The organism is Parahaliea aestuarii, from assembly GCF_008064635.1.
Classification (GTDB): domain Bacteria; phylum Pseudomonadota; class Gammaproteobacteria; order Pseudomonadales; family Halieaceae; genus Parahaliea; species Parahaliea aestuarii.
Map to the genome: position 1 here is coordinate 288,358 of NZ_VRYZ01000001.1, position 55,591 is coordinate 343,948.

Annotated in this window: 61 protein-coding genes and 1 riboswitch (2 of these 62 running past the window's edge); of the genes, 51 read left to right on the forward strand and 10 right to left on the reverse strand. The window is 61.9% G+C overall.

Going from position 1 to position 55,591, the window contains the following annotated elements; translation table 11 throughout:
- Positions 1-3,030 carry the 3' portion of a DNA-directed RNA polymerase subunit beta' gene (gene rpoC / locus FVW59_RS01265; RefSeq protein WP_148062428.1) on the forward strand. It extends 1,188 nt beyond the left edge of the window, so the window shows 3,030 of its 4,218 coding nt (coding positions 1,189-4,218); its start codon lies off the left edge, out of view; it ends in the stop codon at positions 3,028-3,030.
- A 149-nt stretch (positions 3,031-3,179) separates the two neighbouring features.
- Here the strand turns inward: rpoC and FVW59_RS01270 are convergent, their stop codons facing one another.
- The gene (locus FVW59_RS01270) at positions 3,180-5,063 is read right to left on the reverse strand and encodes a gamma-glutamyltransferase family protein (RefSeq protein ID WP_148062429.1); all 1,884 of its coding nucleotides are present in this window, start codon (positions 5,061-5,063) and stop codon (positions 3,180-3,182) included.
- A 154-nt stretch (positions 5,064-5,217) separates the two neighbouring features.
- Between FVW59_RS01270 and nrdR the strand changes: the two genes are divergently transcribed.
- From nrdR to FVW59_RS01315, 9 genes are all read left to right on the forward strand, one after another.
- Entirely contained in the window at positions 5,218-5,685 is a 468-nt protein-coding gene (nrdR, locus tag FVW59_RS01275; RefSeq protein WP_148062430.1) for a transcriptional regulator NrdR, read from the forward strand.
- Between the two features lie 2 nt (positions 5,686-5,687).
- Complete coding sequence (ribD, locus tag FVW59_RS01280) at positions 5,688-6,791, forward strand: bifunctional diaminohydroxyphosphoribosylaminopyrimidine deaminase/5-amino-6-(5-phosphoribosylamino)uracil reductase RibD (RefSeq protein ID WP_148062431.1); 1,104 nt, start codon at positions 5,688-5,690, stop codon at positions 6,789-6,791.
- Positions 6,792-6,819: 28 nt separating this feature from the next.
- Positions 6,820-7,485 carry a riboflavin synthase gene (locus FVW59_RS01285; protein WP_148062432.1) on the forward strand — a complete coding sequence of 222 codons (666 nt, stop codon included), beginning with the start codon at positions 6,820-6,822 and terminating at the stop codon, positions 7,483-7,485.
- Between the two features lie 16 nt (positions 7,486-7,501).
- Positions 7,502-8,605, forward strand: a complete 1,104-nt coding sequence (gene ribB / locus FVW59_RS01290) for a 3,4-dihydroxy-2-butanone-4-phosphate synthase (protein ID WP_148062433.1) — start codon at positions 7,502-7,504, stop codon at positions 8,603-8,605.
- A 37-nt stretch (positions 8,606-8,642) separates the two neighbouring features.
- On the forward strand, positions 8,643-9,116 hold the full coding sequence (gene ribH, locus FVW59_RS01295) for a 6,7-dimethyl-8-ribityllumazine synthase (protein WP_148062434.1): 474 nt from the start codon (positions 8,643-8,645) through the stop codon (positions 9,114-9,116).
- A gap of 7 nt (positions 9,117-9,123) precedes the next feature.
- Positions 9,124-9,588 (forward strand): transcription antitermination factor NusB, encoded by a 465-nt coding sequence (nusB, locus tag FVW59_RS01300; RefSeq protein WP_281290164.1) that lies wholly within the window; start codon positions 9,124-9,126, stop codon positions 9,586-9,588.
- A 35-nt stretch (positions 9,589-9,623) separates the two neighbouring features.
- On the forward strand, positions 9,624-10,544 hold the full coding sequence (gene thiL, locus FVW59_RS01305) for a thiamine-phosphate kinase (RefSeq protein WP_148062436.1): 921 nt from the start codon (positions 9,624-9,626) through the stop codon (positions 10,542-10,544).
- A complete protein-coding gene (locus FVW59_RS01310) occupies positions 10,541-11,008 on the forward strand; it encodes a phosphatidylglycerophosphatase A family protein (RefSeq protein ID WP_246139593.1) in 468 nt (155 codons plus the stop codon). Before thiL ends, FVW59_RS01310 begins: the two co-directional genes overlap by 4 nt.
- Before the next feature lie 98 nt (positions 11,009-11,106).
- Positions 11,107-11,742 (forward strand): retropepsin-like aspartic protease family protein, encoded by a 636-nt coding sequence (locus FVW59_RS01315; RefSeq protein ID WP_187275702.1) that lies wholly within the window; start codon positions 11,107-11,109, stop codon positions 11,740-11,742.
- Position 11,743: 1 nt separating this feature from the next.
- Here the strand turns inward: FVW59_RS01315 and FVW59_RS01320 are convergent, their stop codons facing one another.
- A complete protein-coding gene (locus tag FVW59_RS01320; RefSeq protein ID WP_187275703.1) occupies positions 11,744-13,096 on the reverse strand; it encodes an alginate export family protein in 1,353 nt (450 codons plus the stop codon).
- A gap of 213 nt (positions 13,097-13,309) precedes the next feature.
- Here FVW59_RS01320 and FVW59_RS01325 point away from each other — a divergent pair, with 213 nt between their 5' ends.
- Positions 13,310-14,959 carry a methyl-accepting chemotaxis protein gene (locus FVW59_RS01325; RefSeq protein WP_148062439.1) on the forward strand — a complete coding sequence of 550 codons (1,650 nt, stop codon included), beginning with the start codon at positions 13,310-13,312 and terminating at the stop codon, positions 14,957-14,959.
- A 137-nt stretch (positions 14,960-15,096) separates the two neighbouring features.
- Here FVW59_RS01325 and fusA (FVW59_RS01330) read toward each other — a convergent pair whose 3' ends face one another.
- Together fusA (FVW59_RS01330) and FVW59_RS01335 are read right to left on the reverse strand one after the other, a co-directional pair.
- The gene (fusA, locus tag FVW59_RS01330; RefSeq protein WP_148062440.1) at positions 15,097-17,184 is read right to left on the reverse strand and encodes an elongation factor G; all 2,088 of its coding nucleotides are present in this window, start codon (positions 17,182-17,184) and stop codon (positions 15,097-15,099) included.
- 218 nt (positions 17,185-17,402) lie between these two features.
- On the reverse strand, positions 17,403-18,032 hold the full coding sequence (locus FVW59_RS01335) for a LysE family translocator (protein WP_148062441.1): 630 nt from the start codon (positions 18,030-18,032) through the stop codon (positions 17,403-17,405).
- 125 nt (positions 18,033-18,157) lie between these two features.
- Here FVW59_RS01335 and FVW59_RS01340 point away from each other — a divergent pair, with 125 nt between their 5' ends.
- From FVW59_RS01340 to cobD, 8 genes are all read left to right on the forward strand, one after another.
- On the forward strand, positions 18,158-19,519 hold the full coding sequence (locus FVW59_RS01340; RefSeq protein ID WP_222711392.1) for an aminotransferase-like domain-containing protein: 1,362 nt from the start codon (positions 18,158-18,160) through the stop codon (positions 19,517-19,519).
- 299 nt (positions 19,520-19,818) lie between these two features.
- Entirely contained in the window at positions 19,819-20,190 is a 372-nt protein-coding gene (gene rpsL / locus FVW59_RS01345) for a 30S ribosomal protein S12 (RefSeq protein WP_007230799.1), read from the forward strand.
- A gap of 146 nt (positions 20,191-20,336) precedes the next feature.
- Positions 20,337-20,807 carry a 30S ribosomal protein S7 gene (rpsG, locus tag FVW59_RS01350; RefSeq protein ID WP_116366787.1) on the forward strand — a complete coding sequence of 157 codons (471 nt, stop codon included), beginning with the start codon at positions 20,337-20,339 and terminating at the stop codon, positions 20,805-20,807.
- A 36-nt stretch (positions 20,808-20,843) separates the two neighbouring features.
- Positions 20,844-22,949, forward strand: a complete 2,106-nt coding sequence (gene fusA, locus FVW59_RS01355) for an elongation factor G (protein ID WP_148062443.1) — start codon at positions 20,844-20,846, stop codon at positions 22,947-22,949.
- Positions 22,950-22,987: 38 nt separating this feature from the next.
- Positions 22,988-24,211, forward strand: coding sequence for an elongation factor Tu (tuf, locus tag FVW59_RS01360; protein WP_148062444.1), 1,224 nt, complete (start codon positions 22,988-22,990; stop codon positions 24,209-24,211).
- 219 nt (positions 24,212-24,430) lie between these two features.
- Positions 24,431-24,619: riboswitch (cobalamin riboswitch) on the forward strand.
- Between the two features lie 237 nt (positions 24,620-24,856).
- The gene (locus FVW59_RS19540; RefSeq protein WP_187275704.1) at positions 24,857-26,737 is read left to right on the forward strand and encodes a TonB-dependent receptor domain-containing protein; all 1,881 of its coding nucleotides are present in this window, start codon (positions 24,857-24,859) and stop codon (positions 26,735-26,737) included.
- 25 nt (positions 26,738-26,762) lie between these two features.
- Positions 26,763-27,701: an adenosylcobinamide-phosphate synthase CbiB gene (cbiB, locus tag FVW59_RS01370; RefSeq protein WP_148062445.1), complete on the forward strand. Its 939-nt coding sequence runs from the start codon at positions 26,763-26,765 to the stop codon at positions 27,699-27,701.
- Positions 27,698-28,747: a threonine-phosphate decarboxylase CobD gene (gene cobD, locus FVW59_RS01375; protein WP_187275705.1), complete on the forward strand. Its 1,050-nt coding sequence runs from the start codon at positions 27,698-27,700 to the stop codon at positions 28,745-28,747. The genes cbiB and cobD overlap by 4 nt, the downstream gene beginning before the upstream one ends.
- On the opposite strand, the gene FVW59_RS01380 is transcribed toward cobD, so the two are convergent.
- Positions 28,728-29,129, reverse strand: a complete 402-nt coding sequence (locus FVW59_RS01380; protein WP_342779674.1) for a TM2 domain-containing protein — start codon at positions 29,127-29,129, stop codon at positions 28,728-28,730. The genes cobD and FVW59_RS01380 overlap by 20 nt on opposite strands.
- 335 nt (positions 29,130-29,464) lie before the next feature.
- On the opposite strand from FVW59_RS01380, the gene rpsJ reads away from it, so the two are divergent.
- The 28 genes from rpsJ (at position 29,465) to rplQ (ending at position 43,322) form a co-directional block, all read left to right on the forward strand.
- Positions 29,465-29,776 (forward strand): 30S ribosomal protein S10, encoded by a 312-nt coding sequence (rpsJ, locus tag FVW59_RS01385; RefSeq protein WP_116366776.1) that lies wholly within the window; start codon positions 29,465-29,467, stop codon positions 29,774-29,776.
- A gap of 126 nt (positions 29,777-29,902) precedes the next feature.
- Positions 29,903-30,538 (forward strand): 50S ribosomal protein L3, encoded by a 636-nt coding sequence (gene rplC / locus FVW59_RS01390; RefSeq protein WP_148062447.1) that lies wholly within the window; start codon positions 29,903-29,905, stop codon positions 30,536-30,538.
- Between the two features lie 17 nt (positions 30,539-30,555).
- Positions 30,556-31,173 carry a 50S ribosomal protein L4 gene (rplD, locus tag FVW59_RS01395; RefSeq protein WP_148062448.1) on the forward strand — a complete coding sequence of 206 codons (618 nt, stop codon included), beginning with the start codon at positions 30,556-30,558 and terminating at the stop codon, positions 31,171-31,173.
- The gene (rplW, locus tag FVW59_RS01400) at positions 31,170-31,466 is read left to right on the forward strand and encodes a 50S ribosomal protein L23 (protein WP_148062449.1); all 297 of its coding nucleotides are present in this window, start codon (positions 31,170-31,172) and stop codon (positions 31,464-31,466) included. Before rplD ends, rplW begins: the two co-directional genes overlap by 4 nt.
- Before the next feature lie 23 nt (positions 31,467-31,489).
- The gene (gene rplB / locus FVW59_RS01405; RefSeq protein WP_148062450.1) at positions 31,490-32,317 is read left to right on the forward strand and encodes a 50S ribosomal protein L2; all 828 of its coding nucleotides are present in this window, start codon (positions 31,490-31,492) and stop codon (positions 32,315-32,317) included.
- Between the two features lie 37 nt (positions 32,318-32,354).
- Entirely contained in the window at positions 32,355-32,630 is a 276-nt protein-coding gene (gene rpsS, locus FVW59_RS01410; protein ID WP_116366768.1) for a 30S ribosomal protein S19, read from the forward strand.
- A gap of 30 nt (positions 32,631-32,660) precedes the next feature.
- Positions 32,661-32,999: a 50S ribosomal protein L22 gene (rplV, locus tag FVW59_RS01415; protein ID WP_148062451.1), complete on the forward strand. Its 339-nt coding sequence runs from the start codon at positions 32,661-32,663 to the stop codon at positions 32,997-32,999.
- A 15-nt stretch (positions 33,000-33,014) separates the two neighbouring features.
- Positions 33,015-33,686, forward strand: a complete 672-nt coding sequence (rpsC, locus tag FVW59_RS01420) for a 30S ribosomal protein S3 (RefSeq protein ID WP_116366764.1) — start codon at positions 33,015-33,017, stop codon at positions 33,684-33,686.
- A gap of 11 nt (positions 33,687-33,697) precedes the next feature.
- On the forward strand, positions 33,698-34,111 hold the full coding sequence (gene rplP, locus FVW59_RS01425) for a 50S ribosomal protein L16 (RefSeq protein ID WP_148062452.1): 414 nt from the start codon (positions 33,698-33,700) through the stop codon (positions 34,109-34,111).
- Positions 34,111-34,302, forward strand: a complete 192-nt coding sequence (rpmC, locus tag FVW59_RS01430) for a 50S ribosomal protein L29 (RefSeq protein WP_148062453.1) — start codon at positions 34,111-34,113, stop codon at positions 34,300-34,302. Before rplP ends, rpmC begins: the two co-directional genes overlap by 1 nt.
- A 2-nt stretch (positions 34,303-34,304) precedes the next feature.
- A complete protein-coding gene (gene rpsQ, locus FVW59_RS01435; RefSeq protein ID WP_116366758.1) occupies positions 34,305-34,574 on the forward strand; it encodes a 30S ribosomal protein S17 in 270 nt (89 codons plus the stop codon).
- Between the two features lie 42 nt (positions 34,575-34,616).
- Positions 34,617-34,985, forward strand: a complete 369-nt coding sequence (gene rplN / locus FVW59_RS01440) for a 50S ribosomal protein L14 (protein ID WP_148062454.1) — start codon at positions 34,617-34,619, stop codon at positions 34,983-34,985.
- 23 nt (positions 34,986-35,008) lie between these two features.
- Positions 35,009-35,320: a 50S ribosomal protein L24 gene (gene rplX / locus FVW59_RS01445; protein WP_116366754.1), complete on the forward strand. Its 312-nt coding sequence runs from the start codon at positions 35,009-35,011 to the stop codon at positions 35,318-35,320.
- Positions 35,321-35,361: 41 nt separating this feature from the next.
- Entirely contained in the window at positions 35,362-35,901 is a 540-nt protein-coding gene (gene rplE / locus FVW59_RS01450) for a 50S ribosomal protein L5 (RefSeq protein ID WP_148062455.1), read from the forward strand.
- A 12-nt stretch (positions 35,902-35,913) separates the two neighbouring features.
- Positions 35,914-36,219, forward strand: coding sequence for a 30S ribosomal protein S14 (gene rpsN / locus FVW59_RS01455; protein WP_148062456.1), 306 nt, complete (start codon positions 35,914-35,916; stop codon positions 36,217-36,219).
- A gap of 15 nt (positions 36,220-36,234) precedes the next feature.
- On the forward strand, positions 36,235-36,627 hold the full coding sequence (gene rpsH / locus FVW59_RS01460; protein ID WP_148062457.1) for a 30S ribosomal protein S8: 393 nt from the start codon (positions 36,235-36,237) through the stop codon (positions 36,625-36,627).
- A gap of 27 nt (positions 36,628-36,654) precedes the next feature.
- On the forward strand, positions 36,655-37,182 hold the full coding sequence (gene rplF / locus FVW59_RS01465) for a 50S ribosomal protein L6 (RefSeq protein WP_148062458.1): 528 nt from the start codon (positions 36,655-36,657) through the stop codon (positions 37,180-37,182).
- A 14-nt stretch (positions 37,183-37,196) separates the two neighbouring features.
- Complete coding sequence (gene rplR, locus FVW59_RS01470) at positions 37,197-37,547, forward strand: 50S ribosomal protein L18 (RefSeq protein WP_148062459.1); 351 nt, start codon at positions 37,197-37,199, stop codon at positions 37,545-37,547.
- A gap of 9 nt (positions 37,548-37,556) precedes the next feature.
- The gene (gene rpsE / locus FVW59_RS01475) at positions 37,557-38,072 is read left to right on the forward strand and encodes a 30S ribosomal protein S5 (protein WP_116366742.1); all 516 of its coding nucleotides are present in this window, start codon (positions 37,557-37,559) and stop codon (positions 38,070-38,072) included.
- Positions 38,073-38,090: 18 nt separating this feature from the next.
- Positions 38,091-38,273 carry a 50S ribosomal protein L30 gene (gene rpmD, locus FVW59_RS01480; RefSeq protein WP_116366740.1) on the forward strand — a complete coding sequence of 61 codons (183 nt, stop codon included), beginning with the start codon at positions 38,091-38,093 and terminating at the stop codon, positions 38,271-38,273.
- Positions 38,274-38,288: 15 nt separating this feature from the next.
- Positions 38,289-38,723, forward strand: a complete 435-nt coding sequence (rplO, locus tag FVW59_RS01485) for a 50S ribosomal protein L15 (protein WP_148062976.1) — start codon at positions 38,289-38,291, stop codon at positions 38,721-38,723.
- Positions 38,724-40,052 (forward strand): preprotein translocase subunit SecY, encoded by a 1,329-nt coding sequence (gene secY / locus FVW59_RS01490; protein ID WP_148062460.1) that lies wholly within the window; start codon positions 38,724-38,726, stop codon positions 40,050-40,052. It begins immediately after the preceding gene.
- A gap of 30 nt (positions 40,053-40,082) precedes the next feature.
- Positions 40,083-40,199, forward strand: a complete 117-nt coding sequence (gene rpmJ / locus FVW59_RS01495) for a 50S ribosomal protein L36 (protein ID WP_116366734.1) — start codon at positions 40,083-40,085, stop codon at positions 40,197-40,199.
- 159 nt (positions 40,200-40,358) lie between these two features.
- Positions 40,359-40,715, forward strand: a complete 357-nt coding sequence (rpsM, locus tag FVW59_RS01500; protein ID WP_148062461.1) for a 30S ribosomal protein S13 — start codon at positions 40,359-40,361, stop codon at positions 40,713-40,715.
- Positions 40,716-40,790: 75 nt separating this feature from the next.
- Complete coding sequence (gene rpsK, locus FVW59_RS01505; RefSeq protein WP_148062462.1) at positions 40,791-41,183, forward strand: 30S ribosomal protein S11; 393 nt, start codon at positions 40,791-40,793, stop codon at positions 41,181-41,183.
- A 21-nt stretch (positions 41,184-41,204) separates the two neighbouring features.
- Positions 41,205-41,825, forward strand: a complete 621-nt coding sequence (gene rpsD, locus FVW59_RS01510; protein WP_148062463.1) for a 30S ribosomal protein S4 — start codon at positions 41,205-41,207, stop codon at positions 41,823-41,825.
- A gap of 40 nt (positions 41,826-41,865) precedes the next feature.
- Complete coding sequence (locus FVW59_RS01515) at positions 41,866-42,870, forward strand: DNA-directed RNA polymerase subunit alpha (RefSeq protein ID WP_148062464.1); 1,005 nt, start codon at positions 41,866-41,868, stop codon at positions 42,868-42,870.
- A 65-nt stretch (positions 42,871-42,935) separates the two neighbouring features.
- Positions 42,936-43,322, forward strand: a complete 387-nt coding sequence (gene rplQ, locus FVW59_RS01520; RefSeq protein ID WP_148062465.1) for a 50S ribosomal protein L17 — start codon at positions 42,936-42,938, stop codon at positions 43,320-43,322.
- A 450-nt stretch (positions 43,323-43,772) separates the two neighbouring features.
- Here the strand turns inward: rplQ and FVW59_RS01525 are convergent, their stop codons facing one another.
- The 4 genes from FVW59_RS01525 to uvrA all read right to left on the reverse strand — a co-directional run bounded on the left by FVW59_RS01525 (position 43,773) and on the right by uvrA (position 51,182).
- A complete protein-coding gene (locus FVW59_RS01525; protein ID WP_187275706.1) occupies positions 43,773-44,849 on the reverse strand; it encodes an energy transducer TonB in 1,077 nt (358 codons plus the stop codon).
- Between the two features lie 48 nt (positions 44,850-44,897).
- Positions 44,898-47,171 carry a serine/threonine-protein kinase gene (locus tag FVW59_RS01530; protein ID WP_148062467.1) on the reverse strand — a complete coding sequence of 758 codons (2,274 nt, stop codon included), beginning with the start codon at positions 47,169-47,171 and terminating at the stop codon, positions 44,898-44,900.
- A 237-nt stretch (positions 47,172-47,408) separates the two neighbouring features.
- The gene (locus FVW59_RS01535) at positions 47,409-48,086 is read right to left on the reverse strand and encodes an MYXO-CTERM sorting domain-containing protein (protein WP_148062468.1); all 678 of its coding nucleotides are present in this window, start codon (positions 48,084-48,086) and stop codon (positions 47,409-47,411) included.
- Between the two features lie 237 nt (positions 48,087-48,323).
- Positions 48,324-51,182, reverse strand: coding sequence for an excinuclease ABC subunit UvrA (gene uvrA, locus FVW59_RS01540; protein ID WP_148062469.1), 2,859 nt, complete (start codon positions 51,180-51,182; stop codon positions 48,324-48,326).
- A gap of 237 nt (positions 51,183-51,419) precedes the next feature.
- Between uvrA and grxD the strand changes: the two genes are divergently transcribed.
- A complete protein-coding gene (gene grxD, locus FVW59_RS01545) occupies positions 51,420-51,749 on the forward strand; it encodes a Grx4 family monothiol glutaredoxin (RefSeq protein WP_148062977.1) in 330 nt (109 codons plus the stop codon).
- Between the two features lie 103 nt (positions 51,750-51,852).
- Here grxD and FVW59_RS01550 read toward each other — a convergent pair whose 3' ends face one another.
- On the reverse strand, positions 51,853-52,059 hold the full coding sequence (locus tag FVW59_RS01550; RefSeq protein WP_148062470.1) for a bacterioferritin-associated ferredoxin: 207 nt from the start codon (positions 52,057-52,059) through the stop codon (positions 51,853-51,855).
- Between the two features lie 211 nt (positions 52,060-52,270).
- Here FVW59_RS01550 and FVW59_RS01555 point away from each other — a divergent pair, with 211 nt between their 5' ends.
- The 3 genes from FVW59_RS01555 to nadD form a co-directional block, all read left to right on the forward strand.
- Complete coding sequence (locus FVW59_RS01555; RefSeq protein WP_148062471.1) at positions 52,271-52,873, forward strand: peroxiredoxin; 603 nt, start codon at positions 52,271-52,273, stop codon at positions 52,871-52,873.
- A gap of 977 nt (positions 52,874-53,850) precedes the next feature.
- Positions 53,851-55,107 carry a glutamate-5-semialdehyde dehydrogenase gene (locus FVW59_RS01560; RefSeq protein ID WP_148062978.1) on the forward strand — a complete coding sequence of 419 codons (1,257 nt, stop codon included), beginning with the start codon at positions 53,851-53,853 and terminating at the stop codon, positions 55,105-55,107.
- Positions 55,104-55,591 carry the 5' portion of a nicotinate-nucleotide adenylyltransferase gene (gene nadD / locus FVW59_RS01565; RefSeq protein WP_148062472.1) on the forward strand. Its footprint extends 178 nt past the window's final position, so 488 of the gene's 666 nt are visible here — the first part of the coding sequence; it begins with the start codon at positions 55,104-55,106; the stop codon falls past the right edge of the window. The genes FVW59_RS01560 and nadD overlap by 4 nt, the downstream gene beginning before the upstream one ends.

The following is a 55,591-nucleotide window of genomic DNA, read 5'->3' on the forward strand; positions in this document are numbered from 1 at the left end:
GCCAAGAAAATGGTCGAGCGCGAGCCGCCGGAAGTGTGGGACATCCTCGCCGAGGTTATTCGCGAGCACCCGGTACTGCTGAACCGCGCCCCGACCCTGCACCGTCTCGGTATCCAGGCCTTTGAGCCGGTACTGATTGAAGGCAAGGCGATCCAGCTGCACCCGCTGGTGTGTGCCGCCTACAACGCGGACTTCGACGGCGACCAGATGGCGGTACACGTACCGCTGACCCTGGAAGCACAGCTGGAAGCGCGCGCCCTGATGATGTCCACCAACAACATCCTCTCGCCAGCCAACGGTGAGCCGATCATCGTGCCGTCCCAGGACGTGGTGCTGGGTCTGTACTACATGACCCGCGAGCGCATCAACGCCAAGGGCGAGGGCATGGCTTTCTACAACGTGTCTGAAGTGCACCGCGCCTACAAGGCCGGCCACGTACACCTGCAGGCGCGCGTGAAAGTGCGCATCTCCGAGGCGGTGGTCACCGAAGAAGGCGACATGCAGGAGCGCACCTTCCTCGCCGACACCACCGTGGGCCGCGCCCTGCTGTGGGAAATCGTGCCCCGCGGTATCGGTTACGACATGGTCAACCAGGACATGGCGAAGAAAGCCATCTCCCGCATCATCAACCAGTGCTACCGCGTGGTGGGCCTGAAGGCGACCGTTATCTTCGCCGACCAGCTGATGTACACCGGTTACGAGTACTCCACCCGCTCCGGTTCCTCCATCGGTGTGAACGACTTTGAAATCCCCGCGGCCAAGGCAGAGATCATCGATCACGCTGAAGCCGAAGTGAAGGAAATCGAAGACCAGTTCGCCTCCGGTCTGGTGACCCACGGCGAGAAGTACAACAAGGTGATCGATATCTGGTCCCGCGCCAACGACCTGGTGTCCAAGGCGATGATGGAAGGCCTTTCCAAAGAGACCGTGATCAACCGCGATGGCGAGGAAGAGGAGCAGGCATCCTTCAACTCGGTATACATCTACGCCGACTCGGGCGCCCGGGGTTCACCCGCGCAGATCCGCCAGCTGGCCGGTATGCGCGGCCTGATGGCCAAGCCCGATGGCTCCATCATCGAGACGCCGATTGTGGCGAACTTCCGTGAAGGTCTGAACGTACTGCAGTACTTCATCTCCACCCACGGTGCTCGTAAGGGTCTGGCGGATACCGCACTGAAAACCGCGAACTCCGGTTACCTGACCCGTCGTCTGGTCGACGTGGCCCAGGATCTGGTGGTGACTGAGGACGACTGTGGCACCGACGCCGGCCTGCTGATGGCACCGGTCATCGACGGCGGCGATATCATCGAGTCTCTCGGTGATCGCGTGCTGGGTCGTATTGTCGCCCGCGACGTGCTGAAGCCCGGTAGCAACGACGAGATCGCCATCACCGCCGGCACCATGCTGGACGAGCTGTGGGTGACCCGGCTGGAAGAGATGGGTATCGACGAGATCGAAGTGCGCTCGCCGATTACCTGTGAGACCCGCCACGGCATCTGCTCCACCTGTTACGGCCGCGACCTGGCCCGTGGCCACAAGGTCAACATGGGCGAGTCCATCGGCGTAGTGGCAGCCCAGTCCATCGGTGAACCGGGTACCCAGCTGACCATGCGGACCTTCCACATCGGTGGTGCGGCGTCCCGGGCGACTGCCCAGGACAACATCCAGGTAATGAACGACGGTACTGTGCGCCTGCACAACGTGAAGGTGGTGGACCGTACCGATGGCTCCCTGATCACCGTTTCCCGTTCCGGCGAACTGTCGGTACTGGACAAGGTGGGCCGCGAGCGCGAGCGCTACAAGCTGCCCTACGGCGCCGTGATCCGGGTTCGCGACCACGCGGAAGTCTCCGCCGGTGACATCGTCGCCAACTGGGACCCCCACACTCACCCCATCGTGACCGAGCTGGCGGGTATCGCCAAGTTCTCCGCCATGGACGAGGGTGTGACCATCCGTCGCCAGACCGACGAACTGACCGGCCTGTCCTCCATCGAAGTGATGGAAGTGGGCGAGCGTCCGGTGGCCGGCAAGGATGTGCGCCCCGCAGTGACCCTGGTGGACGAGAACGGCAAGGAAATGTGCCTGCCCAACACCAATGTGCCCGCGCACTACTTCCTGCCGGCCCACGCGCTGGTCAACCTGGAAGACGGTGCCCGCGTGGAAGTGGGTGAAGTTCTGGCCCGTATCCCGCAGGAAGGTTCCAAGACCCGTGACATCACCGGTGGTCTGCCGCGTGTTGCCGACCTGTTCGAAGCGCGTAAACCGAAAGAGCCCGCCATCCTGGCGGAAATCACCGGTACCGTGAGCTTCGGCAAGGAAACCAAGGGCAAGCGTCGACTGGTCATTACACCGAACGACGGCAAGCCGCTGGCGGACGGGTCCAGCCACTACGAGGCCCTGATTCCCAAGTGGCGCAACCTCTCGGTGTTCGAGGGTGAGCAGGTCGAGAAGGGTGAAATCGTGTCGGAAGGCCCGATGAGCCCCCACGATATCCTGCGCCTGAAAGGCATCGAGCCGCTGGCCAACTACATCGTCAACGAGATCCAGGAGGTTTACCGCCTGCAGGGTGTGAAGATCAACGACAAGCACATCGAAGTGATCGTTCGCCAGATGCTGCGCAAGGTGATCATTGCTTCCAGCGGTGACTCCAGCCTGATCAAGGGCGAGCAGGTGGAATTCACCACCTTCCTCGAGGAGAACGAGCGTCTGATGGCCGAGGGTCTGGTGCCGGCGACTGCCGAGCGCGAGTTGCTGGGTATTACCAAGGCCTCGCTGGCAACCGAGAGCTTTATCTCCGCGGCCTCCTTCCAGGAGACTACCCGCGTACTGACCGAAGCGGCGGTGACCGGCAAGCGCGACTACCTGCGTGGCCTGAAGGAGAACGTGGTTGTGGGTCGCCTTATCCCGGCCGGTACCGGCCTTGCCTATCACGAAGAGCGCAAGCGCAAGCGTGACGGCGAAGTGGAGATGAGCGTTTCCGCCCAGGAAATCGAAGCGGCACTGACCGAGGCCCTGCAGGCCGACGACTAAACCGCGTTGTGTTCTACCCGAAAGGGGCGAGGAGAAATCCTCGCCCCTTTTTTATGCCTGTATGTCGCTGGAGGGCAGGAGTCCGCCCCGCTGTACCGGGTAAGCCGGTGGTCCTGCACAGCGGAGCGACGAATGGACGAATGCCCGCGTTACCAGGCGATCCCGTAGTCCTCGCCGTAATCCGACGCGCCACCCCACATCGTGCCGTGTTCGGCATCAAACCAGATAGCGGTGATCGGGCTGTAGGTGCGCTCGACCGTCTCCACGGTATAACCCATTTTCTCCAGTGCGGCGCGCGTGTAGGGCGTTACCTGGGGGGTTACTTCCAGTCGCCCCGGCTGGCTCTGGTGGGCGCCGAAGGAACTCTGCATCTGGTAGCTGGTGATGTTGTGGGCCTCGGCGGCCTGCTGCACGTTCATGTCGAATTCGACCATGTTGAGAAAGAACTGCAGCAGGTTCTGGTCCTGGGTGTCGCCGCCCTGCACCGAGAAGGCCATCAGCGGCTTGCCGTCTTTCAATGCCAGGCTAGGGGTGAGGGTGGCCCGCGGTCGCTTGCCGGGTGCGACTACGTTGTAGGGATTGATGCGCTCGTCCAGCACGAAGCTCTGCATGCGCTGTGACAGGCCGATGCCGGTATTGCCGGCGATGAAGGCGGGCACCCAGCCCCCCGAGGGCGTTACCGAGACCACCCAGCCTTCGGCGTCCGCCGCCTGGATGGAGGTGGTGCCGGCGAGGAAGCCCTCGTCGTGCGACATCAGTCCGGCCTGCTGGAAACCCTCGGCGCCCTCGGCGTCGCTGGAGGGAGGGATGGGTGTCCACTGTTGCAGCAGGTCCTTGAACGGGTTGCTGCCGCGCTGGAAGGCATAGGGGTCGCCGGGGCGGGCGTCGGGGTTGTTGCGCGCGGGGTCGATTTCCTTGCGCCGCGCGGCGGCGTATTGCTTCGACAGCAGGCCCGCGACCGGCTCTTCCGGCGGGAAGTAGGGGTCGCCGTAGTAGAAGTCGCGGTCGGCAAAGGCCAGGTTCATGGCCTGGTAGAGGGTGTGGATGTAGCGACTGCTGTTGTAGCCCATGCTCTTGAGGTCGTAGCCTTCGAGGATGTTCAGCGCCTGCAGCATGGCCGGCCCCTGCACCCAGGTGGTGAGCTTGTAGACATCGATGCCACGGTAGTTGGTGGTGACCGGTTCCTCGATGTGCACCTGCCAATTGGCCAGGTCCTCGCGGGTGAACAGGCCGCCGTGCTCGCGGGTGGCGCGCACAATTTCCGCGGCGATGTCGCCTTTATAGAAGCGTTCGTAGGCGGCGTAAATCGCCTCTTTGCGGCTCTTGCCGGCGGCCAGCGCTGCGGCTTCGGCATCAACCAGCTTTTGCAGGGTGGCCAGCAGGTCGGGCTGTTTGAAGATTTCGCCGGGGTAGGGGGCCGCGCGCTGCTGGCTGTCGTCGTCGAGGTGGGGCAGGAACACGCGGGTGGAGTCGGGCCACTGCAGGATGACGTCCCTGCGGCGCTCCATATTGTCTGCCTGTTGTGCTTCGATGGGGTAGCCACGGGCCATTTCCATGGAGGGAGCGAGCACCTCCGCCAGGCTCAGGGTGCCGAACTCTGCCAGCATGACCATCAGGCCGCCGGGGGTGCCGGGTGTGACTGCCGCCAGCGGGCCGTACTCCGGTGGGTAGACCATGCCCTGGTCGCGGAAAAATTCCGGCGTGGCGCCGGTGGGTGCGACCCCCAGGGCGTTGATGCCTTTGACCTCTCCGGTATGGGGGTTGTAGATCAGGGCCTGGGTTTCGCCGCCCCAGCTCAGTACGTCCCACATGGTGGCGGTGGCACCGAGCATGGCGCAGGCGGCGTCCACGGCGTTGCCGCCTTTGGCGAACATCATGGCGCCGGCAGTGGCGCCCAGCGGTTTGCCGGTGATGGCCACCCAGTGCTTACCGTGGAGCACCGGCTTGGTGGTGGGTTGGGCCGCGACCAGGGGTGCGGCGATGGACAGGGCGCAGACGGCGCCGAGTAAAACGCGTCGGGTGAAGGTCGGCATGATGGCTCCTTGTGTCTTTGGACGCAGGATAACAAAGCCGCCGCCGGGAGGCGCGCCCGCGGGTGAATGGTCATATTTCACAGGGCCGCGCCGCACAGATCTGGAACTGACTAAAATGTGTTAGTCTTCAGCCACTTAACTCAGGGGAAGGGCCATGCACTGCCCATTCTGCGCCGCCGACGACACGAAGGTCATCGACTCCCGCCTGGTTGCCGAGGGCGATCAGGTGCGCCGTCGTCGCGAGTGCCTGAGCTGCAAGGAGCGTTTCACCACCTACGAGGTGGCTGAACTGGTGATGCCGCGGGTGATCAAGCAGAACGGTGACCGCGAACCCTTCGACGAGAACAAACTGCGGGCGGGCTTCCAGCGCGCCCTGGAAAAGCGCCCGGTATCACTCGAGGATATCGAGGCCGCGATCAACCAGATCAAGCACGATCTGCGCGCGACCGGCGAACGCGAAGTCGGCTCGCGGGTGCTGGGCGAACTGGTGATGGACTCCCTGAAGCAACTCGACCAGGTGGCGTATGTGCGCTTTGCCTCGGTGTATCGCAGCTTCCAGGATATCGCCGAGTTTCGCGATGCCATTGAACGGCTGGAAAGCGATAGCGCCAGCAGCGCCTGAGCATGTTTTCTCCCCTCGATACCCGGATGATGGCGCGCGCCCTGCAGCTCGCCCGCCGCGGCCGCTTTCGCGCCGCTCCCAATCCCCATGTGGGCTGCGTGCTGGTGCGCGAGGGCGCGGTGATTGGCGAGGGTACGACGCAACCGGCGGGCGGCCATCACGCCGAAGTGGAGGCGCTGGCCATGGCCGGCGACGCCCGTGGCGCCACCGCTTATGTCACGCTGGAACCCTGCTCCCACCACGGCAAGACCGGCCCCTGCGCCGAGGCCCTGATTGCCGCCGGGGTAGTGCGGGTGGTGGCGGCGATGGAAGACCCCAATCCCCGGGTCGCCGGCGGCGGCCTGAGCAAGTTACGTGAGGCCGGCATCGCGGTGGACTGCGGCCTGCTGCAGAGCGAAGCGGAGGAGGTGATACCCGGGTTTATCGCCCGTATGCGCCGCGGTCGTGGCCGGGTCAGGGCCAAGCTGGCGATGAGCCTGGACGGTCGCACCGCCATGGCCTCTGGAGAGAGCCAGTGGATTACCGGCCCCGCGGCGCGGCAGGATGTGCAGCGCCTGCGTGCGGCGAGCTGCGCCATCGTTACCGGGGTGGGTACCGTGCTGGCGGACAACTGTTCCCTCACGGTGCGCCGCGAGCAACTCGACGCATCGTCTCTCGCGCAGGAAGCGGGGCAGCGGCAGCCCTTGCGCGTGGTGCTGGACAGCGCGCTGCAAACGCCCGCCGGGGCCAATATTCTGTCCGCCGACGCGCCGACCCTGCTTTGCCATACCGCGGGCGCCGGGGTGGAGTCCCACCTGCTGCCAGTGGATAGGGCCGAGCTGCCCGTGGCGGCGACGGGAATGGATCTGTCGGCATTAATGTCCCTGCTGGCAACGCGGCAATGCAATGAAATTCTGGTAGAATCTGGCCCCCGTTTGGCCGGGGCCATGCTGCAGGCCGGCCTGCTGGACGAACTGATCGTCTATATGGCCCCGGTTCTGATGGGCAGCAGTGCCAACCCCCTGCTGCATCTGCCGCTCGACAGCATGGCGCAGAAAGTGGCGCTTAAGGTGGTGGATGTGCGGCAGGTGGGAAGCGACTGGCGTTTTACGCTGGCGCCTGAGTAACGCTGCCGGCAGACAACAGGATTCCAACATGTTCACAGGTATCATCCAGGCCGTCGGCGAGATCGCCGCGCTACAGCCCAGTGGTGGCGACCTGCGTTTGCGGGTACGCAGCGCCGGCTTGCCGCTGCACGATGTGGCACTGGGCGACAGTATCGCCACCAACGGTGTGTGCCTGACGGTGACCGAGCTGCCCGGCGATGGCTACTGGGCCGATGTCAGTCGCGAAACGCTGGATTTCACCACCCTCGGTGCGCTGCAGGTGGGTTCCAGGGTCAATCTGGAAAAGGCCCTGACCCCGGCCAGCCGGCTCGGTGGGCATATTGTGTCGGGCCATGTGGATGGCGTCGGCGAGGTGGTGAGCCGTGCTGAAGATGGCCGCTCCATCCGCTTTGTGCTGCGCGCCCCGGATGCGCTGGCCAAATACATCGCCCACAAGGGCAGTATCACGGTGGATGGCACCAGCCTCACGGTGAACGCGGTGCGCGGTGCCGAGTTCGACCTGAATATTATTCCCCAGACCATGGCCGAGACCATTTTCGGCAATTACGCTCCCGGCAGCCGGGTCAACCTGGAAGTGGACCTGATAGCCCGCTACCTGGAACGGCTGGTGCTGGGGGAGGCGGCCGCCGATCCGCAGGCCGGCGGCCTGACCATGGCAACTTTGGCCGAGAACGGCTTTCTGCGCCGCCAGTAAGCGACAAGGATTTTCTATGCACGTCAATTCCGTAGACGAACTGATCAGCGACATCCGCCAGGGGCGGATGGTGGTGTTGCTGGACGACGACGCCGAGAGCCACAATGAAGGCGTGGTGATGGTGGCGGCGGAGCACTGCGATGCCAGTCATGTGAATTTCATGGCCCGCCAGGCCCGCGGTCTGGTCTGCCTCACCCTTACTGAAGATCGCTGCCGCCAGCTCGACCTGCCGCCGATGGTGAGCGAAGCGCGTGGCGAAAAGTCCAATTTCACCCTTTCCATCGAGGCTGCGGTGGGCATCGATACCGGTATTTCCGCCGCAGACCGCGCCCGCACGGTGCAGGCGGCAGTGGCGCCTCACGCGGTGCCCGCGGATATTGTCCAGCCGGGGCATATCTTCCCCCTCACGGCGATGCCCGGCGGCGTGCTGACCCGCGCCGGCCACACCGAGGCAGCCTCGGACTACGCGCGCCTGGCGGGTTTGATGCCGGCCGCGGTCATCGCCGATATCCTGACTCCGGCCGGTGAACTGGCGGACGGGCCCGCGCTGGTGGAGTTTGCCGCCCGGCACCAGCTCAAAATCGGCACGGTGGCGGACCTGATTCATTTCCGGCTGGCCAACGAGCGCACTATCCGCCGGGTGCGCGAGGGCGCGATCCAGACCGCCCACGGCGAGTTCCGGCTGACCGCCTATCGCGACCAGACCATGGGCGAAGTCCATATTGCCCTGTCCCGCGGCGAGATCCGCGCCGACCAGCCGACGCCGGTGCGAGTGCACGTCACCAGTACCCTGCGCGACCTGGTAACCACCGAATTGCCCGGGGGCGGGTCCTGGAGTCTGGGCAAGTGCCTGGACTACGTCGCCCGCGCGGAGCGCGGTGTGATCGTGTTGCTGGCCCGGGCCGAGGGCAGCGAGCAGATGCTGGCCAGCATTGATATGGCGCTCGGCGCCGAGCCGGCACCGAGCCACAGCGGCCAGGATACCTACACTACGGTGGGGCTGGGTTCCCAGATACTGAAGGACCTCGGCGTCGGCAAGATTCATCTGCTGGGTGCTCCCATCAAGTACAATGCCATCTCCGGGTTCGACCTGGAGGTGTTGGACTTTATCGAGCCTTAGTAGAATTCACAGCTCAGACGAATACGGATTACTCGACATGCACAATATCAAAACCCTGGAAGGTGACTTCACCCACAGCAAAGGCAACTATGCCCTGGTGGTCGGCCGCTGGAACAGCTTCGTGGTGGAACACCTGCTGGAAGGCGCGGTGGACACGCTGCGCCGTCACGGCGTGAATGAAAAGCAACTCACCATCGTGCGTGCCCCGGGGGCCTTCGAGATCCCGCTGGTCTGCCAGAAAGTGGCCAAAAGCGGCAAGTATGACGCCATCATTGCCCTCGGCGCGGTGATTCGCGGCGGTACGCCCCACTTCGAATACGTGGCCGGCGAGTGCACCAAGGGCCTGGCCCAGGTCAGCATGGAGCACGGCGTACCGGTGGCTTTCGGTGTACTGACGGTGGACTCCATCGAGCAGGCGGTGGAACGCTCCGGCACCAAGGCCGGTAACAAGGGCGCTGAGGCGGCACTGTCAGCGCTGGAAATGGTCAGCCTGATGGGCCAACTGGACTGAAATGACTGTGAGCAAAACCCCGGGCAATACCCTGGCGGCGCAGCGTCGCAAGGCCCGCCACTACGGCATGCAGGCCCTGTACCAGTGGTACATGGCCGAGGCGCCGCTGAATCAGATCGAGGCGGAGTTCCGCGCCGATTACGATTTCGATCATGTCGACAGCGACTATTTCAACGCGCTGCTGCACGAGGTTCCGGCGCGCGTCGACGAACTGGAAGAGGCCTTCACACCGCTGCTTGACCGCAAACTGGAAGAGCTCGACCCTATCGAGCGCACTCTGCTGCGCATGGGGACCTGGGAACTGGCCCACCGTATCGACGTGCCCTACAAGGTGGCGATCAACGAGGCCGTCTCGCTGGCGAAAAAATTCGGTGCCACCGACAGCCACAAGTACATCAATGGGGTGCTGGACAAGCTGGCCCGTGAACTGCGGCGGGTGGAAGTGGCCGCCGATCAGTCCGCCGGCGCCTGATCGCACTGGCGCGCCGCAGTTCGCACTGAGTCATCATGGCCGCCTCGGAATTTGAACTCATCTATCGCTACTTCGCCTCCCTGGGCCGCGGTCCGGGGGTACGGCTTGGCGTAGGCGATGATTGCGCGCTGCTGCGGGTGCCCGCCGGCGAGGATCTCGCCACGTCGATGGATACTCTGGTTGCCGGGGTCCACTTCCCCGCCGATGCCTTTCCCGAGGACATCGGTTTTCGCGCCGTGGCCGTGGCGGCCTCGGACCTGGCCGCCGTTGGCGCCCAGCAGCTCGGAATGACCCTCGCCCTGACCCTGCCCGAGGCCGATGAGCTGTGGTTGAAGGCCTTCAGCGAAGGGGTGGCGGCAGCCGTATCCGCTTTTGACCTGCCGCTGGTGGGGGGCGATATGACCCGCGGGCCACTGGCGATTACCGTGCAGGTGCTGGGCTCGGTGCCCGAGGGCAGGGCCCTGCTGCGCAGCGGTGCCCAGGTGGGGGATCAGCTCTGTGTGAGCGGCACGCTCGGGGATGCCGCGGCGGCGCTGCTGGTGCTGGAAGGTCTGTGGACCGGCAGCGGCGAGTCCGCGGATTACCTGGAGCAGCGCTACTATCGCCCGTCGGCCCGTCTCGGGCTGGGGCGCCTGCTGCGGGACGGAGCCAGCGCGGCGATCGATATCTCCGATGGCCTGCTGGCGGACGCCGGCCATATTGCCGCCGCCAGCGGTGTGCGGCTGCAGATTGATCCGCAGCAGATTCCCCTGTCGTCGGCCCTGAAATCCCACCCCGATCGCGAACAGGCACTGCAGTGGGCGCTGACCGGCGGCGACGACTACGAGTTGTGCTTCACCCTGCCCGCTGCGGCGCCGGTGCCGCCCCTGTGCACCCGTATCGGCGAAGTGACCGCGGGTGAGGGAGTCGATTGCGGCCTCGATCTGGTGCAGGCGGGATACCGGCATTTCCCGTGACGCGGCCAAACCTTACATCCCCTGTTCACTTCCTCGCTTTCGGTCTCGGCTCCGGCCTGGCGCCCCGGGCGCCGGGCACCTTCGGCACCCTGGCTGCGGTGCCACTCTACCTGCTCGCCGCGCAACTGGGCCTGGTCGCCTACTCCGCTTTCCTGGTCCTCACTTTTGCACTCGGCGTCTATCTTTGTGGCCGCACCAGTCGCGAGCTGGGAGTACACGATCACCCGGGCATTGTGTGGGACGAATTTGTCGGGTACTGGATTACCATGTGCGCGGCCCCGGCCGGTTGGCTGTGGGTGGCGACGGGCTTCGTACTGTTCCGGATTTTCGACATTCTCAAGCCCTGGCCGATTGGCTGGCTGGACCGGCGGGTGCACGGCGGGCTGGGTATCATGCTGGATGACGTGGTGGCCGGATTGATCGCCTGGGCCTGCCTGCAGGGTGTGGTACAGCTGGTCGCCTGATGCCGACCCACACTTCAAGCATCAAACGTGGCCAGAAGCCAGCCAAAGTGATCGTCAGCCCCTATACTGGGGCAACATTTCCGACAACGGTTCCCGCGATGACCCGTACTCTGGCCTTTGTGTTGACCTGGTGCCTGCTGGCGGCGCCTGCCCAGGCGGTTACCCTGGTGGTTGAAGCGCTAATGCCGAACACGGCGGTCATTACCATCGACGGCACCCGCAAAACGCTGCGTGCCGGCCAGAGCCACGGCGGGGTCACGCTGATCAGTGCAGATGCCAGCGCCGCAGTGGTGGAAGTGAACGGCCAGCGGCAGACCGTGCGCATGCACCAGCACATTACCGGCAGTTACCAGGCGCCCACCTCCCGTGTGGTGAGCATCCCCCGGGATGCTCGGCTGCAGTACCGCACCACCGCCCACCTCAACGGCCGCAGCATGCAGGTGATCGTCGATACCGGTGCCAACGTGGTCGCCATGAACAGCGCCCACGCCCGCAGCCTGGGAGTGGATTTTGCCAGCGGCCAGCCGACCCGGATGGAAACCGCCAGCGGCATCACCAGGGCCTGGGCGGTCCAGCTCTACAGCGTGGATGTCGGCGGCATCCGGGTCGACAATGTGCAGGCCGTGGTGGCCGAAGGCAGCTTTCCCAGTGATATTCTGCTGGGCATGACTTACCTCCGGCACGTCACCATGAGCGAGGAGGGCGGCGTGCTCTCCCTGAGCAGGGAATGGTGATCTAGAAGCTGAGATTGGCCTGAAGGTAGAGATAGTACTTGTCGTCGATACCGCGATCCTTGAGTGCATCGCTGGCATTGAAGTAGGTCAGGCCGCTTTCCAGTTGCAGTCGACTGGGAATGACCTGCCAGCGCAATACCGTTTCCAGCTGGCTGCCCAGGTGCTTGTCGCCGCCAGGGATGGCTTCGGCCAGGCCGGTTCTGGGGCTGGGTGCGGCGGCCGTGGCCAGCCAGGCGTCGCGCAACTCCATGAACAGGCGCCAGTCCCCGGCGGGTTTCAGTTCCAGGCGCACGGCCGGGGAGCTGATGTTGTTGCGCGCCAGCAATCCGTAAATCCCGGTGGGTCCGAAATCGCTGCGCGGTATGCCGTAGAGCGAGTCCAGGCCATTGTTCTCGTTGTCGTCGGGGTCGCGGTCGCCGCTGGCGTAGTCGTAGTGTGCCTGCAGCCGCGGCTGCCAGGGGGCATCAAAGCTGTAGCCCAGTTCGGCGTGCAGGAAGCTGGCTGAGTGATCCAGTGAATCCGTGTTGGTGGCCGAGCTGCTCAGGCGCGAACGCCCCTCCTGCTGCAGTGCTTCAAACTCATAGTCCCAATGGCTGGTTTGCGGATTGCGCAGCAGGCGCACGCCAACGCTGTAAAGCTCGCGATTGCGCGTTTGCAGGTCGGCGCTGTCGCGCTCCTTGAGTGTCAGCAGGTAGATTTCGCCCTGGCTGTCAAAGGGCAGGCGGCTGGTTTCATACATCAGTCCGCCGAACTGCTGATTCTCGTGTGAGCGGTCGCTTTTCATTTTGTTGTCGCGCGGGTCGCCGTCAAAGCGGCGCTCCACGGGTAGGCTGTAAAAGGCACGCACCGTATCCTGTTCGCCGAGTTGCCAACGCGCATTAACGCCGTCGAAGGCGTTGATGGTATTGCGGTAGCGGTTGCGAGCCATGAAACGCCGGCTGCCAAGATCCTGGGTGAATCGCCCCAGCTTTACCTGCCACTGATCATCACCTACCCAGACGTAGCCCTGCAGGATGTCCAGCGGATTGACCATGGCACTGTTGACGGGGGTGTCATCTTCCACCCAGAAAATGCGGCTGTCGGCGAGCTCCAGGGTGGCGCCGCTGTGTTCGAAATTGAGGTCTGCCCGCAGCGTGGTGCGCTCCACGAGGGCATGATCTTCGCGTTGGCCGCTGTCGAAATCCTGGTTCAGGTATTCCACGCGGGTCTGCAGCGTGCCCGATAGCGACAGCCAGGAGGGCAGCTGCAGGTTGCTCTCGGAAGGGGCGGCGCTGGCGAATGACGCGGTACAGAGGAGACCGCAGAGCAGGGTGCGACGGGCGGATCGCTTCGCAGGTAATGGATGATAAAACATGAATAGCGTACTCGCTGGATGAATTGTTTCCCGATAAGGGCTGATTGGTACTGACAATATCGTCCACGGGTGGCGCGGCTTTAACGCGGAGTCGGGCTCGCGGCTAAAGATAATGCGCCTGGCACCGATATTAGCCCTGTAGCGGCAGCTTGTCTGGTGCTGCCTCATCAGAATGAAGTCGCCGGGCGTTGCCGCCGGTCAGGAGAATTGCCAGTGTCACTCAAGTTAAATCGTATCAATATCAAATATGGCGCCGCATTTGTAGCGGTTTCCCTGTCACTCATCTTTGTTGCTGTCGTGGATATGTTGCTGGTCAATTCGGTGCGCGATCGCATGGTGTCCTTCAGCGACGTATTCAATGTGGCTACCTCTGAAGTGCTCAACGCCGATCGCGACCTGTACCAGGCGCGAATGGCGGAATCTGCCTATGTCCATAGCGAAGCCGGTTCGGCGCAGCGCGAAGCGCTGCGGCTGGATTTTGAGGAGAACGCTGTCCAGGCACAGGAGCGGATCGAGAAATTCGCCGCCATTCTGGCTGATTACCCCGATGTACTGCTGGCGCTTGAGGGCTTCGAGGAGCGCTACACCGAGTGGTTGCAGCAGGCGGGGCAGTCGCTGGAGCTGGCGGATGCGGGTGAGTCGGACGCCGCCGTGGAGCATTTTGGCAGCGGCTCGCTGGCCAGTTTTGATGCGCTGCGGGAAATGTATAACCAGGCCGGCGAGGCAGTGGATCGCAAGGTGGACGAGTTGGGGCTCGCCACGCAGGCACGAGTGCGTTCGCAGCAACTGTGGGTGGGTGGATTCGCCCTGGTTGTCGGCATTGCCGCAGTGTTGGTTGCGCTGATCGGGCCGCACATGATGTCCCGGGCCATTCGTCAGGTCAGCAACCGGATTCGCGAAATCACCGAGGGAGACGGCGACCTGACCGCGCGCATCGAGAGTCGGCGCGGGGACGAGATTGGCGAACTCGCCAGTCAGTTCAACGCATTCATCAGCCGCATGGACAGCACGCTGCTGTCGGTACGCGAGAGCGCCGAGCGGGTCAGTGGCGCCTCCCTCGATATTTCCCGCGGTGCGGAGGAACTGGCCTCCCGCACCGAGGAGTCCTCGGCCAACCTGCATGAAACCTCGGCTTCGATGGAAGAGATCACCATCACTGTGCGCCACACGGCCGATGCCACCCAGCAGGCCAACGGCCTGATCAATAACGCCGTCGGCATTGCTCGTCGCGGCAGTACAGGAATGCGCGAAGTGGAGCAGACCATGGACAAGATCAATGAGTCCTCGGCAAAAATCCGCGACATCGTGACCCTGATTGACGGCGTCGCCTTCCAGACCAACATCCTGGCCCTCAATGCCTCGGTCGAGGCGGCGCGTGCCGGCGAGCACGGCCGCGGCTTTGCCGTGGTCGCCCAGGAAGTGCGCACGCTGGCGGGCCGCTGCAGCGACGCTTCCCACGAAATTCGCGATCTGGTTGAGGCCTCGGTTGGCATCACCCGCTCCGGAGCCGAACAGGTAGTGAGCGCCGGCCGGACCATGGAAGAGATCGTTCAGAGCATCGAAAAGGTAACGGCGGTCATCCAGGAGATCAGCACCGGCGCCGAAGAGCAGAGCAAGGGTATCGGCCAGGTGAACACCGCAGTGGCCGAACTGGATGTGATGACCCAGCACAACGCGAGCATGGTGGAGGGCACGGCTACTGCCGCGGAGCAGATGCGGCAGCAGGCGCACAACCTGATGGCGCTGCTGTCGAGCTTCCGTCTAGGACAGCAGGTTGTAGCAGAGCAACAGGATGCTGAAATTATGCAGCGCGATGCCGCTGCTGCGCCCCGTGCCCTGCCTTCCCTGAAAAGGGCCGCGTGACATTGTGACCGTCAGCGGGGCGGCATAGTTCGCCCCGCAGGCAGCTGCAGCGAAGCCTGTAACACAGGCACAAAAAAGCCGGCATCTAGCCGGCTTTTTTGTGGGTGGGCGGCACCGCCGCCCTTCAGGATGCGGCTTTAGCCGGCTTTTTTCTTGCGCTCAGCCACTTCGGCAATGACCTGCTCGGCCACGTTCTGCGGGCAGGGCAGATAGTGTGAGAACTCCATGGAGAACTGGCCACGGCCGGAGGTCATGGTGCGCAGGTGACCGATGTAGCCAAACATTTCGGACAGCGGAACGTCGGCCTTGATGCGAACGCCGGTCGGGCCGGGCTCCTGGTCCTTGATCATGCCGCGACGACGGTTCAGGTCGCCGATGACATCGCCCACGTGATCTTCCGGGGTGAACACGTCCACCTTCATGATCGGTTCGATCAGCTGCGGGGAAGCCTTGGGCATGGACTGGCGGAAGGCGCCCTTGGCGGCCAGTTCGAAGGCGATGGCCGAGGAGTCCACGGCGTGGAAGCCGCCGTCGTAGAGCTCGACTTCAACGTCCAGCACCGGGAAACCGGCGATCGGCCCCTGCGCCATCATGACCTTGAAGCCTTTCTCGATGGCCGGGAAGAATTCCTTCGGTACGTTACCGCCGACAACGCTGGAGGTGAACGCAAAGCCGGAACCCGGCTCGCCGGGACGGATGCGGTAGTCGATCTTGCCGAACTGGCCGGAACCGCCGGACTGCTTCTTGTGGGTGTAGCTGTCTTCGATCGCCTGGGTGATGGTCTCGCGGTAGGCAACCTGGGGCTTGCCGACATTCAGCTCCACACCGTAGGTGCGCTTGAGGATGTCGACCTTGATGTCCAGGTGCAGTTCGCCCATGCCCTTGAGGATGGTTTCGCCGGAATCTTCGTCGGTCTCGACGCGGAAGGAGGGATCCTCGGCCACCAGTTTACCGATGGCGATGCCCATCTTCTCGACGCTGCCCTTGTCTTTCGGCGCCACGGCGATGGAGATTACCGGCTCCGGGAAGACCATCGCTTCCAGGGTACAGGGGTGATCCGGGTCACACAGGGTGTGGCCGGTCTGCACGTTCTTCATACCGACGATGGCGATGATGTCGCCGGCCTGGGCAGAGCTCAGTTCGGTGCGCTCGTCAGCCTGCATCTCCACCATGCGGCCCACCCGTTCGGTCTTGCCGGTGAAGCTGTTGAGGATGGTGTCGCCCTTGTTCAGGCGGCCGGAGTAGAGACGCACAAAGGTCAGGGCGCCGAAACGGTCGTCCATGATCTTGAACGCCAGCGCGCGCAGGGGCTCGTCGGCGCTGACAGTAGCGAACTCGCCAGTCTCGTTGCCTTCTTCATCGGTCAGCGGTTGCGGGTCAACTTCGTTCGGGGCCGGCAGGTAGTCGACAACGGCATCCAGCACCAGTTGCATACCCTTGTTCTTGAACGCAGAACCACAGAAGGTGGGGAAGAACTCGAGGTCGCGGGTCCCCTTGCGGATGCAGCGCTTGATGTCGTCGATGGTGGGCTCTTCGCCATCCATGTACGCCATCAGCAGGTCGTCGTCCATTTCCAGGGCGGTTTCGATCAGGTACTCGCGGTATTCGGCTACATCGTCCACCATGTCGGCGGGCACGTCTTCGATGTTGTAGTTTTCCGGCTGGCCGGACTCGTCCCAGACGTAGGCTTTGTTTTCCAGCAGGTCGACAACGCCCTTGAACTCGTCTTCGCGGCCGATCGGCAGGGTCATCACCAGCGGTTTGGCGCCGAGCACCTTCTTCACCTGCTCAACGACCTTGAGGAAATCCGCGCCGATGCGATCCAGCTTGTTGACGAAGATGATACGGGCCACTTCGGATTCGTTGGCATAGCGCCAGTTGGTTTCGGACTGGGGCTCAACGCCGCCGGAACCACAGAATACGCCGATACCGCCGTCCAGAACTTTCAGGGAGCGGTAAACCTCAACGGTGAAGTCAACGTGCCCGGGGGTGTCGATGACGTTCAGTCGGTGGCCCTTCCAGGCACAGGTCACGGCAGCGGACTGAATGGTGATGCCGCGCTCGGCTTCCTGCTCCATGAAGTCGGTGGTGGATTCACCCTCGTGTACCTCGCCCAGCTTGTGGATTTTGCCGGTGAGCTTGAGGATACGCTCGGTGGTGGTGGTTTTACCGGCGTCTACGTGGGCGAAGATACCGATATTGCGATACAGAGACAGGTCAGACATGACACCTTCCAGTGACTAAAATTTGGTCAAAAAAAACAGGGCGCAAGGGTACAGGAAAACGCACCCGGTTGGGAGTGGGCACACTGTGTATTTCCACCGTTTTTGCGGCCTGCAGGGGTCGAGTGTGGAAAAAGGCCAAAATCCACCTCCTCAGGGGGCGGCGCGGCGGGGCGCTTGCCCCGAAGGCGGGGTGCGGCACCCCTGCCCGCGCCCGATCCTTACCAGATAAAGGCCAGGCAGGTCGCCGTGAGCACGCCCATGCAGCGGTTGAACCAGCGCCAGCTGTTGGGCGACGACAGTATTTGCCCTAGCAGTACGCCGAAGGCCGCCCAGCCAGACGTCAGGGGGAAGCCTACGAGCATGAAGATGGCCACAATCAGTCCGGCCGACCCCCAGTAGCCCTCGCCCGCGGCGGTGAAGGACCCCACCGCGGTAATGGCCATGGCCCAGGCCTTGGGATTGACGTACTGGAACAGCAGGGCCTCGTGAAAGCGCATGGGGCGAGCTGTGGTCTCGCCGGGCTGCAGCGAGCGCCGTGCCGGGGGCGGTGCCGTACCGATGCGCCAGGCCAGATAGAGCAGGTAGCCGCTGGCGAGCAGGCGCAGACCCTGTTGCAGCGCCGGGAAGGTCTCGAACAGTACACCCAGTCCGCCGGCGACCGTGCCGATCAGGCTGGCAACACCCAGCGATACGCCGAGCAGGTGGGGCAGGGTGCGGGTAAAGCCGAAATTGGCGCCGGACGCGGTCAGCATAATGTTGTTGGGGCCTGGCGTGCCGGTCATGGCGGCGGCGAATACAGCGATAGAGATCAGCAGTTGCAGGTTGGTGTCCACGGCGGGTATTTCCATATTGTATCGATACAAAAAAAGATAGTTCTTGAATTGTGTCTATCTGTTGCGGAAGAATGACGCTATCAGGGAATTTGGAGGGGCGCAAAAGCTTTATTGTCACCATGACATTTGCGGATATCAGCTTGAATAATGAAGGGGTTCCCCTCTACCGCCAACTGGCGGACATTCTGGCCCAGCGCATCGGGCGGGGTGAGTTGGCGCCGGGAGATCGCCTGCCCACTCACCGGGCCCTGGCCGATGCGGTCGGCGTGACGATTGGCACGGTCACCCGGGCTTACGCCGAGGCGGAGCGGCGCGGTCTGGTGGAGGCCCGCGTCGGGGCAGGCACCTTTGTGCGGCGCGCACAGGGGCCGGGCTGGAGCTTCGAACAGCACGACAAGCAGACACGCACTCTGGGTTACAACATTCCACCCGCCATTGACCGGGCCGGGGTGCTGCAGCGGGCCCTGCGGCAGCTCGCGGATCACGGCGCTACGCTCAACCAGTTAATGCTGTATCAGTCGCCGCAGGGGATTGCCGAGCACCGCCAGTGCCTGGCGCAGTGGCTGGGGCGTCTCGGGGTGTCACTGGACCCGGAGCGCCTGCTGTTCACCTCCGGCGCCCAGCACGGGGTGCAGCTGGCCCTGCAGACGCTGTGCCGGCCGGGGGATAATGTGCTCTGCGAGCGCCTGACCTACCCGGGTTTGCTCAGCCTGGCCCGTCAGCAACACCTGCATGTCCGCCCGGTGGAAATGGACAGCGAGGGCCTGCTGCCGGAAGCGGTCGACGCCGCCTGCCGTCAGCACCGTCCGCGACTGCTGTATGTTACGCCCACCATTCAGAACCCGACCACCGCCACACTCGGCGATGCGCGACGGGACGCGATTATTGGCGTATGTCGGGAGCACAATGTGGTCGTGCTTGAGGATGACGTACACGGTCTTCTGCCGCGGCAGCGGCCGGCTCCGCTGGTCAATCGGGACCCGGGCGCGGTGATCCACGTGGGCGGGCTCGGCAAGGCGCTTGCCCCGGGTTTGCGCCTGGGTTACCTGCAGGCGCCGGCGGAGTACCGCGACGCCTTGGTGGCCGGCATTCAGAATCACAGCTGGATGATCAGCCCGCTGCTCACCGCCCTGGCAACCCTGCTAATTGAGCAGGGAGCCGCCGACCGCCTGCTGCAGGCGGTACAGTCAGAAATGGAGGTGCGCTGGGAGTGTGCCGCGGCGTGTTTATCGGGATATCGGCTCAGGTTCCACCCCCAGGGTTTCCACGGCTGGCTGGAGTTGCCCGATGAGCTGCCGTTGAGCGAATGCCTGATGCAGGCCAGGGCCCGCGGGCTGGATGTAAAATCCGCCGAGCTGTTTGCCACGCCGGGTTGCCCGGCGCCACCGGCCATTCGCCTGGCTGCGAGCGCGCCCGCCAGCATCGACGAGCTGGCGCAGGCACTGGGCTTGCTGCGCGAGGTGCTGGCCGGGGGCGGCCCGCGAGACGCCTTTACCCTCTAACCTGCATACCCGGTGCCCGGGGTCATTCCTCCGGGCTGCGCCCGCCGTGTAGTCCGCCTCGTGGTCGGGGGTGGCGCCGTCGAAATCAGGCTTGACTGGCCCATACCCCATCTATAGAATGCCGCCTCCTCTTTGACCGGGGGTGGTTTCCTATGCCTTTTTGCCGCCAGTTTTGAGGGCGATAAGGCGGCCCCGGCCTGAGTCTGGCAGCAGGTACTGCCGGCGCTTGGGGAGGGCGGCTCCCGTACAGGTATAAAGAGCCGTGAAACTAAACGATTTATTTTTGGAGTTCTAACTGAATGGCAACGATCAACCAATTGGTTCGTAAGCCTCGGAAACGCAAAGTAGAAAAGAGCGACGTACCCGCCCTGCAGAGCTGCCCGCAGCGCCGCGGTGTTTGTACTCGCGTCTACACTACCACCCCGAAGAAGCCGAACTCTGCACTGCGTAAAGTCTGCCGTGTGCGCCTGACCAACGGTTACGAGGTTTCCTCGTACATCGGCGGTGAAGGTCACAACCTGCAGGAACACAGTGTGGTTCTGATTCGCGGTGGTCGTGTGAAGGACCTGCCCGGTGTGCGTTATCACACCGTACGCGGCAGCCTGGACACCTCCGGCGTAGCCGACCGTCGCAACGGTCGCTCCAAGTACGGTGCCAAGCGCCCCAAATAAGCTGTCTCTCTGTAAAGAGAGTTAGCTGGGCAAGTTCGTTACGCATTTCCCGCTGACGAAATTAAGTAAGGCTGAACCCCTGCCTCCCCCGCCTTTAGTGGCAGGTCGGTGTTCGGATTAACCTGAAGAGATAGAAGGGCAACAACATGCCAAGAAGACGCGTAGTCGCCAAGCGCGAAGTACTGCCGGATCCAAAATTCGGCAATGTAACGCTGGCAAAGTTCATGAACCACGTGATGATCAGTGGTAAAAAATCCGTCGCCGAAACCATCGTTTACGGCGCCCTGGATATTGTTCAGGAAAAACTGAACAAGGATCCTCTCGAAGCATTCGACGAAGCGCTGGAAAACATCGCCCCGATGGTGGAAGTAAAATCCCGCCGTGTCGGTGGTGCTACCTACCAGGTGCCGGTTGAAGTGCGTCCCTCCCGCCGTGTGGCTCTGTCCATGCGCTGGCTGGTGGAATACGCGCGCAATCGCGGTGAAAAATCCATGCGTCAGCGTCTGGCCGGCGAAATCATTGACGCGTCCCAGGGTAAGGGCAACGCGGTCAAGAAGCGCGAAGACGTGCACCGCATGGCCGAAGCCAACAAGGCGTTCTCTCACTACCGTTTCTAATCTCTGCCCTGGCAATCAGCTACTGGAGATTTATACGTGGCACGCAAGACTCCCATCAAGCGTTACCGCAATATCGGTATCTGCGCGCACGTGGACGCGGGTAAAACCACGACCACGGAGCGCGTTCTGTTCTACACCGGTCTGTCCCACAAGATCGGTGAAGTGCATGACGGCGCCGCGACCATGGACTGGATGGAGCAGGAGCAGGAGCGGGGTATCACCATTACCTCCGCTGCGACGACCTGCTTCTGGCGCGGTATGGACGCCCAGTTTGACGAGCATCGCATCAACATCATCGACACCCCCGGGCACGTAGACTTCACTATTGAGGTCGAGCGCTCCCTGCGTGTGCTGGACGGCGCTGTGGTGGTGCTGTGCGGTTCTTCCGGCGTGCAGCCCCAGACCGAGACTGTCTGGCGCCAGGCCAACAAGTACGAAGTGCCACGCATGGTATTCGTCAACAAGATGGATCGCGCTGGCGCGGATTTCCGTCGGGTGATCGCCCAGCTGAAAGAGCGCCTGGGTGCCAACCCGGTGCCGCTGCAGATGACCATCGGCGCCGAAGACGAGTTTCGCGGTGTGGTCGACCTGATCAAGAACAAAGCCATTCTGTGGAACGAAGCCGACCAGGGGATGACCTTCGAGTACGGCGAAGTGCCCGCGGATATCGTCGACGAAGTCGCCGAGATGCGCGAGTTCCTGGTCGAGACCGCCGCTGAAGCCAACGAAGAGCTGATGGACAAGTACCTTGAAGGCGTAGAACTGTCGGAGGCCGAGATCAAGCAGGGCATCCGCGCCCGCACCCTGGCCAATGAAATTGTGCCGGTGCTGGGTGGTTCCGCCTTCAAGAACAAGGGCGTGCAGGCGATGCTGGATGCGGTCATCGAGTACATGCCCTCACCCACCGAGGTGAAGGCCATCGAAGGCCACCTGCTGGACAAGGACGAGACCATCGAAACCCGCGAAGCGGACGACGATGCGCCATTCGCCGCGCTGGCTTTCAAGATCGCTACCGACCCCTTTGTCGGCACCCTGACTTTCTTCCGCGTGTACTCCGGCAAGCTGGAGTCCGGAACCGGCGTGTTCAACTCCGTGAAGGAGAAGAAAGAGCGCGTTGGCCGCATGGTGCAGATGCACTCCAATAGCCGCGAGGAAATCAAGGAAGTACTGGCGGGCGATATCGCTGCTGCGGTGGGCCTGAAGGACGTCACCACCGGTGACACCCTGTGCGATATCAACCGGCCCATCGTGCTGGAGCGCATGGATTTCCCCGAGCCGGTGATTTCGGTGGCGGTGGAGCCCCGCTCCAAGGCGGATCAGGAAAAAATGGGTGTTGCCCTTGGCAAGCTGGCCCAGGAAGATCCGTCCTTCCGCGTGAAGACCGACGAAGAAACCGGGCAGACCATCATCTCGGGTATGGGCGAACTGCACCTGGACATCATTGTCGACCGCATGCGTCGCGAGTTCAGCGTGGAGGCCAATATCGGCAAGCCCCAGGTGGCCTATCGCGAGGCGATTCGCAACAAGGCTGAAATAGAAGGCAAGTTTGTGCGCCAGTCCGGCGGTCGCGGCCAGTACGGTCACGTCTGGGTTCGCTTCGAGCCGGGCGAAGACGAAAATGCCGAGGGTCTGGAATTCGTCAATGAGATCGCTGGTGGTATCGTGCCCCGGGAGTACATTCCCGCTGTACAGAAGGGCATTGAAGAGCAGATGCAGAACGGTGTACTGGCGGGTTATCCCCTGCTGGGCCTGAAAGCGACGCTCTACGATGGCTCATTCCACGATGTGGACTCCAACGAAATGGCGTTCAAAATCGCTGCCAGCATGGCCACCAAGAAGCTGTCCACCGAGGGCGGCGCGGTGTTGCTGGAGCCGATCATGAAAGTGGAAGTGGTCACACCAGAGGAAAACATGGGCGACGTGGTTGGCGACCTCAACCGTCGTCGCGGCATGATCTCAGGTATGGACGACAGTGTGTCCGGCAAGGTGATTGACGCCGAGGTGCCGCTGGCCGAGATGTTCGGCTATGCGACCGACCTGCGCAGTGCTACCCAGGGGCGTGCGACTTACACCATGGAGTTTCTGAAGTACTCCGAGGCGCCCAACAATGTCGCTCGGGAAATTATTTCCAAGAACGCGTAATCATTCATTTTTAAGCAAACCCATAGAGGTGAATCAAAGTGGCAAAGGAAAAGTTTGAACGTAGTAAACCCCACGTCAACGTGGGCACCATTGGTCACGTAGACCATGGTAAAACTACCCTGACCGCGGCCCTGACCCGCGTGTGCTCCGAGACCTGGGGCGGCTCAGCCGTTGCCTTTGACGGTATCGACAATGCACCGGAAGAGAAAGAGCGCGGCATCACCATCGCGACCTCGCACGTGGAGTACGACTCCCCGAACCGTCACTACGCGCACGTTGACTGCCCCGGGCACGCCGACTACGTGAAGAACATGATCACCGGTGCGGCGCAGATGGACGGCGCGATCCTGGTGTGTGGCGCGACTGACGGCCCGATGCCGCAGACCCGCGAGCACATCCTGCTGTCCCGTCAGGTTGGCGTTCCCTACATCGTGGTATTCCTGAACAAGGCCGACCTGCTGGCAGAAGACTGCGGCGGTGCGGACTCCGAGGAATACGAAGAGATGAAAGAGCTGGTCGAGATGGAGCTGCGCGAGCTGCTGGACCAGTACGAATTCCCGGGCGACGACACGCCGATCATCTGTGGCTCTGCCCTGATGGCACTGAACGGTGAAGACGAGAACGGTCTGGGCACCACTGCCGTGAAGACCCTGGTTGAGACCCTGGACAGCTACATTCCGGAGCCGGAGCGTGCGATTGACCAGGCTTTCCTGATGCCGGTGGAAGACGTGTTCTCCATCTCCGGTCGCGGTACTGTGGTAACCGGTCGTGTCGAGCGCGGCATCATCAAGGTGGGCGACGAGATCGAGATCGTGGGTATCCGCGACACCACCAAGACCACCTGTACCGGTGTTGAGATGTTCCGCAAGCTGCTGGACGAAGGCCGTGCGGGCGAGAACGTGGGTATCCTGCTGCGTGGCACCAAGCGTGAAGACGTGGAGCGTGGCCAGGTGCTGGCGATTCCGGGTTCTGTGACTCCGCACACCAAGTTCGAGGCAGAGGTGTACGTGCTGTCGAAGGATGAAGGTGGCCGTCACACGCCGTTCTTCAAGGGCTACCGTCCGCAGTTTTACTTCCGCACCACTGACGTGACTGGCTCCTGTGAGCTGCCGGAAGGTGTTGAGATGGTCATGCCGGGCGACAACATCCAGATGGTTGTGACCCTGATTGCACCGATCGCCATGGAAGATGGCCTGCGCTTCGCGATTCGCGAAGGTGGCCGTACTGTTGGCGCCGGCGTCGTCGCCAAAGTCATCGAGTAAATCTCGATAAATGCGATAAAGGGGTCAGAGTCGCGACTCTGACCCCGGTCATCGTCAGGACCGCAGCGTCCTCAAAAAGCCCGGCCTTGTGCCGGGCTTTTTCGTTGCAAACCTTTGGCTAAAGGCCTTTCCCTCTAGTCTCTACATGTTTGTAGCGCCTACCTATCAGTTCCGCGGTGACGCTCTCCACAGATTTACTTCCCGCAACAGCTCCCTGTATACTCCCGCGCCTGCACAGGTGCCTGTTCGACTTTCCCCAGCCGGGAAAGTCTGGGACAGGGTAAACGGGAAGTAAGGTGCGTCGCGGCAAGTTCACTGGCCGCCGCTGACAATGCCTTCGCTGCCCCCGCAACGGTCCGGAGTGTTTCACTCCAAAGCCCGAAACCGGCCTGGTGTTACTGCAATCAGCAGCCAACACGCGCAGAGGTATGACGATGAAGCGGCGGGCTTCTCGGATCGTTGCCGGCCCGCCTTTCTGTTTCGGCTGCCTGGCTCGCCTCCGGATCCCCCTTTTTGCCGTCTGCCTGACCTGACTGTCATGCAGTGAAGAAGCGGAGGGCTTCCGATGCAGGCGCGACCTCTGTGGTCATGTCCCGTGTTTCCTCCCTCTTACGCACTGCTTTTCAAGCGTATGAGGAATTACCCATGAATATCTGTATTTATTCCAATCGGCCTGCTTTGCGTCCGTTGGCCAGGGCGTTTTCGCTCGCGTTGCTGGCGGCCGCGCCGGTGATGGCGGAGGAATCGAGTCGTGAAGAAGTGGTCGTTACGGCCACTCGCACTGCTCAGCCAGCGTCCGAGGTACTGTCATCGGTGTCGCTGGTGAGCCGCCAGGACATCGAGGCATTGCAGCCCCTGGACCTGGTCGATGTGTTCGACAAGGTGCCCGGCCTGGACATTACTCAAAGCGGTGGCCCCGGCTCCAGCGCCAGCCTCTTTATTCGTGGCAATGACTCCGGCCACACCCTGTTCCTGGTGGACGGGCAGCGCGTCGGCAGTGCCACACTGGGCAGCACCAGCTTCCAGCTCTTCAGCCCGGAGCAGATCGAGCGTATCGAGGTGGTGCGCGGCGCGCATTCCAGCCTGTACGGGTCCGACGCCATTGGCGGTGTGGTGCAGATATTCACCCGCGACGGCAGCGGCACCCGGGGCAGCTACGTTAATGCCGCAGGCGGCAGTCACAATACCTATCAGGCGGCGGCTGGCACCAGTGGCTCCTCGGGCAGCTGGCGCTATGCCGCCAATGTCTCCTACCTTGAGACTGACGGCATTGACAACCTGGTGGACGACAGCGGTTTTAACAGCGACGACGACGGTTATCGCAATCAGGCGCTGAATGCGAGTATCGGCTACCGCTTTGCCAATGATGCCGATCTCAGCCTGCGCTATCTGGGCACAGATGCCCGCAACGAATACGACATAGCCTCGGCTCCCGAGCAAAAGCCCTACAGCGAAGGCTGGATGCAGAACATCAACCTGCGCGGCAGTTTGCCGGTCACTGACTACTGGCTGTCGACGCTGTCGCTGGGGCAGTCGGTGGATGACACCGAAAACTACGACGATGTCACCGGGGCCGACCTCGGTCACTTCCGCACCACCAGGGATCAATTGTTCTGGCAGAACGACCTCTCGTTCACCGAGGATGACATCCTGACCCTGGCCTATGAGTATTACGATGACGGCGTCGATTCCAGCTCTGCCTACGAGGGCGCCGATGGTCGCGCGGTGAGCAGCCGTAGTAATGAAGCCTGGATTGGCGAACTGCAGCTCGGGATGGGTCCAACCAATGTAGTGCTGGGCGTGCGTTCCGATGACAATGAGGAATTTGGTAGCGAGACCACCGGCAGCGCCAGTATGGGTGTCAATCTTGACGGTCACCACCGACTGGTTGCGAGCTGGGCCCAGGGCTTCAAGGCGCCAACCTTCAACGATCTGTATTGGCCGGCCAGTGCCTATACGGAGGGCAACCCCGACCTGGTAGCCGAAAGCTCCGACAACCGCGAATTTTCCCTGCGCGGCGACTACGATCAGTGGGGCTGGTCCCTGACCTACTTCGAAAATACCGTCGACGACCTGATCAACTGGGCACCCGGCGCTGATTTTGTCTACCGTCCCTACAATGTGGACAGCGCCCGCATCGAGGGTGCCGAGTTGATGTCCACTGCACAACTCGGGGCGTGGCTGGTAGAGGCTTCGTATACCTATGTGGAAGCGCGTGACGAGCAGAGCGATGCGCTGCTGCCCAATCGCGCTCGCTCCAACTTCATCGTTAACGTCGATCGCCCCCTGGGTCGCTGGCAGCTCGGCCTGTCTCTGAAAGCCCAGGACAGGCGCTATACCAATGCCGCGAATACCGAGTCACTGCCGGGCTATGCCACCCTGGGTGTCAGGGCCCAATACCGCTTGCTGGACAGCCTGGTGGCAAGGTTGCGCGTGGATAACCTGCTGGACAAGGACTACCAGCTCAATGATGGCTACAACCAGGACGGGCTTAACTTCCAGCTTGGCCTGAGTTACTCACTGTAATGCGAGCCAGCTTCGCTACATTGTCATGCCGTTGATTGCCCCCACACTGATTGTCGGGCTGCTGCTGGATGCGCTGCTGGGTGAACCGCGGCGCTGGCATCCACTGGTGGGGTTTGGCGGCCTGGTGCAGGCCGTCGAGGGCAGGATGAATCGGCCGACGAGCCGGGCCTTTGTGCTGCGCTTGCGCGGTGCGCTGGCCTGGAGCCTGCTGGTGTTACCCCTGCCGCTGGCATTGTGGTGTCTGCTGGCGGCGCTGCCTGCCGCCGTGAGCCTCGCGATCAGTATTGCCATGCTCTATCTCTGCCTTGGCGGGTGCAGTCTCGCCCGCCACGCGCGGGCGGTGGCCGCTCCTCTGGATGCCGGCGATGTGCCGGGCGCCCGCCAGGCGGTAGCCAGGATAGTGAGTCGGGATACCCGGGAAATGGATGCGCCGGCAGTGACCCGGGCGGTGCTGGAGTCGGTGCTGGAAAACGGCAGCGACGCAGTGGTCGCCAGCCTGTTCTGGTTTGCACTTGCCGGCGCGCCGGGTGTCGTGCTTCACCGACTTGCCAATACGCTGGATGCCTGTTGGGGCTACCGGAGTGCCCGCTTCCGGCACTTTGGGTGTTGGGCGGCGCGGGCCGATGACGTACTCAACTATATTCCGGCGCGATGTTGTGCGCTGGCCTACGCGTTGGCAGGGTCGACGCGTCCGGCCCTGCGCTGCTGGCGTCGCCAGGCGCGTCGTCTCTCCAGCCCCAATGGTGGCCCGGTGATGGCGGCAGGGGCGGGCGCCCTGCAGGTCTGGCTCGGCGGGCCGGCCCGCTACGGCGGCGAGTGGCAGCAGCGGCCGGTATTTGGCTGCGCCCGCGAGGCGCGCCCGGCCGATATCGAGCGCGGCTTGGCGCTGTTATGGCGGGCGGTAGCAATTCTGCTTGCGTTCGCCCTGGCACTGGAACTGCTTTGCAGAGGGCCTTCGCTGTGACGTTTGAACCCCTGCTGCACGGTGGCAATCTCAATGGGGCCATTGCCCGCTATGGCGGAGCGGTGGCTGAGTGGCTGGATCTATCCACTGGCATCAGCCCCTGTTCGTGGCCGGTGCCACCTCTGCCGGAGGCCGTGTGGCAGCGCCTGCCGGAGCAGGGGGATGATCTGGTGGACGCGGCGGCGGCGTACTACGCCTGTCCGCCCGAGCGCATACTGCCGGTACCGGGCTCCCAACATGCCATCAGTCGTCTGCCGCGCCTGTGGCAGGCGGCCGAAGTAGCGCTGCCGTACTGGGGTTATCAGGAGCACCATCGCGCCTGGCGGCGGGCGGGGCACCAGTGCCTTTTGTACCGCAGCCAGCGCGAGCTATTGGCCCTGCTGGAGCGCCCGGACCTGCGCTATGTGGTGGTCATCAACCCCAATAACCCGACGACGGAAAGACGCGACCCCGACGATCTGTTGTCGCTTGCGGAGACACTGCATCGGCGTGGCGGCCGGCTGTTGGTGGACGAGGCCTTTATCGACCTGGCCCCGCATTGCAGCCTGGCTTCCCGCTCCCACCCGGCCCTGGTGGTGTTGCGTTCGCTGGGCAAATTTTTCGGTCTGGCGGGGCTGCGACTGGGCTTTGTCCTGGGGGACGAGATTGACCTGGCGGCGCTGGCGATGGCAACTGATCCCTGGGCGGTCAGTCACCCGGCGCGCTGGGTGGGGGCGTCGGCGCTGCGCGATGCCGCCTGGCAGGCCGGGCAGCGCGAGCGGCTCACATCCCTGTCACTGCGTTGGCTGCAAACGCTGCGCTCCGTTCTGCCGGGCCTGGACTGGTCCAGTGCCGGCCTGTTCCAGAGCGCCCCCCTGGGGGCCCGTTCAGCAGAAACCCTGTGGGACGCAGGCGCGCGCCGGCATCTGCTGTTGCGTGTGGTTGGCCCCCAGTCGGGTGAGGCGGTGTTGCGTGTGGGCCTGCCGCGAGAGCGGGACCTGGAGGATGCGGCCCGGCGCTTACGGCGGGCGGCGGGGGCAGCCGGTATCAGTGGCGTCGGCGATTGAGATCGTCTATCTGGCCGTTGAGGGTGAGGAAGTCATAGAGGACGCCGATCCCGAACAGGCCGAGTGTCAGCAGGTACAGCAGGCCGGTGAAAATCTTGCCCATGTAGAAGCGGTGAATGCCGAATACGCCGAGAAAGGTGAGCAGAATCCAGGCGAGGTCGTAATCGGTCTCGCCGCTGTCGTAACGATGATCGGCATCCCGGGCCATGCCGGGGATAAGCAGCAGGTCTATAATCCAGCCGACAAAGAGCAGGCCGAGGGTGAAAAACCAGATCACCCCGGTAATCTGGCGGCCGTAGTAAAATCGATGGGCGCCGATAAAACCAAAGATCCACAACAGGTAACCCATAAATACAGAGTGGCTGGGGGGCTGTTGGCGCATGCTGGAAGTCCGTTTTCTGTCAGTCCGTGGCTATAGTGGGAGTGTGGCGGGGCACAGGTCAAGGCCCGCAGCAAAGGAGCAGCCTGCAGTGACCCCCAGGGCGAGAACCGGTGCTTTTGTGGTCGTGCAAAAATTAAACAAAAATAGCTTGCATCGGCGCCCGGCGGTGCCATAATTCGCGCCGGCAGAAAGCCCATGGAAATAAGTCGGATTCCCCGAAACTATTTACCATCGCCTGGTTGACACTCCTCAGGTCGGTCTATAGTATTCGCGTTCCTTTTTCGGGGGGCTCCTTTGCGGGTTCCTGGTTTTTTTATTGATTGGAGTTTGGTCAGGTGCAGAATCAACGCATTCGTATCCGTCTTAAGGCTTTCGACCATCGACTGATCGACACGTCGACTCAGGAGATTGTTGAAACTGCGCGCCGCACCGGCGCTCAGGTTCGTGGCCCGATCCCCCTTCCCACCCGGAAGGAAAAGTACACCGTGCTGATTTCCCCGCACGTCAACAAAGATGCACGTGACCAGTACGAGATTCGTACCCACAAGCGCTTGTTGGACATCGTGGAGCCCACAGAAAAAACTGTGGACGCACTGATGAAGCTGGATCTGGCCGCAGGTGTGGAAGTACAGATCAGTCTTGGTTAACGATATCTCGTAAACAAGACCTGCCCGGCCGCCACAACGCGGCCGGGTGTGTAACGCCCAGCAGTTCAAAGCAAAAGGCGGGGCGGCCATAGAGGGTAAGCCCCGTACACTGAGAGGTTAGCAACAATGACTATTGGTTTAGTCGGCCGCAAATCCGGTATGACCCGTGTGTTTACCGAAGACGGCGCATCCATCCCAGTAACCGTAGTGGAGATCGCTCCAAACCGCGTTACTCAGATCAAAGAGCTCGAGAGCGATGGCTACCGGGCAATCCAGGTCACTGCGGGCAACCGCAAGGCCTCTAAAGTGAGTAAATCCGCAGCGGGACACTTTGCCAAGGCGGGTGTTGAAGCGGGTCGCGGTTTGTGGGAATTCCGTCTCGAGGGTTCTGAAGAGAGCTTCGAGGTTGGTTCCGAGCTGACTGTTGAGCGTTTCGAGGCCGGCCAGAAAGTTGATGTCGCCGGTCAGTCCAAAGGTAAAGGTTTTCAGGGCGCCATCAAGCGCTGGAACTTCCGTACCCAGGACGCCACCCACGGCAACTCCCTGTCGCACCGTGCGCCGGGCTCCATCGGCCAGTGCCAGACCCCGGGTCGGGTGTTCAAGGGCAAGAAGATGGCCGGTCACATGGGTGCCGAGCAGGTGACTGTGCAGGGGCTGGAAGTTGTCCGTGTAGATGCGGAGCGCGGTCTGCTGCTCATCAAGGGCGCCGTCCCCGGCGCACCGGGCGGTGACGTAGTTGTTCGTCCCGCGGTCAAGGCATAGGTTAGGGGGTTTCTAACGTGGAACTGAATGTAGTTAAGCCGGGCAATGCTGAAGCGGGGAAAGTTTCCGTTTCCGATGTTGCGTTTGCTCGCGAATACAACGAGGACCTGGTTCACCAGGTGGTGACCGCCTATCTGGCTGGCGCCCGTCAGGGTACTCGTGCCCAGAAAACCCGCTCCGATGTCCGCGGCGGTGGCAAGAAGCCCTGGCGTCAGAAAGGCACCGGTCGCGCTCGCGCCGGCACGATTCGCTCGCCCATCTGGCGCTCTGGTGGTGTGACCTTCGCGGCCCGTCCGCAGGATCACTCCCAGAAAGTGAACCGCAAGATGTACCGCGCTGCCCTGCGCTCCATCGTCTCCGAGCTGGCTCGCCAGGATCGTCTGGTTGTCGTTGAGAGCATGGAGCTGGAAGCGCCGAAAACCAAGCTGCTGGCGAAGCAGTTGGGTGATTACGGTGTCGACAACGTGCTGATCGTGACTACTGAAGTAGCCGAGAATCTGTACCTGGCGGCGCGCAACCTGCACAAGGTGGACGTGCGCGACGTCGATGGCGTCGACCCGGTCAGCCTGATCGCCTACGACAAGGTGTTGGTGACTGTGGACGCAGTGAAGAAGATTGAGGAGATGCTGGGATGAACCAGGAAAGAGTATTCCAGGTACTGGTCGGTCCGCACGTATCCGAGAAAGCTGCCGTAGTGGCAGACAGCAGCAACCAGTACGTTTTCAAGGTGGCCGTTGACGCTACCAAGCTGGAAGTGAAGAAGTCTGTAGAGCAGCTGTTCAAGGTCAAGGTGGACAGCGTTCAGACTCTGAAGGTCAAAGGCAAGGTCAAGCGCAACAAGTTTGGCTTCAGCAGCAAGCCGACCTGGAAGAAGGCATACGTTCGTCTGGAGCAGGGTCAGGAAATTGACTTTGCTTCCGTAGAGTAAGACGAATAAGGAGTAGGTTGAACATGGCAATTCTGAAGAGCAAGCCCACTTCCCCGGGTCGCCGCCACGTAGTACGTGTGGTCAACCAGGAGCTGCACAAGGGCGCGCCCTATGCGCCCCTGCTGGAAAAGCAGTCTCGCAACGGTGGTCGTAACAACAATGGTCGCATCACTACCCGCCACGTTGGCGGTGGTCACAAACAGCACTACCGTGTGATCGACTTCAAGCGCACCAAGGACGGTATTCCGGCCAAGGTTGAGCGCATCGAATATGATCCGAACCGCACCGCGCACATCGCGCTGCTGCTGTTCGCCGATGGTGAGCGTCGCTACATCATTGCGCCCAAGGGTGTGTCTGCAGGCGATACGCTGCAGTCCGGCTCTGCTGCGCCGATCAAGGTCGGCAACTGCCTGCCGCTGCGCAACATTCCCGTGGGTTCTGTGATCCACGCGGTAGAAATGAAGCCGGGCAAAGGTGCCCAGATGGCCCGCTCTGCCGGCGCATCTGTGCAGCTGGTTGCTCGTGAAGGCCGCTACGCAACACTGCGTCTGCGCTCCGGTGAGATGCGCAAAGTGCTGTCTGACTGCCGCGCGACCCTGGGCGAAGTGTCCAACTCCGAGCACAGCCTGCGCAAACTGGGTAAGGCGGGTGCTGCGCGCTGGCGCGGTGTGCGTCCGACCGTTCGCGGTGTGGCGATGAACCCGGTCGATCACCCCCATGGTGGTGGTGAAGGCCGTACCTCCGGCGGCCGTCATCCGGTCAGCCCCTGGGGTACCCCGACCAAGGGTTACAAGACCCGCAAGAACAAGCGTACCGACGGCCTTATTGTGCGTCGTCGTGGTAAGAAATAACGGTTGCCGTTAAACCAGATTTTAGAGGAAACAGATTGTGCCGCGTTCACTGAAGAAAGGTCCTTTTATCGACCTGCACTTGATGAAGAAGGTCGAGGCCGCGCTTGAAAGCAACGACCGCCGTCCGATCAAAACCTGGTCGCGCCGTTCCATGATTGCTCCGGATATGGTCGGTCTGACGATTGCCGTGCACAACGGCCGTCAGCACGTCCCGGTGCTGATCAACGAAGACATGGTTGGTCACAAGCTGGGTGAATTTGCGGTAACCCGCACATTCAAGGGCCATATCGTGGACAAGAAGGCCAAGCGCTAAGCGCTGGCCGGATAAGCGAGGTTTAGGAAGATGGAAGTTGCAGCAAGACTGAAAGGCGCGCGCATCTCGGCGCAGAAGGCCCGCCTGGTCGCAGACCAGGTGCGCGGCATGCCGGTTGAAAGAGCGCTTGCACTGCTGGAATTCAGCCCCAAGAAGGCTGCTCACATTGTCAAGAAGGTGCTCGATTCCGCCATTGCCAATGCTGAGAACAACGAAGGTGCCGATGTGGACGAGCTGAAAGTGTCCAGCATCTTTGTAGATGAAGGTATGACCATGAAGCGTCTGCGTCCGCGTGCCAAAGGCCGCGCTGATCGCATTCTCAAGCGCAGCTGTCATATCACAGTGAAAGTCGCAGACGGCGAAGGCTAAGGTTAGGAGAAGACCATGGGTCAGAAAGTAAATCCGGTCGGCATCCGGTTGGGCATCGTAAAAGATCACAACTCGATCTGGTACGCGGACAGCAAGAACTACTCCAAGAACCTGATCAGTGACCTGGAAGTTCGCGCTTTCATTGAGAAAGAACTGGAAAACGCCTCAGTCAGCCGTGTCGTTATCGAGCGCCCGGCGCAGACTGCGCGTATTACCATCCACACTGCCCGTCCGGGCATTGTGATTGGCAAGAAAGGTGAGGACGTGGACAAGCTGCGTCGCACCCTGACTGCCAAAATGGGTGTGCCGGTGCACATCAACATCGAGGAAATCCGCAAGCCGGACCTGGATGCGAAGCTGGTCGCCCAGAACGTGGCCCAGCAACTGGAGCGTCGTGTGATGTTCCGTCGCGCCATGAAGCGCGTAGTACAGAACGCCATGCGCCAGGGCGCCGAAGGCATCAAGGTGCAGGTCGGTGGTCGTCTGGGTGGTGCTGAGATTGCCCGTACCGAGTGGTACCGCGAAGGTCGTGTGCCGCTGCACACCCTGCGCGCGGATATCGACTACGCGACCTACGAGGCTTCCACCACCTACGGCATCATCGGTGTGAAGGTTTGGATTTTCAAAGGCGAAGTCATCGGCACCGAAGAAGCGGCTGACGGCGCCAAGAAGACAGCAACTAATTAAGGGTTACGCAGATGCTTCAACCTAAGCGTACAAAATTTCGCAAGACTCAGAAGGGCCGCAACCGCGGTCTGGCCCAGCGCGGCAGCAAAGTGAGCTTTGGCGAATACGGCTTGAAAGCGACAGGTCGCGGCCGCATCACCGCGCGCCAGATCGAAGCGGCCCGTCGTGCCATGACTCGCCACATCAAGCGTGGCGGTAAAATCTGGATCCGCGTCTTCCCGGACAAGCCCATTACCGGCAAACCCCTGGAAGTTCGTCAGGGTAAAGGTAAGGGTAACGTTGAGTACTGGGTAGCCCAGATCCAGCCCGGCAAGGTGCTGTACGAAGTGCAGGGTGTTTCCGAGGAACTGGCGCGCGAGGCATTTACTCTGGCCGCCGCCAAGATCCCTGTGGCTACTACATTTGTTAAACGGTCGGTGATGTGATGAAAGCAAGCGAATTGCGTGAGAAGTCCGCTGAGGACCTGAACAAGCAGCTGCTCACCCTGCGTGAAGAGCAGTTCAAGCTGCGCATGCAGAAGTCCACTGGTCAGCTCGGGCAGACTCATCTGCTCAAGCAGAACCAGCGCGACATCGCACGCGTCAAGACTGTACTGAAACTGAAGGCAGGTAACTAATCATGTCAGGTGCAGAGAAGCGTATCCGTACGGCGACCGGCAAGGTTGTCAGCAACAAGATGGACAAGACGATCACTGTGCTGATCGAGCGTCGGGTCAAGCACCCGGTGTACGGCAAGTACATCACCCGCTCGTCCAAGATCCACGCTCATGACGAAAACAATGAGTGCGGTATCGGCGACACCGTGAAAGTGGTTGAGTCCCGTCCGCTTTCCAAGTCCAAGACCTGGAAGCTGCAGGAAGTTGTTGAGAGCGCCACTCAGGTCGTTTGAGTACAGGATAGTGCGGCGTGAGCCGCAGTTTGGAGTTAGAAAATGATTCAAACACAGTCGTATTTGGAAGTGGCCGATAACAGCGGTGCCCGCCGTGTCATGTGCATCAAGGTGCTCGGCGGTTCCAAGCGTCGTTACGCTCGCGTCGGTGACCTGATCAAGGTAACCGTTAAGGAAGCAATTCCCCGCGGCAAGGTCAAGAAAGGCCAGGTAATGACTGCCGTAGTCGTGCGCACCAGAAAGGGTGTTCGCCGTGCCGACGGTTCCCTCATCAAGTTTGATGACAACGCCGCCGTACTGCTGAACAACCAGGAAGCACCCATCGGAACCCGTATCTTTGGCCCGGTGACCCGTGAACTGCGCGGCGAGAAGTTCATGAAGATTATTTCTCTGGCCCCGGAAGTTATCTGAGCTGGCCAAGGAGAGGACGAGAGATGTTGAAGATCAAGCGCGATGACGAAGTGGTTATCCTGGCCGGTAAGGACAAGGGTAAGCGCGGCAAAGTTCGCAAGGTGCTCGCTGACAATAAAGTCATTGTTGCCGGCATCAATATGGTGAAGAAGCACACCCGCCCCAACCCGCAAATGGGTGTGGCTGGCGGCATTGTTGAAAAGGAAGCCCCGATTCAGGTTTCCAATGTGGCGATCTTCAATCCCGCCACCAGCAAGGCCGATCGTGTGGGCTTCAAGGTGGATGGGGATACTAAAGTACGTATCTTCAAGTCTAACGGCGAAGCGATCGATTGATCCCGCTGCGGGCTGGCAAACCGAGTTTACAGGTAGAAGACATGGCAACGTTGAAAGACAAGTACAAGAGCGAGATCGCTCCCCAGCTGAAAGAAGAGCTGGGTCTGGCTAATGTGATGGAAGTTCCTCGCATCACCAAGATCACCCTGAACATGGGTGTCGGTGAGGCCGTGGGCGACAAGAAAGTGCTGGAAAATGCCGTCGCCGACATGGAGAAGATCGCCGGTCAGAAAGTGGTGATCACCAAGGCGCGCAAATCCATCGCCGGTTTCAAGATCCGTGACGGCTGGCCCATCGGCTGCAAGGTGACCCTGCGTTCCGATCGCATGTACGAATTCCTGGAGCGCCTGATTTCCATCGCGATTCCCCGGATTCGTGACTTCCGCGGCATTAGCCCGAAGTCTTTCGACGGCCGCGGCAACTTTGCCATGGGTGTCAGCGAACAGATCATTTTCCCGGAAATCGACTACGACCAGGTGGATGCCCTGCGCGGTATGGACATCACCATTACCACCACCGCTCGTACGGACGATGAAGGCCGCGCCCTGTTGCGTGCTTTCAACTTCCCCCTGAAAGGTTAAGAGGCTTTATACATGGCTAAAAAATCTATGATTGCGCGTGAGACCAAGCGTGCACGTATGGTAGCTAAGTACGCCGAGAAGCGTGCCGCTCTGAAAGCGATTCTGAGCGATGTCAACGCCTCTGACGACGCCAAGTGGGAAGCCCAGGTCGCCCTGCAGAAGCTGCCTCGTGACGCCAGCCCGGTTCGTCGTCAGCGTCGCTGCCAGGTCACCGGTCGCCCCCACGCGGTATATCGTAAATTTGGCCTGTGCCGTAACAAGCTGCGCGAAGCTGCAATGCGCGGTGATGTACCTGGTCTGGTTAAGTCCAGCTGGTAACGGAGAGAATTCAAGATGAGTATGCAAGATCCGCTGTCAGATATGCTGACCCGCATTCGCAACGCGCAGATGGCTGGCAAGACCAAGGTGGAAATGCCTGGTTCCAAGCTTAAATCCGCGGTAGCGAACGTACTGAAGGAAGAGGGCTACATCGCTGACTTCAATGCTTCCAGTGAAGGCAAGCCTCGCCTGGAGATTGAACTGAAGTACTTTGATGGCAAGCCCGTTATTGCAGAGATCGACCGCATCAGCCGTCCTGGTCTGCGCAGCTACAAAGGCAAGGACGAACTGCCTTCTGTACGCGGTGGCCTCGGTGTTGCCATAGTCTCCACCTCTCGCGGTGTGATGACTGATCGAGCTGCCCGCGCCGCTGGCGTCGGTGGTGAAGTGCTCTGCACCGTTTTCTAAGATTTACTGAATTGAAGAGCATTCAACATGTCTAGAGTCGCAAACAATCCGGTAGAACTGCCCAGTGGGGTAGAGGTCAAGCTGAACGGCCGCGACCTGACCGTCAAGGGCGGTAAAGGCGCCCTTGAGTTCACGCTGAACGATGGCGTGGACATCAAGCAGGAAGACAACATAGTGACCGTTGCCTACGACGGCGACAAGTTCAAGGCAGTGGCGGGTACTACCCGTGCGTTGCTGAACAACATGGTCAAGGGTGTCAGCGAAGGCTGGGAGAAGAAGCTGGTTCTGAACGGCGTGGGCTATCGTGCCAAAGCCGACGGCAAGAGCGTCAACCTGACTGTGGGCCTGTCCCACCCGGTTGATTACGCGCTGCCGGAAGGTGTCAGCGCTGAGACCCCGACCCAGACCGAAATCGTGGTCAAGGGCATCGACAAGCAGGCAGTCGGCCAGGCGGCCGCGGAAATCCGCGCCTACCGCCCGCCGGAGCCTTACAAGGGTAAAGGCATTCGCTACGCGGACGAGCACGTCCGTCGTAAAGAAGCCAAGAAGAAGTAAGCAGGTACTAAGAGATGAGTGCAAAGAACGATTCCCGGCTGCGTCGCGCCCGTCGCACCCGCGCCCGTATGCGCACCCAGGGCGTAAACCGCCTGAGCGTGCACCGTACTCCGCGCCACATTTACGCCCAGGTCTTCGCGCCGGCCGGCGACAAGGTGTTGGCCAGTGCTTCCACCCTGGACAGCAGCCTGCGCAGTGGCGCCACCGGCAACATCGATGCCGCGGCTGCTGTTGGCAAACTGGTGGCTGAGCGCGCCAAGGCTGCCGGTGTCGACAAGGTCGCCTTCGATCGCAGCGGCTACAAGTACCACGGACGCATTAAGGCTCTGGCCGACGCTGCCCGTGAAAGTGGACTGGAATTCTAGGGTATCGATATGGCGTTCAACGATCAGAAAAAGCAACAGCAGCAGGAAGGTGACCTCCAGGAGAAGCTGGTTCAGGTCAATCGTGTTGCCAAAGTCGTCAAGGGTGGTCGCATCTTCGGCTTCACCGCGTTGACGGTGGTTGGCGATGGCAATGGCCGCGTCGGTTTTGGCCGTGGCAAGGCGCGCGAAGTGCCTGTCGCCATCCAGAAAGCGATGGAGGCAGCCCGCCGCAACATGATCAGTGTCGAGCTGAACAACGGCACTATCCAGTACCCGGTGAAAGCCGCTCACGGCGCTTCCAAGGTGTACATGCAGCCTGCTTCTGAAGGTACCGGTGTTATTGCCGGTGGCGCGATGCGTGCCGTACTGGAAATCGCTGGTGTACACAACGTACTGGCCAAGTGCTACGGCTCCACCAACCCGGTGAACGTGGTGCGCGCAACCTTTAACGGTCTGCGCGACATGGCGGCTCCCGATGACGTGGCGGCAAAGCGCGGCAAGACTGTCGAAGAAATTTTGAACTAATTATTGGGTTGGCTTGTCATGGCTAAAGCAACTATCAAGGTCACGCAGATCAAGAGCGCTCACGGTCGCCTGAAGAACCACAAGGCCTGTGTCGCCGGTCTCGGCCTGCGCCGCATCGGCCACACCGTGGAAGTGGAAGACACTCCCTCTGTGCGTGGCATGATCAACAAAGTGAATTACCTGGTACGGGTCGAGGACTAAATCATGTCTGATGTAATGCGACTGAATACCCTGAGTCCGGCTCCCGGTGCCCGCAAGGACGCCAAGCGCGTCGGTCGCGGTATCGGTTCCGGCCTGGGCAAGACCGGTGGCCGCGGCCACAAAGGTCAGAAATCCCGCTCCGGCGGCACTGTGAAGCCCGGTTTCGAGGGCGGTCAGATGCCCCTGCAGAAACGCCTGCCGAAATACGGCTTTACTTCCCGTATTTCCCGCACCACCGCCCAGGTTCGTCTGGGTGAGCTGAACGCGGTTGCGGGTGATGTGGTGGATCTGGCGGCGCTGAAAGACGCCGATCTTATCCGCAACGACGTTCTGCGTGCCCGAGTGTTTCTGTCCGGCGAGCTGAACAAGGCTGTGACCGTTAAAGGTCTGGCGGTTACCAAAGGTGCCCGTGAAGCCATCGAGAAGGCTGGCGGAAAAGTAGAGGACTAAATGGCGACAGGTCAACTGCCCGGAGTCAACAAGGCAGGCATGGGCGAGCTCTTTGCTCGCCTTCGTTTTGTCTTGATGGCGATAATCGTTTATCGCATCGGCACACATATTCCGGTACCCGGAATAGATCCCAATCAGTTGGCGGCGCTGTTCAACCAGAATCAGGGAACCATCCTGGGCCTGGCGAACATGTTCTCCGGCGGCGCGCTGGAGCGCATGAGTATCCTGGCGCTGGGCATCATGCCCTACATCTCTGCATCGATCATCATGCAGCTGATGTCGGCGGTGACCCCGCAACTGGAGCAGTTGAAAAAGGAAGGCGAGTCCGGCCGCCGCAAGATCAGCCAGTACACACGCTACCTCACGGTAGTGCTGGCAATTGTGCAGGCCACGGGTATGACCGTGGGCATGGCGAATCAGGGCATGGCCTACAGCGTGAGTCCGCTGTTCTATGTGATCGCGATTACCTCGCTGGTCACCGGTGCGGTGTTCATGATGTGGCTGGGTGAGCAGATCACCGAGAAGGGCGTAGGCAACGGTATTTCACTGTTGATTTTCGCCGGGATTGTCGCGGGGCTGCCCGCAGCGATCGGCCAGTCGCTGGAACAGGCGCGGCAGGGTGAGCTGAACATCCTGATCCTGCTGTTCATCCTGACTCTGGCCATTGCGGTGATCTACATGATCGTGTTCATCGAGCGCGGCCAGCGCCGCATCACGGTGAACTATGCCAAGCGGCAACAGGGTCGCAAGATGATGCAGGCGCAGAGTTCGCACCTGCCCCTGAAGGTGAACATGGCGGGTGTGATCCCGGCTATTTTTGCCAGCAGCATCCTGCTGTTCCCCGCTTCGCTGGCGCAGTGGTTCGGTTCCTCCGGGGGCGCGGACTGGCTGCAGGACCTGGCCGTTGCGATTGGCCCGGGCCAGCCGTTGAACATCCTGTTGTTCACGGCGCTGATTGTATTTTTCTGCTTCTTCTATACGGCGTTGATGTTCAACCCGCAGGAAGTGGCTGACAACCTGAAACGGTCCGGTGCCTTTGTCCCCGGTATCCGTCCGGGCCAGCAAACCGCCAACTACATCGATGGCGTGCTGACCCGGCTGACGGTGTTCGGTGCCGCGTATATCGCGCTGGTCTGCCTGATGCCCCAGTTCCTGGTCGTGATGTGGAACGTGCCCTTCTACCTGGGCGGGACTTCATTGCTGATCGTGGTTGTCGTGGTGATGGATTTTATGGCCCAGGTGCAGAGCCACCTGATGTCACAGCAGTACGATTCTGTGATGAAAAAGGCCAACCTGAAAAACTATGGTGCTTCCGGGCGCGTGCGTTAAGTCGCGCCGGGTGAACGGAGAGAGTGAAAGATGAAAGTACGTGCATCGGTCAAAAAAATCTGCAGGAACTGCAAGATTGTCCGTCGCAATGGTGTTGTGCGCGTGATCTGCAACACGGATCCGCGCCACAAGCAGCGCCAGGGCTGATGTGGTTGCCGCCGGCTTTCGGGCGGGCGGTGGTTGATTTTTAGTAAACATGCCGCTAGAATGCTGCGCCTTTCGCGTCCTGCCCCCCAATCTGATGCAAATCAGGGGTCGGGCGCTGCGCTGCCGTTAGCGACAAACTGAGTATTTGGAGAGAGTTGGATGGCTCGTATTGCCGGCGTCAACATACCCGATAACAAGCATGCTGTTATCTCATTGACTTACATCTATGGTGTAGGTCGCACCCAGGCCCGTCGTCTGTGCGCCGACACCGGCGTGGCAGAGAATGCCAAGATTGCCGACCTGAACGAAGAGCAGATGGACGCTCTGCGGAACAAGGTAGCCGAGATGACGGTAGAGGGCGACCTGCGCCGTGAAGTCTCCATGAACATCAAACGCTTGATGGACCTGGGTTGCAATCGCGGCCTGCGTCACCGTCGCAGCCTGCCGCTGCGCGGCCAGCGTACCAAGACCAATGCCCGTACCCGCAAGGGTCCGCGCAAGCCGATTCGCAAGTAAGCCCAGGGCCAACAGCGAATCCTCTTAGTGTAGCTGCACCCCGTGCAGTGTTGATATTAAAGCAGGAACTACAACATGGCTAAGCCAGGTGCCAAAAGCACTCGTAAGAAGGTCAACAAGACCGTCGTTGATGGAATTGCGCACGTACACGCTTCCTTCAACAACACCATCATCACTATCACCGATCGTCAGGGCAACACCCTGAGCTGGGCCACCTCGGGTGGTTCCGGTTTCCGCGGTTCGCGCAAGAGCACCCCGTTCGCAGCCCAGGTGGCCGCCGAGCGCGCCGGTGAAGCTGCCAAGGAATACGGCCTGAAAAATCTGGATGTCCAGATCAAGGGCCCTGGCCCCGGCCGTGAGTCAGCGGTTCGTGCGCTGAACGCCTGTGGCTACAAGATCAGCAACATTACCGACGTAACCCCGGTGCCGCACAACGGCTGCCGTCCGCCCAAGAAACGTCGCGTATAACGCTTTACAGGAAGAATTGACATGGCTCGATACATTGGTCCCAAGTGCAAGCTCTCCCGTCGTGAGGGAACCGACCTGTTCCTGAAAAGCGGTGTGCGCGCACTGGATAGCAAGTGCAAACCCGAAACTGCCCCCGGCCAGCACGGCGCCCGTCGCGGCCGCCTGTCCGACTACGGCGTACAGCTGCGTGAAAAGCAGAAGGTTCGTCGCATCTACGGCATTCTGGAGAAGCAGTTCCGCAACTACTACAAGGAAGCGGCCCGCCTGAAAGGCGCCACCGGTGAGAACCTCCTGCAACTGCTGGAATCCCGCCTGGACAACGTGGTTTACCGCATGGGCTTTGGCGCGACGCGCTCAGAGGCTCGCCAGCTGGTAACCCACAAGGCGATTCTGGTGAACGGCGCTGCCGTGAACATCCCGTCCTACCAGGTCAAGGCCGGTGATGTTGTTTCCATCCGTGAAAAAGCCAAGAAGCAGCTGCGTGTGCAGTCCGCCCTGGCCCTGGCCGCCCAGCGCGGTGAGCCCGAGTGGATTGAAGTCAACGCCGACAAGCTCGAAGGGACTTTCAAGTCCGCTCCCGAGCGCCAGGATCTGTCCTCCGAGATCAACGAAAACCTGATCGTGGAACTGTACTCCAAGTAATCGGCGGATCCAGGACTAACCTACAACTACAGGTGCCAGAATGCAGACAGCAGTTAATGAATTCTTGACCCCGCGCGTGATCAATGTCGAAGAGAAGACCAGTTCACGCGCCCAGGTAACCCTGGAGCCCCTGGAGCGTGGCTTTGGTCACACCCTGGGTAACGCATTGCGTCGCATTTTGCTGTCTTCCATGCCCGGCTGCGCCATCACCGAAGTCGAAATCGACGGTGTGTTGCACGAGTACAGCGCCATCGAAGGCGTTCAGGAAGACGTGATCGAGATCCTGCTGAACCTCAAGGGCGTCGCCCTGGTGATGAACGGCAAGGACGAAGCTGAGCTGACGCTGAGCAAGAAGGGCCCCGGTGTTGTGACCGCCGCCGATATCCAGGTGGACCACGATATCGAGATCCGCAATCCTGATCACGTGATCTGCCACCTGAACGGCAGCTCAGAGATCAACATGCGGCTGACGGTAGCCCGTGGTCGTGGTTACTCCCCGGCGGACTCCCGTGACAACCCGGAAGAGGAAACCCGTTCCATCGGCCGTCTGCAGCTGGACGCCACCTTCTCGCCGATTCACCGCGTATCCTACGTGGTCGAGGCCGCGCGGGTTGAGCAGCGCACCGACCTGGACAAGCTGGTGCTGGACCTCGAGACCAACGGCACTATCGACCCGGAAGAGGCGATCCGTCGCGCCGCGACCATTCTGCAGCAGCAGCTGGCCGTGTTCGTCGACCTGGAAAGCGAGTCCGAATCCGAATCTGTGGTGGAAGAGGACGAAGTTGATCCGATTCTGCTGCGCCCGGTAGATGACCTCGAGCTCACGGTTCGCTCCGCGAACTGTCTGAAGGCCGAAAACATCTACTACATCGGTGACCTGGTACAGCGTACCGAGGTGGAGTTGCTCAAGACCCCGAACCTGGGCAAGAAGTCACTGACCGAGATCAAGGACGTTCTGGCGTCGCGAGGCCTGTCACTGGGCATGCGCCTGGACAACTGGCCCCCCGCCAGCCTGAAAAACGACGACCGGGTGCTGAGCGTATAATCGCTCCCGGTTCTGATACCAGATATTGCGTGCTGCGATAGCACTGAACACATAGGATTGGAAAAATGCGTCATCGTCACAGTGGACGTCAGCTCAACCGGAACAGCTCACACCGCAAGGCCATGTTCCGTAACATGACCGTGTCTCTGGTGGAGCACGAACTGATCAAGACCACCCTGCCCAAGGCCAAGGAGCTGCGCAGCTACGCTGAGCCGCTGATCACGCTGGCCAAGAACGACAGTGTGGCCAATCGCCGCCTGGCCTTCGACCGCGTGCGCAGCAAAGAAGCTGTCGGCAAGCTGTTCAGCGAACTGGGTCCGCGCTACCAGGCGCGCCCGGGCGGTTACATTCGCATTCTCAAGTGCGGCTATCGCGCTGGCGACAAGGCTCCCATGGCCTACGTCGAGCTGGTCGATCGCCCGGTTGCGGATGTGGAGGGCGACGACGAGTAGGTCGTGGCCAGTACATATCCTCAGAAAAGCCGGGCATGTCCCGGCTTTTTTGTGTCTGCTTTTTCTGGCTTATGGTGATTTTGGGCTGGTACTTCGTAGCCCGGGCGCGATCTGGGCGTACGCCTCCCCGGACACGCTACGAGCACATCCCTGTGCGCTCGGCAGCGGCCGTCCATGGCCGCTGACGGTCCGGGGAGGCGCACCCCCAGCTCACACCCTGCATTTGTGCGAGATTCCTACAGGAGCGAAGCGCTGGTTCCGAAATATCCTCAGCCGGAGCGCGCGTGGCGCGCGGGGCCCTTCCGGGACCGTCAGCGGCATGGATGCCGCTGTCGAGCCCCCATGGACGGGTTCACGGCGTGTCCCGGAAGGGCTCCGGGTGCCGCGCGCGCGGGTTCAGGGCGAATATGGTCAGGTTGATGCCTGACGAAGGGCTGATTTAAGAGTGGCTCAGACAGCACCCGCCAACTGGTGCAACTCAAAGCGCGTCCCCGCCCGTCCACTGATCTCCACCTTGCACTCCTTCCAGCCGTTCGGCACCGTCCAGGGCCGGGTGCTGGGGAAGGGCAGGCGCTGCTCGTTGCCGAGGCAGGCCAGGTAGATCCAGCTGATATCGCCGCGAACGTTCTGCAGATTGAAGGTGTTGCGGGTGAGGCGGGTCTCCCAGGAGCCCGGGCCGCCGCGATAGAGCGGTGTCAGCTCGCCTTTTGTCGCGATATCGGGATTGGCCTGAAAACGGGCCTGCGCCGCCTGCTGGGCGCTTTGTACCTTCTGGATCACTTCGTCGCCGGAACCGCGAATCATGATCTGGTTGAAGGTGGCCTGGGCGTCCGCCAGCTGGTTGTTCTCCAGTTGCAGGGTGTGCACCCGCGCCAGCATCAGCGCATAGTGCTCAGGTTCCACATAGGGGTTTTCGAAGCGGTTGCGATCGGCCAGGTTCTGGAACTCCATCACCCGCTTCAGGTGCTGCATTTCGGTTGCCGGGTCGTCCCAGCGGCTGGCAATGGACGCCGCCAGGATCTGGAATTTGACGTCTTCGAAGGCGTTGCGCCCGGGCATTTCCTTGAGCTGGGCGGCGAGATCGAAGGCGCCGTCGTAGTCGCCGGCGCGGAATTTCTCCCAGGCCTGCTCATAAGTTGAGCTGAAGGCCGGACTCATTTCCCGCGGGGTGTCCAGAATCCAGGTGTAGACGACCGGCCCGGCGGGCACCTCCACCGGGGTGCCGTTGCGAGTGGCGGGGCGAAAACGCATGGCCTTGAGCTGGTTCAGCATGTGGGTGTCGACGGCAGGGACACCGTTGGAACTCTGGATGGTGGCGTCTGCCACATTGCCCTCGGCGTCCACTTTGTAGGTGTAAACCAGCCAGGCTTCCTGGGTAAAGCTGGAGTCCAGGGAGGGGGAGCGGCCACTGATGCGCTCGGGCGGGACGAAACCGCCCTGGGCAGAGGTGGGCAGGGCGGCCAGGAGACTGCTGAAAGCCAGTACCTGGGCCAGGCTGCGCAGGATACGGTGAGGGTTTACGCTCATGCTGGACATTCCTTATGGCCGGTAACCGCCTAGTCTAGCAGGATTCACTCAGTAAGCGCCGAGGCGCCGGCGGTCATTGGCCGACTGGTATTCCACTTCTTCCTGCAACTCCTTCCATACGGCCTGTTCCGGAGCCACTACCTGGCCATCGGCGATCAGACTGAGGGCGGTGTCCCAGGATTTGACCTCCATTTCTTCCCGTACCGCCTCGGTATAAGCATCCAGCAGGCGCTGACGCACATCGCGGGTTACCGCCATCTCCGGGAACTCCGCCATCAGGGCATCGTAACCCTGGCGGGCGGCATCCAGGTCGCCGCTGCTAACGGCCTGCAGGGCTTCACTGGCGCGGCGGCTGGCGGCGGCTTTGCGTGCCGCGATGGCGGCCTGTTCCTGCTGCCAGGCTTTTTCAAGGGCCGGGATGTCCGCCATCAGTGCGCTGGCCTCCGGGTGATCGGGCGCCCACTGCTGGACGACCGCCAGCTGCTCCCTGGCACTGGCGTATTTGTGTTTTGCCACATCGCGCTGCGCTGCCGCGACGAGGCCGGCGGCGCTGGCAGCGAGACCCTCGGGCACACCCGGTGTGTTGGGTTCGGCGGCGGCAAAGGCTTTGGCTGCCGCAGCGAAGTCATTCTGCTTCAGCAGCGCCTGCCCCTCGCTGACCAGCTGCTGTTGTCCCCGGGCTTCGGCCAGGGCCGGAAGTTCCGCCAGTCGCTGTTTCAGGGTCTCCTGTTGCGGCGCGAGTGCGAGGGCTGCATTCAGCTCGCTTTCAGCGCGCGTGAAGTCCCCTTCCGCGATGGCGTCGTCGGCTCTGGCGCCGAGGCTCTCGACGGCTTCCTCCAGCCCGCTGCGGGCATCGGCACTCTCCGGATCCAGGCGCAGCGCGGTTTGAAACTTGTCGCCGGCAGATGCGGGGTCGCCACTGTCGGCGAGGGCGCGGCCGTCCTTGAGCAGAACCTCGATATTCTGTGCGGTAACCCGCTGCACTTCTTCAGCGCCGCGTTGTTGCAGGGCTTCTCTCGCATCCAGCCAGTTGCGCTCCAGCTGCGCCACCGCGGCCTTGCCGGGGGCCAGGGCATTGGCCTCGTCGAGGAGTTCGCGGGCCCGCTCCAGGTCGTTCGCGGCGAGTGCGGTATTGGCTTCCCCGAGGAGTGCCTGTAGCTCCCCGTTCTGCACCGACAGATCCTCCGCGGGTACCGGGTTCTGCTGTTGCAGGTACAGGTAGCCGCCGGCGCCGCCTGCCGCCAGCGTCAGCACGATAGCCGCCAGCGCCCACTTGCCAGCCCCCGAACGGCGGCGCGACGAACCGGTACGCCGCTCGTTGCGAATCCCGCTGATCATGCCGTCGGCGTGGCTCGAAGTGATCTGGTAGCCCCCGGAAACCCGGCTGCCGATGGGGCTGCCGGTATCGCTCCAGACCACCGTGCGATCGCTGTCCTGGTCACCGTCCAGGCGGGTGCCCATCGCCGGGGTCTTGCGTTGGGGGCTGTCGCTGCGCGGCTGCGTCAGTACGTCGTCGTCGCTGAACTGATTGCGCACTGCACAGAAGGCCTCATACAGCTCGTAGCCGGACTGGAAGCGGTCATCGGCCTTCTTCGCCATGCCCTTGTCGAGGAAGGGCTGGTAGGCGGCCAGGTGTTTGGGCAGGCGGGGAATCTTCTCGGTGAGGTGCTTGACGGCCGTACTGACGGCGGAATCCGCCTCGTAGGGCACGGTTTTGGTGAGCATCTCGTAGGCCACCACGGCCAGGCTGTAGAGGTCTGAGCGGCCGTCCAGGGCAACACCCTCGGCCTGCTCCGGGCTCATGTAACTGGGGGTGCCCACCAGCAGGCCCGCCTGGGTCATCTGGGTGCTGGAGTCCGCCGCCTTGGCGATGCCAAAGTCGGCCAGCACAAAATCGTCGGAGCCGCGGCGCATGATGTTGCTGGGCTTGATATCCCGGTGGACGTAGCCCTTGGCGGCGGCGTAGTCGAGGGCCGCGGTCATCTGCGCCATCACCTGGTAGATGGTGCGCTGGTTCATGGCGCCGCGAATGATGTCTTCCAGATCGCCGCCGTGCAGCAGTTCCATGGAAATGTAGTTCAGGCTGCCGTAGACGTTGACGTCGTAGATTTGCAGGATGTGGGGGTGGGACAGGCGGGCCGAGATGCGCGCTTCGCGGACAAAGCGTTCGGAGAAGGATTCGTCGGCGATTTTGTCGGTGTCAATGACCTTGATCGCCACTTCCCGGTCGAGATTGATATGCAGCGCGCGGTAAACGCTGGCCATACCGCCGCGGCCGAGCTGCTCATAGATCTCGTAACCCGGAATCTCAAACTTGGCCATGATTGAGGCTGATCGTCCCTGTCGAAGTCAGTCAGTAACAAGCTGCGGCGCGTCCGCTGCATCGCAGTGTAAATTACTGGATTCCGGTTCGTCACACAAAAAGCGAAATCCCGACGCTAATGTACCCAATTTGGATACATACCGGCGGGGAAAAGCGCTAATTTGTGCGCCAATTCAAGATCGGGGTAATAAAGGCCAGCCGGGGTGAACTCTACAGACCCGCGGGCCGCCCGCCTGTCAGCCGGGCATGCGGCGCCGTCTGCGCAGCTGGCGGGCCATCAGCAGCAGTCCCAGTGCCATCAATGCCGGAACACCGGGGTTGGGGATGGGCTGTTCGCGCGGGTCGATGGGTACTCCGGTGGTCCAGATGCCGGCATTCGAGAGGCCACCGCCGCCGCCTTGCGCGCCTGTCTGGGAGAACTGCCAGGTGCCATTGTATTCACCGGGAGTGATCATGAAGGCGCCAAAGTCTGACAGGTTGTCGGTGGGGCCATGTCCCACATGCACCGTGAACACACCCAGGCCGAAAGTGTCCCAGAAGCCCGCTGCAAGTGTCCAGGTGGCTTCGATGTCCTTGTCGCCCCAGTTGCCGCTGGTCAGGCTCACGTTGAGCCAGTCCGAGTCGTCGCCATTGTCGGTCACATCGCCGCGCTTGGTCCACACGCCGCTGCCCGGCAGATCGAACACGCCGCCAAGGCCTTCAATGTCGGCGCTGGAGTTCGGGTTGCCCTTGCCGGTACCGCAGGCCTCTGCGCTGTCAAAGCTCCACTCTCTGGTGAAACTGCCACTGGAGGATTCGCAGGTCATGGGCGAGGCGAAGGTGTTGCTGGCTGCCGATGCCGCCAGCAGCACGAGGCAGGCCGCCGGCAGGTGGCCGGTTCTGCATATCAGCGAGCGTACAAACTTTAGTGTCATTTTCCGGTTTCCTTTGCTCCGCGCCGTCCGGTCGCCCCATCGAGACTGTGATGAGCTGCCTGGTCCGCTGCGCCGAGAGAATCTCTTGGGTCAGTGCATAAAAAGCAGGAACCATGCCAATTCAAAAAAGGCAATTTAAAACAATGACATACAGTTTTCATGCCGGGTCTTCGATATGCAGATGTAAAGCCCGGTGACACTTATCCCTGGGCGGGTTACCGTTGCCGGGAGGGGGCGTCAGGCCGCCTTTCCCCGGGAGCGGGCTTTACCCTGCTTTCCGAGCAGGGGGGCCAGGAAGCGGCCGGTGTGGGAGGCTTTTGCCTTCGCGACTTCCTCCGGCGTGCCGGTGGCGATGATCTGGCCGCCGCCGGAGCCCCCCTCCGGGCCCAGGTCGACAATCCAGTCGGCGGTTTTGATCACGTCCAGGTTGTGCTCGATGATGACCACCGTGTTGCCGTGGTCGCGCAGGCGGTGCAGCACGTCCAGCAGCTGGCGGATATCCTCGAAGTGCAGGCCGGTGGTGGGCTCGTCGAGGATGTAGAGGGTCTGGCCGGTGTCGCGCTTGGACAGTTCCCGCGACAGCTTGACCCGCTGCGCCTCGCCGCCGGACAGGGTGGTCGCGGCCTGGCCGAGGCGGACATAGGACAGGCCCACGTCCATCAGGGTCTGCAGTTTGCGGGCGATGGCGGGCACGGCGTCGAAGAATGCCAGCGCGTCCTCCACCGTCATCTCCAGCACTTCGTGGATGTTCTTGCCCTTGTAGCGGATTTCCAGGGTCTCGCGGTTGTAGCGCCGGCCCTTGCAGATGTCACAGGGCACGTAGATGTCCGGCAGGAAGTGCATTTCCACCTTGGTGACACCGTCGCCCTGGCAGGCCTCGCAGCGGCCGCCCTTGACATTAAAGCTGAAACGGCCGGGCTTGTAGCCGCGCGAGCGCGCTTCCTGGGTGCCGGCGAACAGCTCCCGCACCGGCGTAAAGATACCGGTATAGGTGGCGGGGTTGGAGCGCGGGGTACGGCCGATGGGGCTCTGGTCGATGTCGATGCACTTGTCCACCTGCTCCAGCCCGCTGATGCTCTTGTGCGGGGCCGCATTGAGGGTGGTGGCGCCGTTCAGCGCGGTGGCCGCCAGCGGGTAAAGGGTGTTGTTGATCAGGGTGGACTTGCCGGAGCCGGAGACACCGGTGACGCAGGTCAGCAGGCCCAGTGGCAGCTCCAGGTCCACGCCCTGCAGGTTGTTGCCGCGGGCGCCGGTGAGCAGGATCTGGCGCTTTTTATCTCTCGGAACGCGCTTGCCCGGCACTGCGATCGCTTTCTTGCCCGACAGGTAGGCGCCGGTCAGCGACTCACTGTGGGCGATGATGTCCTCGACACTGCCCTGGGCGACGATGCGCCCGCCGTGCACACCGGCGCCCGGGCCGATATCGATGACGTGGTCGGCGGTGCGGATGGCGTCCTCGTCGTGTTCCACCACCAGTACCGTATTGCCCAGGTCGCGCAGGTGGGTAAGCGTGTTCAGCAGGCGCTCGTTGTCGCGCTGGTGCAGGCCGATGGAGGGTTCGTCGAGAATGTACATGACACCCACCAGTCCGGCGCCGATCTGGGAGGCGAGGCGGATGCGCTGGGCCTCGCCGCCGGACAGGGTCTCCGCGCTGCGGTTCAGGGTCAGGTAGTTCAGGCCCACGTCCACCAGGAAGCGGTAGCGGGCGCGCAATTCCTTGAGAATCTTGCTGGCGATTTCACCCTGGCGGCCCTCCAGTTGCAGGTTCTCAAAGTAGATCTCCGCTTCGCCCACCGGCATGTTGGTGATGTCGGGGAGGGTGCGGTTGTCCACGAACACATGGCGCGCGTCCCGGCGCAGGCGTGTACCCTCGCAGTCCGGGCAGGGCTGGGTGGCCAGGTACTTGGCCAGTTCCTCGCGCACCGACTGGGATTCGGTGTCGCGGTAGCGCCGCTCCATATTGGGCAGGATACCCTCGAAGGGGTGGGTGCGTTTGAACACATCGCCGCGGTCGTTGATGTAGGAGAAGGCCACTTCCTCCTTGCCGCTGCCGCGAAGGATGACTTCGCGGTGCTGTTTTTTCAGTTTGTGGAAGGGGGCGTCTATATCGAAGCCATAGTGCTCTGCCAGGCTGGTGAGCATGTGGAAGTAGTAGACATTGCGGCGGTCCCAGCCGCGGATGGCGCCCTCGGACAGGCTGGATTCCGGGTGCAGGACGATGCGCTCGGCATCGAAGTATTGTTTCACGCCCAGCCCGTCACAGCCGGGGCAGGCCCCGGCCGGGTTGTTGAAGGAGAACAGCCGCGGTTCCAGTTCGTCGATGCTGTGGCCGCATTCCGGGCAGGCAAAACGGGCGGAGAACATGATGTCTTCGCCGTCGCTGTCCATCCAGCTGACGGTGGCCAGGCCGTCGGTCAGTTCCAGGGCGGTTTCGAAGGACTCGGCGAGGCGCAGCTTGAGGTCTTCGCGCACCTTGAAACGGTCCACCACCACCTCGATGCGGTGTTTGCGCTTCTTGTCCAGCTCCGGCAGGTCGTCCAGGTCGGTGACAATGCCGTCGATACGGGCGCGCACGAAACCCGAGGCGCGCAGTTCCTCGAACACATGCAGGTGCTCGCCCTTGCGATCGCGCACCACCGGCGCCAGCAGCATCAGCTTGCTCCCCTCGGGCAGTGCGAGCACCGAATCCACCATCTGGCTGACGGTCTGGGCCTGCAGGCTGATGTCGTGGTCCGGGCAGCGCGGCTCGCCGGCGCGGGCGTAGAGCAGGCGCAGGTAGTCGTAGATTTCGGTAATGGTGCCGACGGTGGAGCGGGGGTTGTGGGAAGTGGACTTCTGCTCGATGGAGATAGCTGGCGACAGCCCCTCGATGTGGTCGATGTCGGGCTTTTCCATCATCGACAGGAACTGGCGCGCATAGGTGGACAGGGATTCCACATAGCGCCGCTGCCCTTCGGCGTAGAGCGTATCAAAGGCCAGGGACGATTTGCCCGAGCCGGACAGGCCGGTGATCACCACCAGCTTGTCGCGGGGAATATCCAGATCGATATTCTTGAGGTTGTGCGTGCGCGCCCCGCGGACGTGGATGGTTTCCATGAGTCACCTGATACAGCGGCTGGGAGTCAAACGGCGCAGTATATGCCGCCGGCCGGATAGCTGGCAAAGTTGCTGTGTCGGGGTGGAACTGCAGACGCCAAAGAACACTCGAAATAGGGTAAACTGCGCGGCCGACACAACGCTGACAGTCATATACGGCTGGCGCGACGGGCCGGATGCATCCGGTTCACTTCATATCTCAGGTAGTGGGCAGTGCCCAACAGGACGAGCGATACCATGGACATTATGGAAACCATCAAGGAACAGGTCGAGAGCAACCCCATCCTGCTCTACATGAAGGGTTCCCCCAACCAGCCCCAGTGCGGCTTTTCCGCCCGTACCGTACAGGCCCTTATGGCCTGCGGCGAGCGCTTTGCCTACGTCGACGTGCTGTCCAACCCGGACATTCGCGCCAACCTTCCAAAGTACGCCAACTGGCCCACCTTCCCCCAGTTGTGGGTGAACGGCGAGCTGGTCGGTGGCTGCGATATCGTGGCTGAAATGGCCGAAAGTGGCGAGCTGGAAACCCTGGTTAAAGAGGCCGCGGCGGCCCAGCAATCCGCCTGAAGCCCCGGCAGCCTGCCCAGGCTTGCCGGGTTGGGTGACACCAGCGCACTAAAAACCCCGCGCGGCGCGTCGCCGGGCGGGGTTTTTTAATAGAAAGGGGAAGTCAGGTTACGGCGTAGAACAGTTGCTGTTCGGCGCCGGGAAGGCTGTCCAGGGATTCGCGCACGATTTCGCGGGCGACAATGCCGCATTTGCCGCACTGGCTGGCGACGCCCAGAGCGCTGCGCACCTCGCGAATACTGCTGGCACCGTCCTGTACTGCCGCACGGATCTGGGTATCGGTAATGCCTTTGCAAATGCAGACGTACATTGGGACGCCACCTGTCAGGTACTGTTGCATGGCAAAGTAATGCTAATGAGAATGGTTGTCAACAGTATTTAATGACAGAAAATTTAAGATTGCGCCCCGGGCTGCCCTTGAAATGGCCGCAGCCGCCCGCACTGTGTAAACTTCAACGCGCAATCCGCCCGGCGTCGCCGGGCATCTGCCATTCCCAAGCCAAACCAATGGAGTTAAGACAATGGGCGTATTAGTCGGTAAACCCGCACCGGATTTTGATGTCGCTGCCGTACTGGGCAGTGGTGAAATTGTTGATTCCTACAAGCGTTCCGAGCAGATGGCCGGCAAATACGGCCTGGTTTTCTTCTATCCCCTGGACTTCACTTTTGTCTGCCCGTCCGAGCTGATCGCTCTCGATCACCGTATGGACAAGTTCCGTGAGCTGGGTGTGGAAGTGGTCGCTGTGTCCATCGATTCCCAGTTCACTCACAATGCCTGGCGTAATACCCCGGTAGACAAGGGCGGTATCGGCGCTGTTTCCTACACGATGGCCGCTGATGTAAACCACGACATCGCCCGCGCTTTTGACGTTGAGTCCGCCGGTGGCGTGGCTTTCCGCGGTGCGTTCCTGATCGACAAGGAGGGCCTGGTGCGCTCCCAGCTGGTCAACGATCTGCCCCTGGGCCGCAATATCGACGAGCTGATCCGTCTGGTTGAGGCGCTGCAGTTCCACGAGGAGCACGGCGAAGTTTGCCCGGCTGGCTGGAACAAAGGCGACAAGGGTATGGACGCGTCTCCGGACGGTGTCGCTGCCTACCTGGCGGGTAACGCCGACAAGCTGTAAGCCTTACCGGCAAGCAGTTGCGAAAAACGCGGGCTTCGGTCCGCGTTTTTTGCTTGCGGCGGGTGGTTTGGCGGCCCTTTGAGCCGCTGAGTTGTTCTCTTGGCGGCCTTGCGGCCGCTGCGTCGCTGGGAATAATCCGGGCGGCCTTGCGGCCTTGCGGCCGCTGCGTCGCCGGCGATCAGGGGAGCTTCTTTTACTCCATTCCGGGACGATCGGCTGTGTTTTCCTTTGGGCGATTTTTTGCTCGTTAGTTGCAGCCGGCTTGAGAATGGCCACCGAGTGCACAGGATTTTGGGCACGCTGATCGTTCTGAAGTTCGGCAGTGCCCTTCGCGGGGGCTGGTGACGCTGTAAGGGCAGACCGCACTCACAGCCGCCGCCCTCCAAGTCCGTAAAAGAACTCCCCTGCTCACCGTCAACGCGGGTGGGAAACCGCTCCATGGGCACTTTGCTACGATTGAATGCTGAAACCGCCGAAACCGCCGAAACCGCCGAAACCGCCGAAACCGCTAATTCAGCCAGTTTCGCCAAGCCCTGCCATCTCTCCATCCAAAGCTCCCAGCCTCCCGCTGGCACCCGCATTGACGTCGGTGGGGGAAAGCCTTTTGCGGACTTGGAGGGCGGCGGCTGTGAGCTCGGTCCACACTTACGAAGTCACCCGGCATCGCGAAGGGCACTGCCGAACTTCAGAACGATCAGCGTGCCAAGAATTCTGTGCACACAGCGGTCACAACGAAGCTGGCAGCAACTAACGAGGAAAAAATCACCCAAAGGAAGGCACAGCCGATCTTCCCGGAATGGAGCAAAAGACTTTCACCGGCCGACGGCGATGCAGCGGCCCACAGGGCCGCCAGCAACAGAGCGCATGGGCTCCCCCCCAGCGGCGGCGACACAGCGTCACATCAGTACCCGACATCAGGTATAATCCCGCCCCTTTCCACCCGCAGCACAGTGAGCCCAATGCACACCGCGGAACAGATCGACATAGCCCAGTACATGGATCGCCTCGGCCGCCAGGCGCGGGAAGCCGCCGCCAAAGTGGCCGCATCCAGTACCGCCACCCGCAACGCCGCCCTGCTGGCCGCCCGCGACGCCCTTGACGGCGCCCGCGCCGCACTGGCCGAAGCCAATGCCCGGGATATGGCCCGCGGCCGCGAGAATAACCTCGACGCGCCCCAGCTGGACCGCCTCGAGCTGACCCCGGCGCGTATCGACACCATGCTCGAAGGGCTCACCCAGGTTGCCTCCCTGCCAGACCCGGTAGGCAGCATGACCGATCTCAACACCCGCCCAAGCGGTATCCAGGTGGGCAAGATGCGGGTGCCGCTGGGGGTAATCGGCATCATTTACGAGTCGCGTCCGAATGTGACCGTGGAGGCGGCCAGCCTGTGCCTGAAATCCGGCAATGCCACTATTTTGCGCGGCGGATCGGAGGCCCTGGCTTCCAATGGCGCCATTGCCGCCTGCCTCGCCGAGGGCCTGCGCAGCGCGGGTCTGCCAGAGACCGCGGTGCAGGTGCTGGAGACACCGGATCGCGCCGCGGTGGGTCACCTGATAGCCATGCCTGACTATGTGGACGTGATCGTGCCGCGGGGGGGCAAGGGCCTGATCGAGCGCATCAGTCGCGATGCCCGGGTGCCGGTAATCAAGCACCTGGACGGTATCTGCCATGTTTACATCGACGAGGGCGCGGACCTCGACATGGCCTTCAATATTGCCCTCAACGCCAAGACCCATCGCTACGGCACCTGCAATACCATGGAAACCCTGCTGGTGGCCGCCAGCGAGGCGCCCGCCATTCTGCCGCGCCTGGCGCTCGCCTATGGCGACAAGGGCGTGGAGCTGCGCGGTTGCGAGCGCACCCGGGCCATATTGCCGGAAAGCCGGGCGGCCACAGAGCAGGACTGGGGCGAGGAGTACCTGGCGCCGGTGCTGGCCATTCGCGTGGTGGATGACCTGGATGCCGCCATTGCCCACATCAATCGCTACAGTTCCCGGCACACCGACAGCATCGTCACCCGCGATCACGGTCGCGCCATGCGCTTCCTGCGCGAGGTGGATTCCAGCTCGGTGATGATCAATGCCTCCACCCGCTTTGCCGACGGCTTTGAATACGGCCTGGGAGCGGAGATCGGTATTTCCACCGACAAGCTTCACGCCCGCGGCCCGGTGGGCCTGGAGGGCCTGACATCGCAGAAGTACGTGGTGTTTGGCGAGGGGCAGATCCGCTCTTGAGCGCGGTCGCCGCCCCGATCGGGGTGCTGGGGGGAACCTTCAACCCCATCCATCACGGACACCTGCGCTCGGCGCTGGAACTGGTGGAAATACTGGGCCTGGAGCAGCTGCGGCTGATTCCCTGTGCCCGTCCGCCGCACCGCGAGGCGCCGGATTGCAGCGCGGAGCAGCGCGCTGCAATGGTCGAACTGGCGGTAGCGGGAGAGCCTCGCCTGTGCTGTGACCGGCGCGAGCTGGAGCGCGAGGGCCTGTCCTATACGGTGGATACGCTCGCCAGCCTGCGCTCGGAATGGGGTGCGCAGCGCCCGCTGTGCCTGGTGCTGGGCTACGATGCAGTGGCGACACTGGACAGCTGGCACCGCTGGCGGGAGCTATTGGACTATGCCCATATCGTCATCATTGCCCGTCCGGGCTGGGAGTTGCCGCACGTCGGTTCCGTGGCCGAGTGGCTTTCGGAACACCGGGTGAGCGGGCCAGAGGCACT

Bases quoted from the DNA above. Each gene is read 5' to 3' on its own strand.
- FVW59_RS01270 (WP_148062429.1), bottom strand. From the start codon at position 5,063: ATGCCGACCTTCACCCGACGCGTTTTACTCGGCGCCGTCTGCGCCCTG.
- nrdR (WP_148062430.1), top strand. From the start codon at position 5,218: ATGCACTGCCCATTCTGCGCCGCCGACGACACGAAGGTCATCGACTCC.
- ribD (WP_148062431.1), top strand. From the start codon at position 5,688: ATGTTTTCTCCCCTCGATACCCGGATGATGGCGCGCGCCCTGCAGCTC.
- FVW59_RS01285 (WP_148062432.1), top strand. From the start codon at position 6,820: ATGTTCACAGGTATCATCCAGGCCGTCGGCGAGATCGCCGCGCTACAG.
- ribB (WP_148062433.1), top strand. From the start codon at position 7,502: ATGCACGTCAATTCCGTAGACGAACTGATCAGCGACATCCGCCAGGGG.
- ribH (WP_148062434.1), top strand. From the start codon at position 8,643: ATGCACAATATCAAAACCCTGGAAGGTGACTTCACCCACAGCAAAGGC.
- thiL (WP_148062436.1), top strand. From the start codon at position 9,624: ATGGCCGCCTCGGAATTTGAACTCATCTATCGCTACTTCGCCTCCCTG.
- FVW59_RS01315 (WP_187275702.1), top strand. From the start codon at position 11,107: ATGACCCGTACTCTGGCCTTTGTGTTGACCTGGTGCCTGCTGGCGGCG.
- FVW59_RS01320 (WP_187275703.1), bottom strand. From the start codon at position 13,096: ATGTTTTATCATCCATTACCTGCGAAGCGATCCGCCCGTCGCACCCTG.
- fusA (WP_148062440.1), bottom strand. From the start codon at position 17,184: ATGTCTGACCTGTCTCTGTATCGCAATATCGGTATCTTCGCCCACGTA.
- FVW59_RS01335 (WP_148062441.1), bottom strand. From the start codon at position 18,032: ATGGAAATACCCGCCGTGGACACCAACCTGCAACTGCTGATCTCTATC.
- rpsL (WP_007230799.1), top strand. From the start codon at position 19,819: ATGGCAACGATCAACCAATTGGTTCGTAAGCCTCGGAAACGCAAAGTA.
- rpsG (WP_116366787.1), top strand. From the start codon at position 20,337: ATGCCAAGAAGACGCGTAGTCGCCAAGCGCGAAGTACTGCCGGATCCA.
- FVW59_RS19540 (WP_187275704.1), top strand. From the start codon at position 24,857: ATGAATATCTGTATTTATTCCAATCGGCCTGCTTTGCGTCCGTTGGCC.
- cbiB (WP_148062445.1), top strand. From the start codon at position 26,763: ATGCCGTTGATTGCCCCCACACTGATTGTCGGGCTGCTGCTGGATGCG.
- FVW59_RS01380 (WP_342779674.1), bottom strand. From the start codon at position 29,129: ATGCGCCAACAGCCCCCCAGCCACTCTGTATTTATGGGTTACCTGTTG.
- rplC (WP_148062447.1), top strand. From the start codon at position 29,903: ATGACTATTGGTTTAGTCGGCCGCAAATCCGGTATGACCCGTGTGTTT.
- rplW (WP_148062449.1), top strand. From the start codon at position 31,170: ATGAACCAGGAAAGAGTATTCCAGGTACTGGTCGGTCCGCACGTATCC.
- rplB (WP_148062450.1), top strand. From the start codon at position 31,490: ATGGCAATTCTGAAGAGCAAGCCCACTTCCCCGGGTCGCCGCCACGTA.
- rplV (WP_148062451.1), top strand. From the start codon at position 32,661: ATGGAAGTTGCAGCAAGACTGAAAGGCGCGCGCATCTCGGCGCAGAAG.
- rpsC (WP_116366764.1), top strand. From the start codon at position 33,015: ATGGGTCAGAAAGTAAATCCGGTCGGCATCCGGTTGGGCATCGTAAAA.
- rplP (WP_148062452.1), top strand. From the start codon at position 33,698: ATGCTTCAACCTAAGCGTACAAAATTTCGCAAGACTCAGAAGGGCCGC.
- rpmC (WP_148062453.1), top strand. From the start codon at position 34,111: ATGAAAGCAAGCGAATTGCGTGAGAAGTCCGCTGAGGACCTGAACAAG.
- rpsQ (WP_116366758.1), top strand. From the start codon at position 34,305: ATGTCAGGTGCAGAGAAGCGTATCCGTACGGCGACCGGCAAGGTTGTC.
- rplN (WP_148062454.1), top strand. From the start codon at position 34,617: ATGATTCAAACACAGTCGTATTTGGAAGTGGCCGATAACAGCGGTGCC.
- rplX (WP_116366754.1), top strand. From the start codon at position 35,009: ATGTTGAAGATCAAGCGCGATGACGAAGTGGTTATCCTGGCCGGTAAG.
- rplE (WP_148062455.1), top strand. From the start codon at position 35,362: ATGGCAACGTTGAAAGACAAGTACAAGAGCGAGATCGCTCCCCAGCTG.
- rpsN (WP_148062456.1), top strand. From the start codon at position 35,914: ATGGCTAAAAAATCTATGATTGCGCGTGAGACCAAGCGTGCACGTATG.
- rpsH (WP_148062457.1), top strand. From the start codon at position 36,235: ATGAGTATGCAAGATCCGCTGTCAGATATGCTGACCCGCATTCGCAAC.
- rplF (WP_148062458.1), top strand. From the start codon at position 36,655: ATGTCTAGAGTCGCAAACAATCCGGTAGAACTGCCCAGTGGGGTAGAG.
- rplR (WP_148062459.1), top strand. From the start codon at position 37,197: ATGAGTGCAAAGAACGATTCCCGGCTGCGTCGCGCCCGTCGCACCCGC.
- rpsE (WP_116366742.1), top strand. From the start codon at position 37,557: ATGGCGTTCAACGATCAGAAAAAGCAACAGCAGCAGGAAGGTGACCTC.
- rpmD (WP_116366740.1), top strand. From the start codon at position 38,091: ATGGCTAAAGCAACTATCAAGGTCACGCAGATCAAGAGCGCTCACGGT.
- rplO (WP_148062976.1), top strand. From the start codon at position 38,289: ATGCGACTGAATACCCTGAGTCCGGCTCCCGGTGCCCGCAAGGACGCC.
- secY (WP_148062460.1), top strand. From the start codon at position 38,724: ATGGCGACAGGTCAACTGCCCGGAGTCAACAAGGCAGGCATGGGCGAG.
- rpmJ (WP_116366734.1), top strand. From the start codon at position 40,083: ATGAAAGTACGTGCATCGGTCAAAAAAATCTGCAGGAACTGCAAGATT.
- rpsM (WP_148062461.1), top strand. From the start codon at position 40,359: ATGGCTCGTATTGCCGGCGTCAACATACCCGATAACAAGCATGCTGTT.
- rpsK (WP_148062462.1), top strand. From the start codon at position 40,791: ATGGCTAAGCCAGGTGCCAAAAGCACTCGTAAGAAGGTCAACAAGACC.
- rpsD (WP_148062463.1), top strand. From the start codon at position 41,205: ATGGCTCGATACATTGGTCCCAAGTGCAAGCTCTCCCGTCGTGAGGGA.
- FVW59_RS01515 (WP_148062464.1), top strand. From the start codon at position 41,866: ATGCAGACAGCAGTTAATGAATTCTTGACCCCGCGCGTGATCAATGTC.
- rplQ (WP_148062465.1), top strand. From the start codon at position 42,936: ATGCGTCATCGTCACAGTGGACGTCAGCTCAACCGGAACAGCTCACAC.
- FVW59_RS01525 (WP_187275706.1), bottom strand. From the start codon at position 44,849: ATGAGCGTAAACCCTCACCGTATCCTGCGCAGCCTGGCCCAGGTACTG.
- FVW59_RS01530 (WP_148062467.1), bottom strand. From the start codon at position 47,171: ATGGCCAAGTTTGAGATTCCGGGTTACGAGATCTATGAGCAGCTCGGC.
- FVW59_RS01535 (WP_148062468.1), bottom strand. From the start codon at position 48,086: ATGACACTAAAGTTTGTACGCTCGCTGATATGCAGAACCGGCCACCTG.
- uvrA (WP_148062469.1), bottom strand. From the start codon at position 51,182: ATGGAAACCATCCACGTCCGCGGGGCGCGCACGCACAACCTCAAGAAT.
- grxD (WP_148062977.1), top strand. From the start codon at position 51,420: ATGGACATTATGGAAACCATCAAGGAACAGGTCGAGAGCAACCCCATC.
- FVW59_RS01550 (WP_148062470.1), bottom strand. From the start codon at position 52,059: ATGTACGTCTGCATTTGCAAAGGCATTACCGATACCCAGATCCGTGCG.
- FVW59_RS01555 (WP_148062471.1), top strand. From the start codon at position 52,271: ATGGGCGTATTAGTCGGTAAACCCGCACCGGATTTTGATGTCGCTGCC.